51 protein-coding genes and 2 tRNA genes (2 of these 53 running past the window's edge) are annotated in these 57671 nt (G+C 65.6%); 32 read left to right on the top strand and 21 right to left on the bottom strand.

What is annotated here, in order from left to right; all coding sequences use genetic code 11:
• Positions 1-321, bottom strand: the 5' portion of a protein-coding gene (proB, locus tag RPB_RS01265) for a glutamate 5-kinase (protein ID WP_011439153.1). The gene continues 810 nt to the left of window position 1, outside the view; only the first 321 of its 1131 coding nucleotides appear in the window; the start codon lies at positions 319-321; its stop codon lies beyond the left edge, outside the window.
• 131 nt (positions 322-452) lie between these two features.
• Positions 453-1514: a GTPase ObgE gene (gene obgE / locus RPB_RS01260; protein WP_011439152.1), complete on the bottom strand. Its 1062-nt coding sequence runs from the start codon at positions 1512-1514 to the stop codon at positions 453-455.
• A gap of 183 nt (positions 1515-1697) precedes the next feature.
• Here obgE and RPB_RS01255 point away from each other — a divergent pair, with 183 nt between their 5' ends.
• On the top strand, positions 1698-2612 hold the full coding sequence (locus tag RPB_RS01255) for a DMT family transporter (RefSeq protein WP_011439151.1): 915 nt from the start codon (positions 1698-1700) through the stop codon (positions 2610-2612).
• Positions 2613-2618: 6 nt separating this feature from the next.
• On the opposite strand, the gene RPB_RS24795 is transcribed toward RPB_RS01255, so the two are convergent.
• The 5 genes from RPB_RS24795 to rplU form a co-directional block, all read right to left on the bottom strand.
• Positions 2619-2789, bottom strand: a complete 171-nt coding sequence (locus RPB_RS24795; RefSeq protein ID WP_198135145.1) for a hypothetical protein — start codon at positions 2787-2789, stop codon at positions 2619-2621.
• 156 nt (positions 2790-2945) lie between these two features.
• Complete coding sequence (locus RPB_RS24790) at positions 2946-3122, bottom strand: hypothetical protein (RefSeq protein ID WP_011439150.1); 177 nt, start codon at positions 3120-3122, stop codon at positions 2946-2948.
• Between the two features lie 182 nt (positions 3123-3304).
• Positions 3305-3901 (bottom strand): GNAT family N-acetyltransferase, encoded by a 597-nt coding sequence (locus RPB_RS01250; protein ID WP_011439149.1) that lies wholly within the window; start codon positions 3899-3901, stop codon positions 3305-3307.
• A gap of 129 nt (positions 3902-4030) precedes the next feature.
• Positions 4031-4300: a 50S ribosomal protein L27 gene (gene rpmA, locus RPB_RS01245; protein ID WP_011439148.1), complete on the bottom strand. Its 270-nt coding sequence runs from the start codon at positions 4298-4300 to the stop codon at positions 4031-4033.
• Positions 4301-4385: 85 nt separating this feature from the next.
• Positions 4386-4772, bottom strand: a complete 387-nt coding sequence (rplU, locus tag RPB_RS01240; protein WP_011439147.1) for a 50S ribosomal protein L21 — start codon at positions 4770-4772, stop codon at positions 4386-4388.
• Between the two features lie 335 nt (positions 4773-5107).
• On the opposite strand from rplU, the gene RPB_RS01235 reads away from it, so the two are divergent.
• Positions 5108-6259 (top strand): ROK family protein, encoded by a 1152-nt coding sequence (locus RPB_RS01235; protein ID WP_011439146.1) that lies wholly within the window; start codon positions 5108-5110, stop codon positions 6257-6259.
• 226 nt (positions 6260-6485) lie between these two features.
• A tRNA-Ser gene (locus RPB_RS01230) sits at positions 6486-6575 on the top strand.
• 48 nt (positions 6576-6623) lie between these two features.
• On the opposite strand, the gene RPB_RS01225 is transcribed toward RPB_RS01230, so the two are convergent.
• Positions 6624-7157 carry a GNAT family N-acetyltransferase gene (locus RPB_RS01225; protein WP_041797848.1) on the bottom strand — a complete coding sequence of 178 codons (534 nt, stop codon included), beginning with the start codon at positions 7155-7157 and terminating at the stop codon, positions 6624-6626.
• Positions 7158-7351: 194 nt separating this feature from the next.
• The gene (locus RPB_RS01220; protein ID WP_011439144.1) at positions 7352-8659 is read right to left on the bottom strand and encodes an MFS transporter; all 1308 of its coding nucleotides are present in this window, start codon (positions 8657-8659) and stop codon (positions 7352-7354) included.
• 185 nt (positions 8660-8844) lie between these two features.
• Between RPB_RS01220 and cyoA the strand changes: the two genes are divergently transcribed.
• From cyoA to RPB_RS01185, 7 genes are read left to right on the top strand one after another with little or no spacing between them, the layout of a single operon-like run.
• Positions 8845-10002, top strand: coding sequence for a ubiquinol oxidase subunit II (cyoA, locus tag RPB_RS01215; RefSeq protein WP_011439143.1), 1158 nt, complete (start codon positions 8845-8847; stop codon positions 10000-10002).
• An 8-nt stretch (positions 10003-10010) separates the two neighbouring features.
• Entirely contained in the window at positions 10011-12020 is a 2010-nt protein-coding gene (gene cyoB, locus RPB_RS01210) for a cytochrome o ubiquinol oxidase subunit I (protein WP_011439142.1), read from the top strand.
• Positions 12017-12646, top strand: a complete 630-nt coding sequence (cyoC, locus tag RPB_RS01205; protein ID WP_011439141.1) for a cytochrome o ubiquinol oxidase subunit III — start codon at positions 12017-12019, stop codon at positions 12644-12646. Before cyoB ends, cyoC begins: the two co-directional genes overlap by 4 nt.
• On the top strand, positions 12643-13035 hold the full coding sequence (gene cyoD / locus RPB_RS01200) for a cytochrome o ubiquinol oxidase subunit IV (RefSeq protein ID WP_011439140.1): 393 nt from the start codon (positions 12643-12645) through the stop codon (positions 13033-13035). The genes cyoC and cyoD overlap by 4 nt, the downstream gene beginning before the upstream one ends.
• A gap of 13 nt (positions 13036-13048) precedes the next feature.
• On the top strand, positions 13049-13885 hold the full coding sequence (locus RPB_RS01195) for an SURF1 family protein (RefSeq protein ID WP_011439139.1): 837 nt from the start codon (positions 13049-13051) through the stop codon (positions 13883-13885).
• Positions 13886-13916: 31 nt separating this feature from the next.
• Complete coding sequence (locus RPB_RS01190) at positions 13917-15230, top strand: ATP-binding protein (RefSeq protein WP_011439138.1); 1314 nt, start codon at positions 13917-13919, stop codon at positions 15228-15230.
• Positions 15223-15756 (top strand): response regulator transcription factor, encoded by a 534-nt coding sequence (locus tag RPB_RS01185; protein ID WP_011439137.1) that lies wholly within the window; start codon positions 15223-15225, stop codon positions 15754-15756. The genes RPB_RS01190 and RPB_RS01185 overlap by 8 nt, the downstream gene beginning before the upstream one ends.
• Positions 15757-15779: 23 nt before the next feature.
• Here RPB_RS01185 and RPB_RS01180 read toward each other — a convergent pair whose 3' ends face one another.
• A complete protein-coding gene (locus RPB_RS01180) occupies positions 15780-16583 on the bottom strand; it encodes a GntR family transcriptional regulator (protein WP_011439136.1) in 804 nt (267 codons plus the stop codon).
• Positions 16584-16913: 330 nt separating this feature from the next.
• Between RPB_RS01180 and RPB_RS01175 the strand changes: the two genes are divergently transcribed.
• Genes RPB_RS01175 through RPB_RS01140 form a run of 8 tightly spaced genes read left to right on the top strand, consistent with a single transcriptional unit; the run spans position 16914 to position 28558 of the window.
• Positions 16914-17963 (top strand): ABC transporter ATP-binding protein, encoded by a 1050-nt coding sequence (locus RPB_RS01175; protein WP_041797845.1) that lies wholly within the window; start codon positions 16914-16916, stop codon positions 17961-17963.
• The gene (locus tag RPB_RS01170) at positions 17963-18991 is read left to right on the top strand and encodes an ABC transporter ATP-binding protein (protein ID WP_011439134.1); all 1029 of its coding nucleotides are present in this window, start codon (positions 17963-17965) and stop codon (positions 18989-18991) included. Before RPB_RS01175 ends, RPB_RS01170 begins: the two co-directional genes overlap by 1 nt.
• Before the next feature lie 42 nt (positions 18992-19033).
• Positions 19034-20587: an ABC transporter substrate-binding protein gene (locus tag RPB_RS01165; RefSeq protein ID WP_011439133.1), complete on the top strand. Its 1554-nt coding sequence runs from the start codon at positions 19034-19036 to the stop codon at positions 20585-20587.
• Positions 20588-20635: 48 nt separating this feature from the next.
• Positions 20636-21592, top strand: a complete 957-nt coding sequence (locus RPB_RS01160; RefSeq protein ID WP_011439132.1) for an ABC transporter permease — start codon at positions 20636-20638, stop codon at positions 21590-21592.
• Entirely contained in the window at positions 21589-22467 is an 879-nt protein-coding gene (locus RPB_RS01155; protein WP_011439131.1) for an ABC transporter permease, read from the top strand. Before RPB_RS01160 ends, RPB_RS01155 begins: the two co-directional genes overlap by 4 nt.
• Before the next feature lie 29 nt (positions 22468-22496).
• Positions 22497-24212, top strand: a complete 1716-nt coding sequence (locus RPB_RS01150) for an AMP-binding protein (protein ID WP_011439130.1) — start codon at positions 22497-22499, stop codon at positions 24210-24212.
• A gap of 60 nt (positions 24213-24272) precedes the next feature.
• Positions 24273-27581, top strand: coding sequence for a carboxyl transferase domain-containing protein (locus tag RPB_RS01145; RefSeq protein ID WP_011439129.1), 3309 nt, complete (start codon positions 24273-24275; stop codon positions 27579-27581).
• A 32-nt stretch (positions 27582-27613) separates the two neighbouring features.
• A complete protein-coding gene (locus RPB_RS01140; protein ID WP_011439128.1) occupies positions 27614-28558 on the top strand; it encodes a hypothetical protein in 945 nt (314 codons plus the stop codon).
• Positions 28559-28878: 320 nt separating this feature from the next.
• On the opposite strand, the gene RPB_RS01135 is transcribed toward RPB_RS01140, so the two are convergent.
• On the bottom strand, positions 28879-30444 hold the full coding sequence (locus tag RPB_RS01135; RefSeq protein WP_198135170.1) for an ABC transporter substrate-binding protein: 1566 nt from the start codon (positions 30442-30444) through the stop codon (positions 28879-28881).
• A 207-nt stretch (positions 30445-30651) separates the two neighbouring features.
• Between RPB_RS01135 and RPB_RS01130 the strand changes: the two genes are divergently transcribed.
• From RPB_RS01130 to RPB_RS01100, 7 genes are all read left to right on the top strand, one after another.
• Positions 30652-32313: an ABC transporter substrate-binding protein gene (locus tag RPB_RS01130; RefSeq protein WP_011439126.1), complete on the top strand. Its 1662-nt coding sequence runs from the start codon at positions 30652-30654 to the stop codon at positions 32311-32313.
• Positions 32314-32471: 158 nt separating this feature from the next.
• Positions 32472-33425 carry an ABC transporter permease gene (locus RPB_RS01125; protein ID WP_011439125.1) on the top strand — a complete coding sequence of 318 codons (954 nt, stop codon included), beginning with the start codon at positions 32472-32474 and terminating at the stop codon, positions 33423-33425.
• A gap of 19 nt (positions 33426-33444) precedes the next feature.
• Complete coding sequence (locus RPB_RS01120; RefSeq protein ID WP_011439124.1) at positions 33445-34332, top strand: ABC transporter permease; 888 nt, start codon at positions 33445-33447, stop codon at positions 34330-34332.
• 1 nt (position 34333) lies between these two features.
• Entirely contained in the window at positions 34334-35398 is a 1065-nt protein-coding gene (locus RPB_RS01115) for an ABC transporter ATP-binding protein (protein ID WP_011439123.1), read from the top strand.
• A complete protein-coding gene (locus tag RPB_RS01110; RefSeq protein ID WP_011439122.1) occupies positions 35395-35592 on the top strand; it encodes a hypothetical protein in 198 nt (65 codons plus the stop codon). The genes RPB_RS01115 and RPB_RS01110 overlap by 4 nt, the downstream gene beginning before the upstream one ends.
• Positions 35589-37004, top strand: a complete 1416-nt coding sequence (locus RPB_RS01105) for an Asp-tRNA(Asn)/Glu-tRNA(Gln) amidotransferase GatCAB subunit A (RefSeq protein WP_011439121.1) — start codon at positions 35589-35591, stop codon at positions 37002-37004. Before RPB_RS01110 ends, RPB_RS01105 begins: the two co-directional genes overlap by 4 nt.
• Positions 37001-37978, top strand: coding sequence for an ABC transporter ATP-binding protein (locus RPB_RS01100; RefSeq protein ID WP_011439120.1), 978 nt, complete (start codon positions 37001-37003; stop codon positions 37976-37978). The genes RPB_RS01105 and RPB_RS01100 overlap by 4 nt, the downstream gene beginning before the upstream one ends.
• 224 nt (positions 37979-38202) lie before the next feature.
• Here RPB_RS01100 and RPB_RS01095 read toward each other — a convergent pair whose 3' ends face one another.
• Positions 38203-39105: a ketopantoate reductase family protein gene (locus RPB_RS01095; protein WP_011439119.1), complete on the bottom strand. Its 903-nt coding sequence runs from the start codon at positions 39103-39105 to the stop codon at positions 38203-38205.
• A 168-nt stretch (positions 39106-39273) separates the two neighbouring features.
• Here RPB_RS01095 and RPB_RS01090 point away from each other — a divergent pair, with 168 nt between their 5' ends.
• Positions 39274-40317 (top strand): GMP reductase, encoded by a 1044-nt coding sequence (locus RPB_RS01090; protein ID WP_011439118.1) that lies wholly within the window; start codon positions 39274-39276, stop codon positions 40315-40317.
• A gap of 144 nt (positions 40318-40461) precedes the next feature.
• Positions 40462-41628: an acyl-CoA dehydrogenase family protein gene (locus tag RPB_RS01085; protein ID WP_011439117.1), complete on the top strand. Its 1167-nt coding sequence runs from the start codon at positions 40462-40464 to the stop codon at positions 41626-41628.
• A 27-nt stretch (positions 41629-41655) separates the two neighbouring features.
• Here the strand turns inward: RPB_RS01085 and RPB_RS01080 are convergent, their stop codons facing one another.
• On the bottom strand, positions 41656-42936 hold the full coding sequence (locus RPB_RS01080) for a DUF2130 domain-containing protein (RefSeq protein ID WP_011439116.1): 1281 nt from the start codon (positions 42934-42936) through the stop codon (positions 41656-41658).
• 238 nt (positions 42937-43174) lie between these two features.
• Here RPB_RS01080 and RPB_RS01075 point away from each other — a divergent pair.
• The 5 genes from RPB_RS01075 to RPB_RS01055 all read left to right on the top strand — a co-directional run bounded on the left by RPB_RS01075 (position 43175) and on the right by RPB_RS01055 (position 48052).
• Positions 43175-43264: transfer RNA gene (locus tag RPB_RS01075), tRNA-Ser, on the top strand.
• Between the two features lie 195 nt (positions 43265-43459).
• Entirely contained in the window at positions 43460-44743 is a 1284-nt protein-coding gene (locus RPB_RS01070; RefSeq protein WP_011439115.1) for a GAF domain-containing sensor histidine kinase, read from the top strand.
• 229 nt (positions 44744-44972) lie between these two features.
• Complete coding sequence (locus RPB_RS01065) at positions 44973-46880, top strand: PAS domain-containing sensor histidine kinase (RefSeq protein ID WP_011439114.1); 1908 nt, start codon at positions 44973-44975, stop codon at positions 46878-46880.
• 102 nt (positions 46881-46982) lie between these two features.
• Positions 46983-47369: a response regulator transcription factor gene (locus RPB_RS01060; protein ID WP_245258291.1), complete on the top strand. Its 387-nt coding sequence runs from the start codon at positions 46983-46985 to the stop codon at positions 47367-47369.
• On the top strand, positions 47366-48052 hold the full coding sequence (locus RPB_RS01055; protein WP_011439112.1) for a response regulator transcription factor: 687 nt from the start codon (positions 47366-47368) through the stop codon (positions 48050-48052). Before RPB_RS01060 ends, RPB_RS01055 begins: the two co-directional genes overlap by 4 nt.
• A gap of 330 nt (positions 48053-48382) precedes the next feature.
• Here the strand turns inward: RPB_RS01055 and RPB_RS23735 are convergent, their stop codons facing one another.
• The 8 genes from RPB_RS23735 to poxB all read right to left on the bottom strand — a co-directional run.
• Positions 48383-49192: a helix-turn-helix domain-containing protein gene (locus tag RPB_RS23735; RefSeq protein WP_245258290.1), complete on the bottom strand. Its 810-nt coding sequence runs from the start codon at positions 49190-49192 to the stop codon at positions 48383-48385.
• Positions 49193-49347: 155 nt separating this feature from the next.
• Positions 49348-49656, bottom strand: coding sequence for a UBP-type zinc finger domain-containing protein (locus RPB_RS01045; RefSeq protein ID WP_011439110.1), 309 nt, complete (start codon positions 49654-49656; stop codon positions 49348-49350).
• Positions 49657-49690: 34 nt separating this feature from the next.
• Positions 49691-51274, bottom strand: coding sequence for an MFS transporter (locus RPB_RS01040; RefSeq protein WP_011439109.1), 1584 nt, complete (start codon positions 51272-51274; stop codon positions 49691-49693).
• Positions 51252-52367, bottom strand: coding sequence for an HlyD family secretion protein (locus RPB_RS01035; RefSeq protein ID WP_011439108.1), 1116 nt, complete (start codon positions 52365-52367; stop codon positions 51252-51254). The genes RPB_RS01040 and RPB_RS01035 overlap by 23 nt, the downstream gene beginning before the upstream one ends.
• 19 nt (positions 52368-52386) lie before the next feature.
• Positions 52387-53412, bottom strand: coding sequence for a cytochrome d ubiquinol oxidase subunit II (locus RPB_RS01030; RefSeq protein ID WP_011439107.1), 1026 nt, complete (start codon positions 53410-53412; stop codon positions 52387-52389).
• A complete protein-coding gene (locus tag RPB_RS01025) occupies positions 53409-54806 on the bottom strand; it encodes a cytochrome ubiquinol oxidase subunit I (protein ID WP_011439106.1) in 1398 nt (465 codons plus the stop codon). The genes RPB_RS01030 and RPB_RS01025 overlap by 4 nt, the downstream gene beginning before the upstream one ends.
• 15 nt (positions 54807-54821) lie before the next feature.
• Positions 54822-57215 (bottom strand): FdhF/YdeP family oxidoreductase, encoded by a 2394-nt coding sequence (locus RPB_RS01020; protein WP_011439105.1) that lies wholly within the window; start codon positions 57213-57215, stop codon positions 54822-54824.
• Positions 57216-57494: 279 nt separating this feature from the next.
• Positions 57495-57671: the final stretch of a ubiquinone-dependent pyruvate dehydrogenase gene (poxB, locus tag RPB_RS01015; RefSeq protein ID WP_011439104.1), read on the bottom strand. The gene runs 1554 nt beyond the window's last position; only the last 177 of its 1731 coding nucleotides appear in the window; its start codon lies beyond the right edge, outside the window; it ends in the stop codon at positions 57495-57497.

Genomic DNA, 57671 nt, shown 5'->3' with positions numbered 1-57671 from the left:
GATCTGCCCAGCGCCGATCCCATGGTGGCCCAGCACTTCCGACCAGGTCCGCGCCAGCGCGATCTGGCCGACGGCCGCGGCGGCCTGGCTTTCCTCGAGCTTCAGCGCGCCGCGCGGCAGCTTCAGTCGGCTGCGGCCGAGCGCGATCGAGCCGGAGGAGACGATCATCACGTCGCGGCCGTCGCGATGCAGCTCGGCGATGTCGGCGGCGAGCGCGGCGAGCCATGTCGCCCGGACCTCGCCGGCGCCGGAATCGATCAGCAGCGAGGAGCCGACCTTGACGACGATGCGGCGGAAATCATGGAGCTTCGGGCGGGCCATCGGGACTATCGGGCGAGACGAGGACGGGACGCATCGGCGGCGCGCCGTCGACGGGCGGGTTGGTTTTGCCGCACCGAACCGGCGGGTGCAAGCGCGCCGGGCCGGCCTTGCGCCAAAGTGGCAGGCGCCGATCAGGCGTCCTGCGGCGCCCAGGGCTCGGCGTTGGCCGCGTTGTCGGCGGCACCCTTGGCCTTGTCGGAGACCGGCGCTTCGCCGATCACGGCGGCCAGCGCGCGCAGCGCTTCCGGCACGCCCTGCCCGGTGATGCCGGAGATCAGCAGCGGCGTCTTCTTCGCCGCGCGCTTGAGCCGGTCCTTCTGCTTCTTGAGCTCGTCGGGCTCGACCGCGTCGATCTTGTTCAGCGCCACGATCTCGATCTTGTCGGCGAGCGTCTCCGCATAGGCTTCGAGTTCGCCGCGCACTGTCTTGTAGGCCTTGCCGGCGTGCTCGCAGGTGGCGTCGATCAGATGCAGCAGCACGCGACAGCGCTCGACATGGCCGAGGAAACGGTCGCCGAGGCCGGCGCCTTCATGGGCGCCCTCGATCAACCCGGGAATGTCGGCCAGCACGAATTCGCGGCCGTCGGCATTCACCACGCCGAGCTGCGGATGCAGCGTGGTGAACGGATAGTCCGCGATCTTCGGCTTGGCGGCGCTGACCTTGGAGAGAAACGTCGATTTGCCGGCGTTCGGCAGACCGACCAGGCCGGCATCCGCGATCAGCTTCAGCCGCAGCCAGATCCAGCGCTCCTCGCCGGGCAGGCCCGGATTGGCGTGGCGCGGAGCGCGGTTGGTCGAGGATTTGAAATGCGCGTTGCCGAAGCCGCCATTGCCGCCTTCGGCCAGCACGAAGCGTTCCCCGACCGTGGTGAAGTCGTGGATCAGCGTTTCCTTGTCCTCGTCGAAGATCTGGGTGCCGACCGGGACCTTCAGCACGATGGCCTTGCCGTTGGCGCCGTGGCGGTCGCTGCCCATGCCGTTGACGCCCTTCTGGGCCTTGAAGTGCTGCTGGTAGCGATAGTCGATCAGCGTGTTGAGGCCGTCGGCCGCTTCGACCACGACGTCGCCGCCGCGGCCGCCATTGCCGCCATTGGGCCCGCCGAACTCGATGAACTTCTCGCGGCGGAACGCGACGCAGCCGTTCCCGCCGTCGCCGGAGCGGATGTAAACCTTGGCTTCATCGAGGAATTTCATGCGCTATCCGTATCGTACAGGGAGGGGGCGCGGCAACAACTCGATCGCCGGAACTGCGTCGCTTTCGCCGTGCGGCGATTTGCGTGAGCCGCGGTCGGCCATCGGCCTTGCGCCGCCGCGAGGCTCCGGGCCATAAGCGCCCGCTGTCGAGCTGTTCCGGTTCGCAAGGTGCCAGAGCGAGATATGGGGTTGTTCCGGAAAATCTCCATCGGCCCTGACGAACATGGCGCGCAAGCGGCCGGCATTGTCCTGATGTTGCTGGCGATGCTGGCGTTTTCCTTTGCGGACGCAGTCGGCAAGAAGGTGGTGGCGACCTATCCGGTCGGCGAATTCCTGCTGCTGCGGGCGATTGCCGGACTGGTGCTGCTCGCGCCGCTGATCTGGCGGCAGCGCGCGGCCTTCATCCGGCTGGAGCGGCCGGGGCTGCAACTGGCGCGGATGCTGGTCTCGGCGTTCGAGGTCGCGGCGTTCTTCCTCGCCACGGTGTATCTGCCGCTCGCCGATGTCATCACGTTCTATCTGGCGTCGGCGCTGTTCGTGTCGGTCGGGGCCGCCTTGTTTCTCGGCGAGACGATCGACCGGGCGCGGGCGATCGCAATCCTGGTCGGCTTTGCCGGCGTGCTGATCGCATTGCAGCCGTCGCCGCAAACCATGAGCTGGCCGGCGCTGATCGCGATCCTCGCCAGCGTGCTGTTCGCGGCGCTGATGCTGATCACCCGGTTTCTGCGGCGCACGCCGGAGATCGCGCTGGCGACGCAGCAATTCATCGGCACCGCACTGCTCGGCTCGGTGCTGCTGGCGCCGTCCGGCTGGATTGCGCCGCCGCCGGCCGACTGGATCTGGTTCGTGCTCGCGGGTGTCGGCTCGGCCGCGGGGCTGTTGTGCGTCAACCGCTCGCTGCGGTTGGCGCCCGCGAGCGTCGTGGTGCCGTATCAATATACGATGATCATCTTCGCCGCGGCGCTCGGCTGGCTGTTCTTCGGCGACGTCCCGACGCTGTCGACGCTGGTCGGCGTCGTCGTTATCGTCGGCGCGGGCCTGTATCTCGCGCTGCGCGACCGCAAGACGGCGGACGAGGCGCCGCCGCAAACGAACTGACGCCCGTTACTCGATTGTCAGTTTGAGGCCGGCGAAGCGCGCGGTGAGTTGGCGGGCGCGTTCGCGGCGCTCCTCTGCCAGCAGGCGGCGCTCGCGCGTCTCGAATGCCTCGAGGTCCCTGAGGATTTGATCCTCGACATTGTTGGCGACGGCAATCAGTTCGGCGTGGTCGGACATCGGTGACCTCCTGTTCGGATCCGAAGATCTGCTGCGGATTGCGACATAATCCAGGTAACTGATTGAGATCGGATTCTCCGGCGGCTCCCGCCGGAGAAATATCGGCTCGCGTCGTTAAACGTCTACGACCAGGACGGCGGGTCGCTCCGGAACGCGTCAGATGCCGAAGCGGCGATCGAGATCGACGAAGCGGAAGCTCAATTGTTCGGTAGGCTCGTTCTGCTCGGCGACGCGAAGCGCGCGTTCGCACTTTTCGATCACATCGGCGCTGTGCGTGATGCGGTCGGCGATGTCGTGGGTCAGGACGGCCTGGATGTAACGCTGGGTCAGCATGTCGAACTCCTTGTTTGCGGAGCGACTGCTAAGCGATCACGGCGAAGCTGCGTACTCGGGATGGCACCAGCCGATGTCGCGCTGGTTAAGGATCTCTGGCGGCAAAGCCGCGACTTGCAATGACCACGGCCAATCCAGGTACCATGGCGGCCGGGACGTGCCCGGCCGCTCGGTGGCGAGGGTCAGCGGCTGCGCCGGGTCTTGCCCCAACTCTTCAGCGACGACCACACGCCGCGGGTCAGGCGGAAGCAGTCGACCGGGGTCGACGAGCCGATCGCCTCCATCCGGTGGAGCTCGACGCCGGTCCACTGGAAGCCGCATTTCTCCAGTACGTTGCGCGACGCCGGATTGACGACGCGCGCCGCGGAGATCATCTGCGTGATCGCATATTCCTCGAAGGTGAAGTCGATCACCGCCCGCGCCGCCTCGGTGGCATAGCCGTTGCCCCAGTGCGAGACGCCGAGCCAATAGCCGAGCTCCGGCGTCTCGCGGTTGCGCCAGTCGACGCCGACCATGCCGACCGGTTCGAAGTCGGCTTCGATCAGAAACACCGTCTCGTGGGTCTGGCCGAGCGAGGTGACGAAGCGAGCGGCATCGTCGCGCGTGTAGGGATGCGGCAACCGGCGGGTCATCTCGGCGACCCGGCGGTCATTGGCGAGGCGAGCAATGGTCGTGACGTCCGCGAGAGCCGGCTTGCGCAGCGTCAGCCGCTCGGTCTCGAGGACGCAAGGTCTCGCCTCGCGCAACACGGGTGTGGGTGTCGGGATGTCCTGCAACATCGCGGGCTCCTGATGCATCGAATAAATTGGACGCAAACGAAAGGGGAGGTCGGATGTCCCGCCTCCCCTGGAGCCCTTTTGTGCTCCGCCGGTTTGTCAGGACCCGGCGGACACTTGTTTGTCCACCGTCTATTCGGCCGCCTGCGCAATCGGAAGAACCGATACGAAGGTACGGCCGTTGGCTTTGGCGCGGAACTCGACGCGGCCTTCCACCTTGGCGAACAGGGTGTGATCCGTGCCCATGCCGACGTTGAGGCCGGGGTGCCAAGTGGTGCCGCGCTGACGCGCGATGATGTTGCCGGGAATCACGTGCTCGCCGCCATAGGCCTTGATCCCGAGGCGCTTGCCTGCAGAATCACGCCCGTTGCGCGATGAACCGCCCGCTTTTTTATGAGCCATAGCCCGTCTCCAAAATTCCGAGTGATCTCTAGACCGATTCCGTCAGGGAATCATCTCACTTTTTGTTTGTCTCGCGGCCGGCGGTTTATTCGGCCGCGTCCGCTGCGGGCGCCGGTTCGGCCTTGACGCGCTTCGGGCGCGGGCCGACCGAGGGCGACTTGCCGTCGGCGAGGATCTCGGTGATCCGCAGCACCGTGATCTCGTCGCGGTAGCCGCGCTTGCGCTTCGAATTCTTGCGGCGGCGCTTCTTGAACGAAATCACCTTCGGGCCGCGCTTGTGGTCCAGCACTTCGGCTGCGACGCTGGCGCCGGCCACCGTGGGAAGGCCGATCAGTGGCGTATCGCCACCGAGCATCAGGACTTCGCCGAGCTGCACGATCGTGCCGACGTCGCCTTCGATCTTACCTACTTCGAGCACATCTTCCGGAACGACACGGTATTGCCGGCCGCCGGTTTTGATGACTGCGAACATCGTTTTCATCCTTCGTGTTCGATCCCAGCCTCGGGTGAACCGGGCCGGCTTTTTGTTCAGTCGTTGCGGGTTGCGACCTGAATGGTCGCTTGAATCTGTGCGAATGGCTTGGCCCTCTGGCGGGGCTTCGGCGCTGGCCACACAAAGCAATACGGCGCGGGACCTGCCCACGCCGGGTGCGGGATTTATAGCCGCGGAACGCTTCAAGTCAAGGCGGATGCCGCGAAAAGCCGAGTCTGCGCAAGGAGAAACGGTCCATCTTGCTGTCTCAAGCCGGTGCAACCAACAGGTTCCCGGATCGTTGTCACCCGGTTTTCACACCGGGGAAACGAGCAATGGCCGAGGATACGCTGACCACCACCAATGCCGGCATCGCCGCCCATGGCGCCGAGCGGCTGCCGTCGGTCGACGTCGATACCTACAATATCGAGCTGAAGGACGACGACGGATTTCTCGGCGACCGCGCCAGCAAGGGCGCATTCCAGCGCATGCTCGACGCCTCGCGTAAGCCGCTGCGCAAGACTGGCGACGATCCGCTGGGCAAGAAGCCGACCGAGGAGATCTCCAAGGGCGCGCTCGACGAGATTTTGAACGGCGACGACGTCCACGCCGCCGCGCTGGTGCACGGCGCGATCGAGGAATTCGCCCAGGAACTGGCCTACGTTACCGGCCGGTTTCTCAAGACCAAAGCCTGGGCCGATACCGAGTGTATCGTGGTCGGCGGCGGCTTCCGCCAGGGCCGGGTCGGGGAACTGGCGATCGCGCGCACCGATATCCTACTGAAATCGGAGGGGCTGAAGGTCGATCTGGTGCCGATCCGGTTCGATCCGGACGAGGCCGGGCTGATCGGCTGCCTGCATCTGGCGCCGTCGTGGATCTTCGAAGGCCACGACAGCATTCTGGCGGTCGACATCGGCGGCTCGAACATCCGTTGCGGCGTGGTCGAAACCGGCTGGAAAAAGGCGCGCGATCTGTCGAAGGCCTCGGTCTGGAAGGTCGATCTATGGCGGCACGCCGAAGACGAACCGACCCGCGAAGGCGCGGTGAAGCGGCTGACCAAGATGCTCCAGGGTCTGATCGCCGACGCCGAGAAGGAGGGCTTCAAGCTGGCGCCGTTCATCGGGATTTCCTGCCCCGGCGTGATCAATTCCGACGGCACCATCGAGAAAGGTGCCCAGAACCTGCCGGGCAACTGGGAAAGCAGCAGGTTTCACCTGCCGCGCAGCCTGCTCGAGGGGATTCCCACCATCGGTGACCACGACACCGCGATCCTGATGCACAATGACGGCGTCGCCCAGGGCCTCAGCGAAGTCCCGTTCATGCAGGACTTCGAGCGCTGGGGCGTGCTCACCATCGGCACCGGCCTCGGCAACGCCCGCTTCACCAATCGCAAGACCAAAGAGAAGGGCAAGAAGGCCAAAGAGAAGGACAAGGACGACAAGCCCAGCGACAAACAGAAGGACAAGGAACGCAAGGAGAAGGCCTGAGCTGGCAGCGCCAGAACGGGGCTCGCTTCGCTTCACGGCCGCCGTGGCCCAAACGCCAGCCAGGGCCCCTTCGGCGGGGTCCGCCTGCCCGATCCTTCGATCTGCTGCCCGGCCGGCCAGGCCGGGCGGGAAGGCGGATGCCGTTACGCCGGCTTGTTTATCCGCTCCGCCTCACTTAAGAACACCGCCGACCATCGGGCGTGAGAATCGTCCGTCTCGGCGCCGCGGAGAGGTGGCAGAGTGGTCGAATGCACCGCACTCGAAATGCGGCATAGGTGCAAGCCTATCGGGGGTTCGAATCCCTCCCTCTCCGCCATCGCTTTCGTCCAGGCGTACGGGCTAAGAGCTGGGCCGCCGCGTCGGCTCAGTGCTGCTGCTCCCATTCCTTACGGAGGATGGCGAACTGCATCGTGTTCTCGTAGATCGGAACACCTTTGCTGTCGGCCTTGAACGTCACATACTCCTTGAACAGTCCTTCCTGCCGCATTCCCAGTCTCTTGCACAGACGTTGCGATGCGATGTTGTGGTCCTCGACATAAGCGTAGAGGCGCCGGGCCTGCCTGACGGTGAAAAGATGCCCGAACAGGGCGCGTGCGGCTTCCGACGCCAGCCCGGCGCCCCTGAAATCCGCATTGAAGTTCCAGCCGACCGAGAACGTGTCGTCCTCCTGGACCGCGAACAGGTCGCCGATCAGTCGGCCTGTGTCTTTGAAGCAGACCGCAATGTGCTCGTCACTTTGACTGCGCGCGTTCGCCTCCGCCGCTGCGGCGCCCATATCCGCGAGACTGAGCGACAAAAAGCAGCTCGCCGTCGGCTGATGCAAATAGGCGAACAGGTCGGCGGCGTCTTCCGACCGGAAGTCTCGCAAGGCCAGTCGCTCGGTTTCAATCGCGTCCATCGATGGTTTCTCGACTCCCATCCTGATCGATCGAGCGTCGATCGGCGCTGCTGCCCTGATTTCCGTCCGACGGCTCTGCGGACTGACGGCAGCAGGAACGCGTCGTGCACGCGGACCTTGTCAAAACAAAAGCGGCCCGCGTTGCCGCGGACCGCTTTGCGTTGTGAAGACGCTGCCGGCTTGCGACGTGTCGGCTAACGATATTCTTCCGACTCCCGCAACCCGCTGATGTACAGCGCCAGAATGGTCACCACCGCGCCGGACAGCAGATAGGCGCCCGACGAGATCAGGCCGAAATCGGTGGCGAGCAGCAGGGCGACCAGCGGGGCGAAGCCTGCGCCGAACAGCCAGGCGAGGTCGGCGGTCAGCGCGGAGGCGGTGTAGCGATAGGCGGTCCGGAAGCTGGAAGCGATCACGCCGGACGACTGGCCGAACGACAATCCGAGCAGAATGAAGCCGAGGATCATATAGGCGGTCTCGCCGACCGGGCCGGCATCGAGCATCTGCGGGGCGAAGCCGCTGAACACCGCGATCGCGATCGCCGAGCCCATCAGCAACGGCTTGCGGCCGATGCGATCGGCGAGCATGCCCGACGCGATGATCGCCGCGACGCCGAACATCGCGCCGATGGTCTCGATGATCAGGAACCGCACCGGGCTTTCACGGGTGAACAGGAACACCCAGGACAGCGGAAACACCGTGACCATATGAAACAGGGCGAAGCTCGCCAGCGGTGCGAACGCCCCGATGATGATGTTGCGGCCGTCGTGCCCGAGCGTTGCGAGAACGCGGCTGGGCTGCAATTCGCGGCTTTCGAACAGCGACGCATATTCCGGCGTCACCACCATGCGCAGCCGCGCGAACAGCGCCACGACGTTGATGGCGAAGGCGACGAAGAACGGATAGCGCCAGCCCCAGCCGAAGAAGTCCTCCGACGACAAATGACCGGTGAAATAGGCGAACAGCGCGCTCGCGACGATCAACCCGAGCGGCGCGCCAAGCTGCGGCACCATCGCGTACCAGCCGCGCTGCTCCTTGGGGGCGTTGAGCGCCAGCAACGATGCCATACCATCCCAGGCGCCGCCCCAGGCGAGACCCTGCGCCGCACGCGCCAGCGCCAAGAGCCAGATCGAGGCCGCGCCGATTTCGGAATAGCCGGGCAGGAAGGCGATCGCGACCGTGGCGGTGCCGAGCAGCAGCATCGCGCTGATCAGCTTGGCGCTTTTGCCATAGCGGCGGTCGATCGCCATGAAGATCACGGTGCCGAGCGGCCGCGCAATGAAGGCGACGGCGAAGATCGCGAACGCATACAGCGTGCCGGTCAGCTCGCTGGCGAACGGAAACACCAGCCGCGGAAACACGATCACCGAGGCGATCGCGTAGACGAAGAAGTCGAAGAATTCGGCGGTGCGCCCGATGATGACGCCGATCGCAATCTCGCCGGGGTTGGCCTGCTTGTGCGCCGGATCAGAGCCAAGTCCCGCCGTCGTGGTTTCTGTCATCGCACGCTGCCGTTGTGAAGATTGAGGAGGTTGATGCGATCGCCTCTCAATGGCGTCTCGATCCGCCACCTGTTTGAGCGGTGATCCCGCACCGCAACATTGGACAAATTGTCCAATGTCCCGATTGCTGCGTCGCAGCTAGGCCCTCGCCTTGCGAGGCATTCTCATTCTCAAAGGGCGGAACGTTGTCACGTCTCAAAATCCTGGCGCTGCTACCCCTGGCGGTATTGTTGAGTGGCTGCAACTTCGTAGTGATGGCGCCGGCCGGCGACATTGCGGTGCAGCAGCGCGATCTGATCGTGATTTCGACGGTGTTGATGCTGCTGATCGTTCTGCCGGTGATGGCGCTGACGGTGTGGTTCGCCTGGCGCTATCGCCACTCCAACGACGCGGCGAAATACGATCCCGACTGGGACCATTCGACCGGCCTCGAACTGGTGATCTGGTCGGCGCCGCTGGCGATCATCATCTGCCTGGGCGCGATCACCTGGATGGGCACGCATCTGCTCGATCCTTATCGCTCGCTCGACCGCATCGCCCATGACCGGCCGATCGATCGTGCCAAGGCGCCGCTCGAGGTCGATGTCGTCGCACTCGATTGGAAATGGCTGTTCATCTATCCGGAATACGGCATCGCTTCGCTCAACGAGCTCGCCGCACCGGTCGATCGGCCGATCAGCTTCCGCATCACGGCGTCCTCGGTGATGAATTCGTTCTACATCCCGGCGCTCGCCGGGATGATCTATGCGATGCCCGGCATGGAGACCAAGCTCCACGCGGTGGTCAATCATGCCGGCACCTACAAGGGCTTCTCGGCGAACTACAGCGGCGCCGGGTTCTCCGGCATGCGATTCGATTTCCACGGTCTCGACGACGCCGGATTTGAGCAGTGGGTCGCCAAGACCAAGGCGAGCTCCGATACGCTCGGACGCACCGAGTATCTGGCGCTGGAAAAGCCGAGCGCCAACGAGCCCGCCCGTGGCTTCGGCACGGTCGACGCCGACCTGTATCGCGCCATTCTCAACATGTGCGTCGAGCCCGGAAAGATGTGCATGAGCGAGATGATGGCGATCGACGCCCGCGGCGGCAACGGCATGGCCGGCCTGCGCAACACGCTGCCGCTCGCTTACGACAAATACGCCCGCCGCGGCACCGCACTCGGTCCGGAGCCGAGCTTCGTGGCCGGCACCTGCACGATCGACGAGCCGCAGGGCCGCGTCACCGCGCAGGTCCGGGACAGTTCGCCGCTGCTCGGCGCCGGGTTGAAGCGTCCGCCGCTGTTCACGCCGCTCGGGTCGTCCACCTCGCTGCTGTTCGCCCCGGCGTCGAAATCCGAGTCCTGAGGGATCGCATGCTTACCAATCCTGATATCGTCAAGGCGATCTTCGGCCGGCTGTCTCTGGAATCGCTGCCGTTGCACGAGCCGATCGTCGTCCTCACCTTCGTGGCGGTCGCGCTCGGCGGCGCCGCTCTGGTCGCGGGCCTGACCTATTTCAAGCTGTGGGGCTATCTGTGGCGCGAGTGGTTCACCACCGTCGACCACAAGCGCATCGGCATCATGTACATGATCCTCGGCATCGTCATGCTGCTGCGCGGCTTCGCCGACGCGGTGATGATGCGGGCCCAGCAGGCGATGGCCTTCAACGGCTCCGAGGGCTATCTCAACGCGCATCACTACGATCAGGTGTTCACCGCCCACGGCGTGATCATGATCTTCTTCGTGGCGATGCCGATGGTCACCGGCCTGATGAACTACGTCGTGCCGCTGCAGATCGGCGCCCGCGACGTGTCGTTCCCGTTCCTGAACAATTTCAGCTTCTGGATGACGACTGCCGGCGCCGTGCTGGTGATGATCTCGCTGTTCGTCGGCGAGTTCGCCCGCACCGGCTGGCTGGCCTATCCGCCGCTGTCGAACATCGGTTACAGTCCGGACGTCGGCGTTGACTACTACATCTGGGCGCTGCAGGTCGCGGGCGTCGGAACCACATTGTCCGGCGTCAACCTGATCTGCACCATCGTCAAGGTGCGGGCGCCCGGCATGACCATGATGCGGATGCCGATCTTCACCTGGACCTCGCTCTGCACCAACATCCTGATCGTCGCCTCGTTTCCGGTTCTGACCGTAGTGCTGGCGCTGCTGTCGCTCGATCGTTACGTCGGCACCAATTTCTTCACGAACGACTTCGGCGGCAACCCGATGATGTACGTGAACCTGATCTGGATCTGGGGCCATCCGGAGGTCTACATCCTGATCCTGCCGGCCTTCGGGATCTTCTCCGAAGTCACCTCGACGTTCTCCGGCAAGCGGCTGTTCGGCTACACCTCGATGGTCTACGCCACGGTGGTCATCACCATCCTGTCGTACCTGGTGTGGTTGCACCATTTCTTCACGATGGGCTCGGGCGCCAGCGTCAACTCGTTCTTCGGCATTACCACGATGATCATCTCGATCCCGACGGGCGCGAAGATGTTCAACTGGCTGTTCACGATGTACCGCGGCCGGATCCGTTACGACCTGCCGATGATGTGGACGATCGCATTCATGCTGACCTTCGTGATCGGCGGCATGACCGGGGTGCTGCTCGCGGTGCCGCCGGCCGACTTCGTGCTGCACAACAGCCTGTTCCTGGTCGCGCATTTCCACAATGTCATCATCGGCGGCGTGGTGTTCGGCCTGTTCGCCGGCATCGCCTACTGGTTCCCGAAGGCGTTCGGCTTCAAGCTCGACGTGTTCTGGGGCAAGATCTCGTTCTGGTGCTGGGTGGTCGGCTTCTACTTCGCCTTCATGCCGCTCTACGTGCTGGGCCTGATGGGCGTCACCCGTCGTCTGCGGGTGTTCGACGACCCCAGCCTGCAGATCTGGTTCATCATCGCCGGCTTCGGCGCGTTCCTGATCCTGATCGGCATCGTCGCGTTCCTGATCCAGATCGCCGTCAGCGTGATGCGACGCGAGCAGCTTCGCGACGTCACCGGCGACCCTTGGAACGGCCGCACGCTGGAATGGGCGACGTCGTCGCCGCCGCCGGACTACAACTTCGCCTTCACGCCGATGGTGCGCGATTCCGATGCGTGGTGGGACATGAAAAAGGCTGGCTACAAGCGTCCGCTCGAAGGCTTCAAGCCGATCCACATGCCGAGCAATACCGGCACCGGAATCATCCTGTCCGGGCTGAGCATGGTGATGGCGTTCGGCTTGATCTGGTACATCTGGTGGCTGGCGGCGCTGTCCTTCATCGCGCTGCTCGCCGTCGCGATCGGCCACACCTTCAATTATCACCGCGACTTCCACATCCCCGCCGAAGAGGTGGTTCGCGTCGAGGACGAGCGGACGCGACTGCTCGCCGAGGGAGCCAAGCCATGAGCGTCGTCGCCGCCGCCCCGCAGGCCGCAGAGCCGGTGTTCCACGTCGTCGACGAGCATGCCCATCCGGAAGGCGCGAGCACGATGCTCGGCTTCTGGATCTACCTGATGAGCGATTGTCTCATCTTCGCGATCCTGTTCGCCACTTATGGCGTGCTCGGCGCCAATTACGCGGCCGGTCCGGCGCCGAAGGACCTGTTCGATCTGAAGCTGGTCGCGGTCAACACCGCGATGCTGCTGATGTCGTCGATCACCTACGGCTTCGCCATGCTGACGATGGAGAAGCGGCAGGTCGGCGCCACGCTGGCCTGGCTCGGCGTCACCGGCCTGTTCGGACTCGCCTTCCTCGGCATCGAACTCTACGAGTTCCACCACATGATTCACGAGGGCGCGACGCCGCAGCGCAGCGCCTTCCTGTCGTCGTTCTTCACGCTGGTCGGCACCCACGGCCTGCACGTCACGTTCGGCATCATCTGGCTGGTGACGCTGATGGTACAGGTCGCGCGTGCCGGCCTGATCGAAGCCAACCGCCGGCGGCTGATGTGCCTCAGCATGTTCTGGCACTTCCTCGACGTGGTGTGGATCGGCGTGTTCACCTTCGTCTATCTGCTGGGAACCTTGCGATGAGCATCAATTCTCCCCACGTCGACGCGCACGGCCACGACCACGGCCACGAGGCCCATGTCGCGGCCCAAACCCACGGCACGCTGAAGAGCTATCTGATCGGCTTCGGGCTGTCGGTGGTGCTCACCGCGATTCCGTTCTGGCTGGTGATGGGCGACGTGCTCGGCAACAAGCAGGCGACCGGGCTGGTCATCATGGCGTTCGCGGCGGTGCAGATCGTCGTGCACATGATCTACTTCCTGCACATGACCACTGCGGCCGAAGAAGGCTGGACCATGATGGCGCTGATCTTCACCATCGTGATGGTGGTGATCGCGCTGGCCGGTTCGCTGTGGGTGATGCACCATCTGACCACCAACATGATGCCGGCTCACGACATGATCCGGCGGTGAGGACAGCGCGATCGTGACGCCCGACAGCGATCCGGCGGGAAGCGGCCGCAGCTCCGCGCGGCGACCGTCGTTGTGGCTCACGATCCCTGCCGTTGCGGCCGTGGCCGGACTGATCGCGCTCGGCGTCTGGCAGATCGAGCGGCGTGCCTGGAAACTGGCCCTGATCGACCGCGTCGAGCAGCGCGCGCATGCTGCACCGACTGCGTTGCCCCCCGCCGCGTCCTGGCCCGAAGTGACCGCCGCCCGCGACGAATATCGGCGCGTCACCGTGACCGGCCGCTTCCTGCACGACCGCGAGACGCTGGTGCAGGCGGTCACCGATTTCGGCGGCGGCTTCTGGGCGATCACGCCGCTGCGCACCGACGACGGCCGCAACGTGCTGATCAATCGCGGCTTCGTTCCGCCCGACTGGCGAGATCGGGCGACGCGCAGCGCCGGCGCGCCTGCCGGCGAGATCACGGTTAACGGTCTGTTGCGCGTGACGGAACCCGGCGGTGGCTTCCTGCGGCACAACGAGCCCGCCGCCGATCGCTGGTATTCACGCGACGTCGCGGCGATCGCACAGACGCGAAGCGTCGCGAATGTCGCACCTTTCTTCATCGACGCCGACGCATCGTTCAACCTGGAAGGGCAGCCGATCGGTGGCCTGACCGTGATTCGGTTCCCCAACAACCACCTGGTCTACGCGCTCACGTGGTTTTGCCTGGCATTTATGCTGGCCGGCTGGCTTGTTGTCGCCTTCGGTGCCGGGTCATTCCGCCGCGCAGGCGGTGGCCGGAGGCCGGGCCAAGAGGCGCAATCCGCCCTTGCAACAGGATCACATGCTGGACCGATCTCCGGGCACCGTTGACGACAAGGCCGGCTGGAGGTCGCGACAAGACATGTCGGCGTCCACATTCGTGCCGCGCCTCGGTGACGTGACTCCGGGCGACGATGCGACCGACCGCAAGAACATGGCGCTGCTGATCCAGCTCCGCTGGACCGCGGTGATCGGTCAGATCGTCACCATCGGCGCGGTGCATTTGTGGCTCGGTGCCCCATTGCCGCTCGTGCCGATGGGCGCCGTCGTGCTCGGGCTGATCGCGCTCAATATCGCGAGCCTGGCATGGATGCGCTATCGCGTCGCGATCAGCAATCGCGACCTGCTGGTCGCGCTGATCCTCGATGTCGTCGCGCTGACCGCTCTGCTTTATCTCAGCGGCGGCATCACCAATCCGTTCACCTCGCTGTATCTGCTGCAGGTGACGCTCGGCGCGGTGCTGCTCGACAGCCGCTCGAGCTGGTCGCTGGTGGCCGTCGTGTTCACGGCTTTCATCTGGCTGACCGAAGCATCGCGCCCGCTGGTGCTGCCGCCGGCCGCCGGCGATCCGGTCAATCTCGCCGTCGCCGGCATGCTGATTGGCTTCGCGCTGAATGCCGTGCTGTTGGTGGTGTTCGTCACGCGGATTCATCGCAATCTGCGCGAGCGCGACGCGCATCTGGCGGCGTTGCGCCAGCATGCTGCGGAGCAGGACCACATCGTGCGCATGGGCCTGCTCGCCTCCGGCGCCGCGCACGAACTCGGCACGCCGCTGGCGTCGGTGTCGGTCATTCTCAGCGATTGGCGCCGGATGCCGCAGATCATGGCCAATCGTGAGATTGCCGAAGACCTCGCCGAAATGGAGACGGCGCTGAAGCGTTGCCAATCGATCGTCACCGGGATTCTGGTGTCGGCCGGCGAGGCGCGCGGTGAGGGATCGTCACCGACCACGGTGTCGGCGTTCCTGTCGGCGCTCGCCGAGGAATGGCAGAATGCGCGATGCAAGACCACGCTGCACGTCGTCAACGTCTTCGGCGAGGACGTGCCGATCGTTTCGGACGTCACGTTGAAGCAGGCGATCTTCAACGTGTTGGACAATGCGTTCGAAGTGTCGCGCTACTGGATCGAGCTGGTTGCAGAGCGCGACGGCGACAATCTGGTGCTGTCGATCAGCGATCGCGGTCCCGGTTTTCCGAAGGACATGCTGACGCAGATCGGCAAGCCGTATCAGTCGAGCAAGGGCCGGGCCGGCGGCGGCCTAGGCCTGTTCCTGGTCATGAACGTCGTGCGCAAGCTCGGCGGCTCGATCACCGCGGAAAACCTCCGCACCCGCGGCGCCAAGGTCAAGCTGGTGCTGCCGCTTTCGACACTCGCGATCGGAAATCCATTTGATTGAAGAACGCTCCTTGATCGTCGTCGAGGACGACGCCGGATTCGCCCGCACGCTGAAGCGCTCGTTCGAGCGTCGCGGCTACGAGGTGGTGCACGCCTCGACCATCGACGAGGTGCGCGACGCGCTGGACGAGCGTTCGTTCGGCTACGCCGTGGTCGACCTCAAACTCGGCGGCGCCTCGGGGCTCGCCTGCGTCGAACTGCTGCACGCCCAGGACCCGGAGATGCTGATCGTCGTTCTGACCGGCTTCGCCAGCATCGCCACCGCGGTCGAGGCGATCAAGCTCGGCGCCTGTCACTACCTCGCCAAGCCGTCGAACACCGACGACATCGAGGCGGCGTTCCGCAAGGCGGAGGGCAATGCCGACATTGCGCTGGCGAGCCAGCCGACCTCGATCAAGACGCTGGAATGGGAACGCATCCATCAAACGCTGATCGAGAGCGAATTCAACATTTCCGAGGCTGCGCGGCGGCTCGGCATGCATCGCCGGACCCTGGCGCGCAAGCTCGAAAAGCGGCAGGTCAGGTAGGCGCAGCGTCCCGGCCCGAGCCCTCAGGCCGTCCGGGCGCTGCCCGCAATGGTCGTGGGCGCCGCGCCGGTCTCATCGACATGCGCCAGCGCGCTGAGGTCGAAGGCCTCGCCGCGGATCTGCGACAGCGTCGCCAGCGCGCGGTCGCGGTCGCCTTCCAGCAATTCGCCGAGATGGGTCACGGCCGCGTTCGGCCTGCGCTGCCGGATTGCCTTCAGCGTCGACGCCATCAGGTCGGCGCTGAGCCGCCGAATCTCCGGCGTCTGGTAGTCCAGCGGCGATTTCCAGATCGTCGTCCACACGGTCTGGTCGGCGAGGTCGGTGAGCAGTTCGACCAGCAACTGATTGCCGGAGCCGCGCGCAATGGTCTTGACCGCCCGCGTCGTGGTCCGCGCGAAGGCGATCGGATCGTCGGGCTCGACCTGCGCCTTCAATTCCGCGCAGCGTCGCGCGAGCGTGTCGATGTAGCTCTCGACCGGCGTGGTCGCCATGGTCCGCACCGCCAGCATCGACAGCGCGGTGCGGACGTTGAACAGATCGGCGACTGATTTCAGCGACACCGGCTTGATGTAGGCGCCGCGCCGCGGCAGCAATTCGACCAGCCGGCGACGTTCGAGAATCCGAATCGCTTCGCGGATCGGCCCGCGACTGACGCCGAAGTCGCGCGCCAGATCGAGTTCGACGAGGCGCTCGCCCGCCTTGCGTCGGCCCGAGACAATCTCGGCGCCGAGTTCTTCGGCGACCTGGTCCGGCAGCGTGCGCGGCGCGAACCGCCGCTCGTGGGTGCCGTCACTCCCGGTCGCCGGCCTGCGATACGTCGCTGCCACGTTTTCCCCCACCACTCTCGATCCTTCCGCCACGCGGGACAAAATAGCCCAACAGTCAATTGTTGACAATCGACAATCGATGGCTTTTGATTAGTGGGCATCGCGTCACCGAAATCGGCCCATTGCCGGACCGCGATGCACCGGACCGACGCAGATCGGACGGATGGGAGGATCAATGGTGACGATGTCCGCGCCGAAGCATGTCCGGTTGAAACCACACCGAGCCGACGCGTCATTCCGTGTCGGGCGTCTCGCCACGGCGTCTGCCGCGTGGACCGTTCTGCGCGCTCGACGCGTGTCGCGGCTTGGCGCTGAAGCGTCGCGATGGGCATGATCGAGGCGTCCGCATCGACCGGCACCGGCACGCACGGCGCCGTGCGTTCCGGCATCGCGCCGCAACCTTTGCTCGAGGTGCGCAATCTGTCGCTGTCGTTCGCGACCGCCGCCGGCGCGTTGCCGGTCACCCGCAACGTGAGTTTCACGGTCGCGGCCGGCGAGCGTGTCGGCCTGGTCGGCGAGAGCGGCTGCGGCAAGACCGTCACCGGGCTCTCCTTGCTTCGATTGCTGCCGGCGCATTCCGCACGGATCGAAGGCGACGTGCTGTTCGACGGCACCGATCTCTTGAAGCTGTCGCCGCGGCGGATGCGCGCGGTGCGCGGCCGTGACATCGCGATGATCTTTCAGGAGCCGATGAGCGCGCTCGATCCGGTGTTCACCGTCGGCGATCAGATCAGCGAGGCCTATCGCATCCATTTTCCCGCCGGCAAGGCGGAGGGGCGCGAACGCGCCATCGCGGCGCTGCGCGAGGTCGGGATTCCGGCGCCGGAGCGGCGCTGCGACGAGTATCCGCATCAGCTTTCCGGCGGCATGCGCCAGCGCGTGATGATCGCGATGGCGTTGATCTGCAAGCCGAAGCTGCTGATCGCCGACGAGCCGACCACCGCGCTCGACGTCACCGTGCAGGCGCAGATCACCGATCTGTTGCGCTCGCTGAGCGAGCGCACCGGCACGGCGCTGATCTTCATCACCCACGATCTCGGCGTCGTCGCCGAGACCTGCACCCGGATGATCACGATGTATGCGGGCGAAGTCGTCGAGGACGCGCCGGTCGACGATGTGCTGACCCGGCCGCGCCATCCCTACACGTCCGGACTGCTGCGATCTCTGCCGGGGCTGAGCAAGCGCCGCGGCGTGCTGGCCTCGATCCCCGGCCGCGTGCCGTCGCCACAAGCGATGCCCGCCGGCTGCCGCTTCCGCTCGCGCTGCGCCCATGCGGCGCCGGGCTGCGAGCAGGACCAGCGCATGATCGCGATCGAGGCTGGCCACGCCGCGCGATGCCGGCGCGCGCCGGATCTCGCTTTGCCTGGGGCGGTGAACTGATGGCTGCTCAGCAACAGAACCACGCCGACGCCGGCATTCTCGCGGTGCGCGATCTGCGCATCCTGTTTCCGTCGCGCGATGGCCGGGACACCGTCAAGGCGATCGACGGTATGGATTTCGAGGTCCGCAGCGGCGAGACGTTCGGCATCATCGGCGAATCCGGCTCCGGCAAGACCACGCTCGGGCGCGCTCTGGTGTCGCTGCTGCGGCCGACTCACGGCCACATCCTGCACGACGGCACCGATCCGGCGACGCTCGGCAGCCGGGCGTTCCGCAAGCATCGCCGCGACTATCAGATCATCTTTCAGGATCCGAATGCCGCGCTCAATCCGCGGATGACGATCATCGACAGCGTTGTCGAGCCGCTGGAAGTTCTCGGTGAGGGCAACGCCGCCTCGCGCCGCCGTCGCGGCATCGCGGTGCTGGAGCGCGTCGGGCTCTCCGCCGAGGCGGCCGATCGCTATCCGCATCAGCTCTCGGGCGGCCAGAAGCAGCGCGTCAACATCGCGCGGGTGCTGACGCTGCGACCCAAGGTGATCGTCTGCGACGAGGTCGTCGCGGCGCTCGACGTCTCGATTCGCGGCGACGTGCTCAACCTGTTCGCCGATCTGCAGCGCGAATTCGGCCTCACCTATGTGTTCATCACCCACGACATTTCGGTGGTGTCGCACATCTCCGATCGCATCGCGGTGACCTACCTCGGCAAGCTGATGGAGCTCGGCCCCGCCGAGGACGTCGTCGAGCGGCCGCTGCATCCCTACACGCGCGCGCTGCTCTCAGCCGAGCCGATCCCGCTGCCGTCGCATCTGCGGGTCGATCGCCGCATCATTCTCGAAGGCGAGATTCCGAGCCCGGTATCGCCGCCGTCGGGCTGCCGCTTCCGCACGCGCTGCCCGTCGGTGCAGCCGCGTTGCGCAGACGAGGTGCCGGCCTGGCGCGACGTCAGGCCGGGCCATCGCGTCGCCTGTCACTTCGCGACGGCCGAAGGGCCGCCGGCCGACAATCAACAGGCGCGATCCGCGTCGTAATCAACATCAAGATCCAAAAATCAGGATCATCGGGAGGACGACATGCGCATACTCGATCTGGGATCACGAACCCTGCGACGCCGCGATATTCTGGCGCTGATCGGCGGCGGCGCCGCAGCCGCTGCGGTCGGCCTGCCGGCGCTGGCGCAGGAGCCCAAGAAGGGCGGCGTGCTGAAGGTCGCGGCCCCAGCGAATCCGTCGTCGCTCGATCCGGCCACCGGCGGCGCCGGTTCCGACCACAGCATTCTCTGGACGATCTACGATACGCTGGTCGAGTGGGACTACGACACGCTGAAGCCGAGGCCCGGCATGGCGAAATGGTCGTATCCGAATCCGACCACGATGGTGATCGACATCACCCCCGGCATCCAGTTCCACGACGGCACCGCGATGGACGCCGAGGCGGTGAAGTTCAACCTCGATCGCAACCGCTCCGATCAGCGGTCCAATATCAAGTCGGATCTCGCCAGCATCGAGTCGATCGAGGTGACCAGCCCGCTGCAGGTGACGCTGAAGCTGAAGAGCCCGGATACATCCCTGCCGGCGATCCTGTCCGACCGCGCCGGCATGATGGTGTCGCCGACCAACATCAAGGCGCTTGGCAACGAGACAGACCGCAAGCCGGTCGGCGCCGGGCCGTGGAAGTTCGTGCGCTGGAACGACAACGAAATCATCGTCGTGGCTCGCCACGAGAACTACTGGCGCAAGGGCCGGCCGTATCTCGACGGCATCGAGTTCAACATCATCACCGAAAACGCCACGGCGCTGCGGTCGGTGGTCGCCGGCCAGAACGACATGGCATTTCAGTTGCCGGCACGGCTGAAGCCGGTGATTGAGCGCGCCAAGGACCTGACCATGGTCAGCTCGCCGACGCTGTATTGCATTCAGGTGTATTTCAACTACGCCCGCGCGCCGCTCGACAATCTCAAGGTTCGTCAGGCGATCAATTTCGCGTTCGACCGCGACACCTTCGTCAAGGCGGCGCTGAGCGGGCTCGGCGAATCGGCCCGGATGACGCTGCCGAGCTCGCACTGGGCGTTCAACAAGGATGTGGCCGGCACCTATCCGCACGATCCGGAGAAGGCGAAGAAGTTGCTGGCAGAGGCCGGCTACAAGGACGGCCTCGAGCTGACGATCGGCGGCTATACCGATCAGGATTCGGTGCGCCGCGGCGAGGTGATCCAGGATCAGCTCGGCAAGGTCGGCATCCGGCTCAAATTCACCCGCGGCACCATCGCGGAAATCAGCGCGCAGTTCTTCGCGCAGGAGAAGAAGTTCGACCTGTTGGTGTCGGCCTGGACCGGGCGTCCCGATCCGAGCATGACCTATGGGCTCGGCTTCGACAAAGGCGCGTACTACAACGCCGGCCGCACCGCCGATCCTGAGCTGTCCAAGCTGATCCTCGAAAGCCGCGTCAGCGAGGATTTGGCCAAGCGCGCCGAAGTGTTCGCCAGGATCCAGCGCATCACGGTCGAACAGGCACTGTCGGCGCCGCTGGCGTTCCAGTTCGAGCTCGACGCGCTGTCGTCCAAGGTGAAGGGCTTCAAGCCCAATCTGCTCGGCAAGCCGAAGTTCGAATACATCTCCCTCGCGTGAGTGAACGGCGCCGCATGGTTTGCGGCGCCCGTTCCGGATCGGGTCCTCATGTTGAACGCTGCACGTCTTCACATCGTCGGACGCCGGGTGCTGCAGGCGATCCCGGTGGTGGTGTTGTCCACCTTCATCGTGTTCGGCCTGCTCAAGCTGGTGCCCGGCGACGTCGCGGTGACGCTCGCGGGCGACAACGCCTCGGACCAGCGGATCGCCGAGATTCGCGAACTCTATGGCCTCAACCAGCCGTTCCTGCTGCAATACGGTTCGTGGCTGGCGAAGGCGGTGCAGGGCGATCTGTCGAACTCGCTGGTGTCGAATGAAGCGGTGCTGACCTCGATCCAGCGCTGCCTGCCGCATACGCTGCTGATCGTGACGCTGGCCCTGCTCACCGCCCTGCTGATCGGCGTGCCGCTGGGTATCGCCGCGGCGACCAAGCCGGGGTCGTGGATCGACAGCGTGGTGATGGCGATCGCATCGCTCGGCGTCGCCGTGCCGAATTTCTGGCTCGGCATGTTGCTGGTGGCGTTCTTCTCGCTGCAGCTCAACTGGCTGCCGGCGACCGGCGCGGTCGCGTTCACGAAAGATCCGTGGGCGTCGCTCAGCCACGCCATCCTGCCGGCGGTCGCCTTGGCCTCGGGCGGCATCGCCGAAGTGGCGCGGCAGCTCCGCTCGTCACTGGTGGAAATCCTGTCGTCGCAGCAGGTCCGGACGCTGCACGCCAAGGGCCTGCCGCCGTCGTCGATCCTGTGGCGTCACGGGCTGAAGAACGTCAGCGTCAATCTGCTCACCGTGATCAGCCTGCTGGCGAACCGGATGCTGGCGGCCACCGTGGTGGTCGAGGCGGTGTTCGCGATTCCCGGCATGGGCGGTCTGATCGTCAACGCCGCGATGCATCGCGATTTCCCGGTGGTGCAGGGCGTGGTGTTCACCATGGTGCTGATCGTGGTGTCGCTCAATCTCTTGACCGACATCCTCTACAGCGTTCTCGATCCGAGGATCGCGGCATGACCGATGTGGCGATGACGGCAATGGCGCATCGGCCGCGACGGATGCGGCGTTTCGTGCGGTGGTTCGTCTCCGACATCCGCGGCGCGGTCAGTCTGACGTTCCTGCTGGTGCTGCTGGTGATCTCTCTGCTCGCGCCGTGGATCTCGCCCTACGATCCGGTCGCGCAGGATGTCGACGCGGCGCTGGCGCCGATGTCGGCGGCGCATTGGCTCGGCGCCGACGATCTCGGCCGCGACACGCTGAGCCGCCTGATCTACGGCGGGATGGCGTCGCTGTATGCGAGCTTCCTCGCGGTCGCGATCGCAGTGCTGATCGGCGTGCCGATCGGCGTGCTCGCCGGCTATCTCGGCGGCTGGGTCGATACCATGATCAGCCGTGTCATCGACAGCTTCCTGTCGTTCCCCGCCATCGTGCTGGCGATCGCCGTCACCGGCGCGCTCGGCATCGGACTCACCAACGGCATGATCTCGGTCGGCATCGTGTTCGCGCCGCAACTCGCGCGGCTGGTCCGCGCGCGCACGCTGGTGGTTCGCCACGAACTCTATGTCGACGCCGCGCGCTGTTTCGGCGGCTCCACCGGCCGCATCCTGTGGCGTCACGTGCTGCCCAACGCGATCCAGCCGGTGATCGTGCAGGTGACATTGCTGCTGGCGGCGGCGCTGCTCGCCGAAGCCAGCCTCAGCTTCCTTGGCCTCGGCATTCAGCCGCCCGATCCGAGCTGGGGCGCGATGCTGGCGCGGGCCTATCAGAACATGGAGATCGCGCCGGAGCAGATGTATCCGCCGGGGCTCGCCATCCTGTTCACCGCGCTCGCCTACAACACGCTCGGCGAATCGCTGCGCGTCGCGCTCGACCCGACCATGAAGCGCAACTGACAAGACCAAGAACAACAAGGACAAGACCGATGAGCGCTGCCGCCAAGGAAGCCGACTATCTCGCAACGCTGCACGGGCTGTGGGCCGAGTCCTGGCCCAAGGGCATTCCCGATACGCCGCAATATCCGCACGGCGAGATCGCGCTGAGCGAGTACCTGCGTGTCTGGGCGAGGCGTGCGCCGCAGCGGCCGGCGGTGATCTTCTACGGCCACGTCACGACCTATGCGGAGCTGGATCGGCTCAGTGATCGCTTCGCCGCGCTGCTGATGCAGAAGGGCGTCCGCAAGGGCGACCGCGTCGCGGTGTTCCTGCCGAATTGTCCGCAGTTTCACATCGTGTTCTTCGGGATTCTCAAGCTCGGCGCGATCCACGTGCCGGTCAGCCCGCTGTCACGCGCGTTCGAACTGTCCTACGAACTCAACGACACCGATGCCGAAGTCATCGTCGCGCTGGATCAGCTCGTCCCGGTGGTCGAGCAGGTCCGCGGCGAGACCAGTCTGCGCGAGGTGATCGTCACCAGCTTCGCCGACGTCATTCCCGCGCAGCCGACGATCCCTGTCCCCGATTCGGTGAGCGGCCCACGCGTGGCGGTGGCCGGTGCGACCGATCTGTTGTCCGCGCTCGCTGCGATGCCGGAACTAGCGCCGCTGCCGCCCGCGGCGCTCGACGATATCGCGGCGCTGAACTACACCGGCGGCACCACCGGCATGCCGAAGGGCTGCGTCCACACCCAGCGCGACATGGTCTACACTGCCGCCGCCAATCACGGCATCTCGGTCGCGGGCGACGAGAACAGCGTGTTCCTGTCCTTCTTTCCGGAATTCTGGATCGCGGGCGAAAATTTCGGCCTGATCTTCCCGCTGTTCGCCGGCGCGACGCTGGTGCTGCTGGCGCGCTGGGATGCGGTCGGGGTGCTGTCGGCGATCGACCGCTACAAGGTCGACGTCACCGCGATGCCGGTCGACGGCGCGGTCGAGCTGATGGATCATCCGCGCTTCAAGGAGTTCGATCTGTCGTCGCTGAAGCAGGTGCGCGTCGTCTCGTTCGTCAAGAAGCTCAACCCCGTCTATCGCAAGCGCTGGAAGGATCTCACCGGCACCATCCTCACCGAAGCGTCGTGGGGCATGACCGAGACGCACACTTCCAACACCTTCACGGCGGGCTTTCAGGACGATGATTTCGATCTGGTCTCGCAGCCGATCTTCGTCGGCCTGCCGGTGCCGGGCGCCGAATTCAAGATCACCGATTTCGAGACCGGCGAACTGGTGCCGCTCGGCGGTGAGGGCGAGATCCGGGTGCGAACGCCATCGCTGCTCAAGAGCTACTGGAACAAGCCGCAGGCCACCGCGGAGTCGCTGGTCGATGGTTGGCTGCGCACCGGCGACATCGGCACCATCGATCCGCAGGGCTTTCTGCACTTTCTCGGCCGTCGCAAGGAGATGCTGAAGGTCAAGGGGATGAGCGTGTTTCCGCCGGAGATCGAGGCGCTGCTCGGTCAGCATCCCAAGGTGCTCGGCTCGGGCGTGGTCGGCCGCGACGATCCCGGCAAGGGGCAGGTGCCGGTCGCTTTCATCCAGCTCAAGCCGGAGGCCGAGGGCACCATCACGGCGGCCGAGCTGCAGGCATGGTGCGCCGAGCGCATGGCGGTCTACAAGGTGCCGGAAGTCCGGATCATCGAGGCGCTGCCGATGACCGCGACCGGCAAGGTGAAGAAGCAGGAGCTGAACGCCAGCGCGCCGCTCTGACATTGCCGCCGCAGCGACGCGGCTCCGCCACCAAGAATTTGATTATATGAGGACATTCGAATGCCGTTTCGCAAGCTGCTGATCGCCAACCGCGGCGAGATCGCGATCCGCATCGCGCGGGCCGCGGCCGACGCCGGGCTCGCCACCGTCGCGATCCATCCCGCCGACGATGCGGCGTCGCTGCATGTGCGGATCGCCGACGAGGCGCGGGAGATTCCCGGGCGCGGCGCGCGGGCTTATCTGGATATCGAGGGCGTGATCGCGGCCGCCAAGGCGGCGCATTGCGACGCGCTGCATCCCGGCTACGGCTTCCTCAGCGAGAACCCCGATCTGGCGCGGCGCTGCGCCGAGGAAGGTATCCGGTTCATCGGTCCGTCGCCAGAAGCCTTGCGGCTATTCGGTGACAAAGTTGCGGCGAAGGAATTGGCCAAGAAATCCGGCGTGCCGATCATCGACGGCACCCAGGGTCCTTCGACTCTCGATGAGGTGAAGGCGTTCTTCGGCTCGCTCGGCGATCATGCCGCGGTAATGATCAAGGCGATGGCCGGCGGCGGCGGCCGCGGTATGCGTGTGGTCGAGCGCGCCGAGGATCTCGACGAGGCCTATGCGCGCTGCCAGTCCGAGGCGAAGGCGGCGTTCGGCAGCGACGGCGTCTATGCCGAGCGGCTGATCCGCAATGCGCGGCATATCGAGGTGCAGATCATCGGCGATCGTCACGGCGGCATCAGTCAGTTGTGGGAGCGCGAATGCACGATCCAGCGCCGCAACCAGAAGCTGGTCGAGATCGCGCCGAGCCCGTCGCTGAGTGATAGCTTGCGCGGCCGCATTCTCGAAGCCGCCAAGACGCTGGCTGGTGCGGCGAACTACGACAGTCTCGGTACGTTCGAATTCCTGGTCGACGGCGAAGCCGGCGAGGGCGACGGCGCGTTCGCGTTCATCGAGGCCAATCCGCGGCTGCAGGTCGAGCACACCGTGACCGAGGAAGTCCTTGCGATCGATCTGGTGCGATCGCAGATCGCGGTGGCCGGCGGCGCGACGCTGGAATCGCTCGGGCTCGATCAGGCCGCGGTGCCGCGCCCGCGCGGCTTCGCGATGCAGCTCCGTATCAACATGGAGACGATGGACGCGAGCGGCGCGACCCATCCGACCGGCGGCACGCTTTCGATCTTCGAGCCGCCGTCGGGTCCGGGCGTGCGCGTCGATACGTTCGGCTATGCCGGCTACAGGACCAGCGCGGCGTTCGACTCGCTGCTGGCAAAAGTGATCGTGCACACGCCGTCGCAATGGCCGGATGTCGTCGCCAAGGCGGCGCGCAGCCTGCGTGAGTTCCGCATCGACGGCGTCGCCACCAACATCCCGTTCATCCAGGCGATCCTGGCGCATCCGGACTTCAAGGCCAACAAGGTCAGCACCAGCTTCATCGACCGCAACGTCGCCGAGCTGGTCGGCGCCGCGGACAAGCTCGCCGCGCCACTGATCGCGTTGCCGGGTGGTGATGCGCAGCACGGTGGCGCGAAGGCCGCGGTCGAAGCCGCGCCCGAAGGCGCGGTCGTGATCGCCGCGCCGCTGCAGGGCACCGTGGTGGCGATCACGGTCGCGGAAGGCGACGTGGTGCGGCCGGGGCAGCAGCTCGCGGTGATCGAATCGATGAAGATGGAGCATCTCGTCGCCGCCGAGCAGGGCGGCCGGATTCGCCGCATCGTCACCGCCGACGGCGTGACGCTGATGCAGGGCGAGGCGATCCTCTATCTCGAGCCGCAGGACGTCGAGGGCGATCTGGCCGTCAAGGAGGCCGAAGTCGATCTCGACCATATCCGTCCCGACCTCGCCGAGATGCTGGCGCGGCAGGGCAATACGCTCGACGAGAACCGGCCCGATTCGGTCGCGCGCCGGCGCAAGACCAATCAGCGCACCGCGCGCGAGAACATCGCCCAGCTGGTCGACGACGGCTCCTTCATGGAATACGGCAGCCTCGCGATCGCAGGCCAGCGTCGCCGCCGCGCGCTCGATGACCTGATCAAGAACACCCCGGCCGACGGTCTCGTCACCGGCGTCGCCACCGTCAACGCCGCGCAATTCGGCGAGCACGATGCGCGCTGCATGGTGATCGCCTACGACTACACGGTTCTGGCCGGCACCCAGGGCCATATGAACCACAAGAAGATCGACCGGATGCTGACGCTGGTCGAGCAATGGAAGATGCCGCTGGTGTTCTACGCCGAAGGCGGCGGCGGCCGTCCCGGCGACACCGACCGGCTCGGCCTCACCGGCCTCGACGGGCCGTCCTTCGTGCAGTTCGCGCGATTGTCCGGCCTGGTGCCGGTGATCGGCGTGGTTTCCGGCTATTGCTTCGCCGGCAATGCGGCGATGCTCGGCTGCTGCGACGTGATCATCGCGACGCAAAACGCCTCGATCGGCATGGGCGGCCCGGCGATGATCGAGGGCGGCGGCCTCGGCGTGTATCACCCGGCCGAAGTCGGCCCGGTGTCGTTCCAGTCGCCGAACGGCGTGGTCGATATTCTGGTCGAGGACGAGGAAGAGGCGACGCGGGTCGCGCAGAAATATCTGTCCTACTTCCAGGGCCCGGTGAAGGACTGGCGCGCGGCGGACCAGCGGCTGCTGCGCCGCGCGATTCCCGAAAATCGTCTGCGGGTCTACGACGTCCGCCACGTCATCGATCTGATCGCGGACGAAGATTCGGTGCTGGAAATCCGCCGCGACTTCGGCGTCGGCATGGTCACCGCCTTCATCCGCATCGAGGGCAAGCCGTTCGGCCTGATCGCCAACAATCCGAAGCATCTCGGCGGCGCGATCGACGCGGCGGCCGGCGACAAGGCGGCGCGTTTCCTGCAGCTGTGCGACGCCTTCGATATTCCGATCGTGTCGCTGTGCGATACGCCCGGCTTCATGGTCGGCCCCGAAGCCGAGAAGACCGCGATCGTACGGCACGTCGCGCGGATGTTCGTCACCGGCGCCAGCCTGACGGTGCCGCTGTTCGGCATCGTGCTGCGCAAGGGCTACGGGCTCGGCGCGCAGTCGATGATCGGCGGCGGCTTCCACGCCTCGTTTTTCACCGCGGCGTGGCCGACCGGCGAATTCGGCGGCATGGGGCTGGAGGGCTATGTCCGCCTCGGCTTCCGCAAGGAGATGGAAGCGATCGCCGACCCGGTCGAGCGCGAGACCTACTACAAGAACAAGGTCGCCGAGATGTACGCCAACGGCAAGGCGGTCTCGATCGCGTCGGTGTGTGAGATCGACAACGTGATCGATCCCGCCGAGACGCGGCGCTGGATCATGGCCGGGCTGCGCTCGGTACCGACGCCACCGCAGCGCGAGGGGCGCAAGCGGCCCTGCATCGACGCCTGGTAGTTCGAAGACCTGTTGTTGAGACGGAGCAAACGATGACACGAGCCGCTTTCGAGACGCCGATCGAGGACACCGGCGATGCGCTGGCCGGGCCGTGGCGGCAGCCGCGACAGATGCTGCACGCGCAGGTCTACGATTCCCACGCCTCGATCCACGACGACGCCACCGCGCAGAAGCTCGGCTTCAAGGGCGGCACGATCGAGGGGCCGACGCATTTCAGCCAGTTCGTGCCGCTGTGCGAACGGCTGTGGGGGCGCGACTGGTTCGAGAGCGGCTGCATCTCGGCGCATTATCGCAACGCGGCGTTCGAAGGCGAGGATGTGCAGGCGATCGTCGACAAGCCGGCGAACGGCGCGCGCCACGCCGCGATCCGGATGGTCAAGCGCGACGGCACCGAAGTGCTGCGCGGTAGCGTCTCGGTCGGTGCCGACGCGCCGCCCTCGGCGCTCGATCTGCGGCTGACCGAACTCAAGCCGCTGACCGACGCCGTGATCCTGCGCGACATCAGTGTCGGCATGACGACGGCGCCGCAGACCGTGAAGATGGATTTCGAACAGAACATGGGCGAACTGTATCCGTTCTCGCTGGCCGACAAGCTGAAGGTGATCACCGAGCCGTCGCCGTACTATCAGGACGCATCGCCGTGGGGCCGGCCGATCATCCCGGTCGAGATGCTCAGCGTGCTGTTCCAGTATCTCAGCAAGAAGGACGGCCTGCCGGTGCGCGGCCCCGCGGTCGGGCTGTTCGCCGATCAGGAGATCCGGCTGGTCGCCGGGCCGCTGTTCGTCGGCGAGAGTTATCGCGTTCAGCGCAAGGTCGTGGCGCTGTCCGGCAGCAAACGGACCGAGAGCCTGTGGGCGCGAACCGAGGCGTTCGACAGTGAAGGCCGGCTGGTCGCCACCATGCTGCTCAACTCGGCGAGCCTGAAGGAGTCCTACGCGCCATATCAGCAGGAATACGCCGCGCTCGGGCGCGGCTGAGCGTCGGCCACCGCGCAGGCCGCGAGTCTGGCGCGTGGGGAGAGATCGATTGCCGAGGGGGAGAGGCTGCGCGAGCCGCGTAGCCTGGGCTTGAAGGCGTGGGACCGAGTACGGCCGCCTAGAGAAGCTCTGATTTTGATGGAATCACCGGCGTCATCCTGAGGTGCCCGCTGGGCCGCGCCATGCGCGGCCCAGCGGGCCTCGAAGGATGAGCCGCAAGCACCTTGGCCGCATCCTTCGAGGCTCGCTTCGCTCGCACCTCAGGATGACGACTCAGCACGCGAGAATGCCGCGTTGCTTCAATCAAGCGATGAACCGGTCTATTGCAGCCCGATCGTGGTCAGGTCCTGGAACCAGTGCTGGGCCTGCACGAAGCTCTTCACCTTCGGCGACAGCGCGTGCGGGTTGGTGTCGTGCACCACCCAGACCAGCGCCGCGTCGTCGACGATCTGGGCATGCGCCTGCGCCAGCAGCTCGTCCTGCTTGACCGGATCGAAGTTGGTCTTCGCCTCGTCGATCAGCGCGTCGACCTTGGGGTTCTTGTAGCCGCCCCAATTGACGCCGACCGGCGCCACCTGTCCGGAGTGGAAGAACCGCACGATCGCGTAGAGCGGATCGGACGTCACATAGGCGATATTGTTGGCGGTGATGCCGGCCATGCTCTCGTCGGCCGCGCCCTTGCGCCACGCGGTGTACAGCACTTCGAGTTCGACCACCTTGAACTCGACGTCGATGCCGATCTCCTTGAAGCTCTGCTGCAGGAACTCGTTCATCGGCAGCGACAGCATCTGGCCGGTGCCGCCGGTGGCGATGATGAACTTGGCCTTCAGCGGCTTCTCCGGCGAGTAGCCGGCTTCCTTCACCAGCCGCTTGGCCTCGGCGAGGTCGTATTTGATCTTGAAGGTCGGCTTGCCGAACCACGGGCTCGACGGATCGACCTGGCCGACCGCCGGCTTGGCGAGGCCGTTCATCAGCCCGACCACGGCGTCGCGGTCGATCGCGAGATTCAGCGCCTTGCGCAGACGGACATCGGTCCACGGCGAGCCGGGCAGCACGCTGAGGTGATAGTTCCAGACATGCGGCGTGACATTGTCGACCAGCTTCATGCCGGCCGATTTGAGCTGCGGCACGGCATCGGGCGCGGGCGTCTCGATCAGATCGACCTGGCCGGCGAGCAACGCGTTGGTGCGGGTGAGCGCTTCGGGCATCGGCACCAGCACGAGCTTGTCGGTCTTCGGCAGCCGCGCCTTGTCCCAATAGTCGGCGTTCCTGGTCAGCTCGGCGAGTTCGCGCGGCACCAGCTTGGTGAGCTTGAAGGGACCCGTGCCCGACGGCTGCGCCGCGAACTTGTCCCAGTCCTTGCCGACCTTGTCGTATTGCGCCGGGCTCGACACCAGGAACCAGAGCATCTGATAGGGGAAGAAGGAGTCGACCGCCTTGGTGGTGATCTCGATGGTTGAATCGTCGATCTTGGCGTAACTCTTTACCGACGGAAGCCGGGTCTTGACCTGCGCGCTCTGCCGCTTGTCGAACTGCGGTGCCTTTTCGTTGAGCACCTTGTCGAGATTCCAGATCACTGCGTCGGCATTGAAGTCGCTGCCGTCGTGGAACTTGACGCCCTTGCGCAGAGTAAAGCGCCATTTGGTCTTGTCGGACTCGTCGACTTTCCATTCGGTCGCAAGGCCGGGCACCAGCTTGCCGGGCCGATCGGCGACATTCATCTCCCAGGCCACCAGCGGATCGTAGATCGTATAGCCGGTGAATTGATAGGCACCTGCGCCGCGATCGGGCTGGCCGGTGGTGAGCGGAATGTCCGCCATAGAGATGCCGTAACGCACCACCGATTCCGCACGCGCGGGCCCGATGACGCCCGCGGCTGCGATCATCGCGGCCAGCACCAACGCACTTCCAAATCGCTTCATTGCAACGAATCTCCTCGTGAGCATGGCGCATCAGCCTGCAATGCGAGTGCCAAGTCCGGCGTCCGCCGGCCGATCGGTCGAATTATATGCATACGAATGAGATTGCCGGTTTGAGTGGCACGGGCATTGCATAATCCAGCGTACAAATTAGTCACACGGGAAGTTTCCACCATGCGCCATCTTCATTCCTTCAGCCGCACTGCGGTGCTGCTCGCTCTGACGGCCGTCGGCTCTGTCGCCGTGCCGCAGATCGCTTCATCCGAAACCGTGCTGCGGATCGGCATGACGGCCGCGGACATTCCGCGCACGCTCGGCCAGCCGGATCAGGGTTTCGAAGGCAACCGCTTCACCGGCCTGACGATGTATGACGGGCTGACGATGTGGGACCTGTCGTCCGCCACCAAGGCGAGCGTGGTGATCCCGGGGCTCGCGACCGAATGGAAGGTCGAGGACGCCGACAAGACCAAATGGATCTTCAAGCTGCGCCCCGGCGTCACCTTCCACGACGGCACGCCTTTCAATGCCGACGCCGTGGTCTGGAATGTCGACAAGGTGCTGAACAAGGAGGCTGTTCAGTTCGACGCCAGCCAGGTCGGCGTCACCGCGTCGCGGATGCCGACGCTGGTCTCGGCCAAGAAGATCGACGACATGACGGTGGAGCTCACCGCCAAGGAGCCCGACAGCTTCCTGCCGATCAACCTCACCAATCTGTTCATCGTCAGCCCGTCGAAATGGCAGGCGCTGTACGAGAAGGCCGAGGGCGCCGACGCCAAGGCGCGGTCGCAGGCCGCCTGGGCCGCGTTCGCCAAGGACGCCGCCGGCACCGGGCCGTGGAAGATGGCGAAGTTCACGCCGCGCGAGCGGCTCGAACTGGTGAAGAACGACAATTACTGGGACAAGGCGCGGGTGCCGAAGACCGACCGCATGGTGCTGCTGCCGATGCCCGAAGCCAACGCGCGCACCGCGGCGCTGCTGTCCGGCCAGGTCGACTGGATCGAGGCGCCTGCGCCCGACGCGGTGAAGGAGATCACCGCGCGCGGCTTCAAGATCGAGAAGAACGAACAGCCGCATGTCTGGCCGTGGCAGTTCTCGCGGATCGAGGGCTCGCCCTGGAACGACATCCGCGTCCGCCGCGCCGCCAATCTGTGCATCGACCGCGAAGGCCTGCGTGACGGCCTGCTCGCCGGCCTGATGGTGCCGGCGACCGGCACCTTCGAGCCCGGCCATCCGTGGCGCGGCAATCCGTCGTTCCAGATCAAGTACGATCTGCCGGCGGCGCAGAAGCTGATGAAGGAGGCCGGCTTCGGCCCCGACAAGAAGCTCAGCGTCAAGGTGCAGACCTCGGCGTCCGGCTCCGGCCAGATGCTGCCGCTGCCGATGAACGAATATCTGCAGCAGGCTCTCGCCGAGTGTTACTTCGACGTCAAGCTCGATGTCATCGAATGGAACACGCTGTTCACCAATTGGCGGCGTGGCGTCAAGGATCCCTCGGCCAACGGCAGCAACGCCACCAATGTCACCTACGCGGCGATGGATCCGTTCTTCGCGCTGGTCCGCTTCCTGCAATCGTCGATGGCGCCGCCGGTGTCGAACAATTGGGGCTACATCAACAACCCCAAGTTCGACGAGTTGGTGAAGAAGGCACGGACCAGCTTCGACGCCGCCGAGCGCGACAAGGCGCTGGCCGAGCTGAACGCCGCCTCGATCGACGACGCGGCCTTCCTCTACGTCGCCCACGACGTCGGCCCGCGCGCGATGAGTCCGAAGGTCAAGGGCTTCGTGCAGCCCAAGAGCTGGTTCGTCGACTTCTCGCCGGTGTCGATGGCGCCGTAAATCACCACTGCAGAAACCCTGCCCCGTCGTTGCGAGGAGCGAAGCGACGAAGCAATCCAGCCCAGTACGCTGATCACTGGATTGCTTCGCTGCGCTCGCAATGACGGAGGAAGACGCATCGATCCGACCGACTTCATCCTCGTTCGAGTGAGAGTCCTGTGCTCGTCTACATCGCCCGCCGCATCGTCTATGTGATTCCGATCGTGCTCAGCGTCGCGCTGGTGTGCTTTCTCCTGGTGCACATCACGCCCGGCGATCCGCTGGTCGCGGTGCTGCCGGCGGATGCGTCACAGGAGCTCGCCGCGCAGCTGCGCGCCGCCTACGGCTTCGACCGGCCGCTGCCGGTGCAGTTCGGGCTGTGGCTGTGGAAGGCGCTGCACGGCGATCTCGGCACCTCGATCGCGACCGGCCGCCCGGTGCTGAGCGAAGTGCTGCGCGCCGTCGGCAACACCGTGACGCTGGCGATCGCGGCGGCGATCATCGGCTTTTCGCTCGGGCTGATGTTCGGCCTGCTGGCCGGTTACTTCCGCGATAGCTGGATCGACAAAGTCTCGACCTCGATCGCGATCGCCGGCGTCTCCGTGCCGCATTACTGGCTCGGCATGGTGCTGGTGATCATCTTCTCGGTGCAGCTCAACTGGCTGCCTGCGGTCGGCGCCGGCCCCGGCGGCTCGGGGCAATGGGGCTGGGACTGGGCGCATCTGAAATATCTGGTGCTGCCGGCGATCACCACGTCCGTTATTCCAATGGGCATCGTCACCCGCACCGTGCGGGCGCTGACCGGTGATATCCTGTCGCAGGACTTCGTCGAGGCGCTGCGCGCCAAGGGGCTGCGCGAGACGCAGGTGTTCCGCCACGTGCTGAAGAACGCAGCCCCGACCGCGCTGGCGGTGATGGGCTTGCAGCTCGGCTACATGCTCGGCGGCTCGATCCTGATCGAGACGGTGTTCTCCTGGCCGGGCTCGGGGCTGTTGCTCAACTCCGCGATCTTCCAGCGCGATTTGCCGCTGCTGCAGGGCACCATCCTGGTGCTGGCGCTGTTCTTCGTGTTCCTCAATCTGGTGGTGGACATCGCGCAGGCCGCGATCGACCCGCGCATCAAGCGCGCCTGAGCAGGAAGGATTGCCGCTCATGACCGCGATCACCGAAACCGCCGTGCAGACCGCGCCCGCCGGCAACGCGCGCGGCTACTGGTCCACCGTCGGCCGCAGGCTCTCGCGCGACAAGGTCAGCATCGCCTGCGCGATCGTCCTGCTGCTGATCCTGCTGTCGGCGATCTTCGCGCCGTATCTGCATCTCGCCGATCCGTATCAGGGCTCGATGATCCGAAGGCTGAAGCCGATCGGCACGCCGAACTATCCGCTCGGCAGCGACGAACTCGGCCGCGACATGCTGGCGCGGCTGATCTATGGCGGGCGGCTGTCGCTGCTGATTGGCATTCTTCCCGTCGTGCTGGCCTTCGTGCTAGGCACTTCGCTGGGCCTCGTCGCCGGCTATGTCGGCGGCAAGGTCAACACCGCGATCATGCGCACCATCGACGTGTTCTACGCGTTTCCGTCGGTGCTGCTGGCGATCGCGATCTCGGGCGCGCTCGGCGCCGGCATCACCAATTCGATCGTGTCGCTGACCGTGGTGTTCCTGCCGCAGATCACCCGCGTCGCCGAAAGCGTCACCACCGGCGTTCGCAACATGGATTTCGTCGAGGCCGCGCGCGCCTCCGGCGCCGGGCCGTTCACCATCATGCGCGTGCACATGCTCGGCAACGTGCTGGGGCCGATCTTCGTCTACGCCACCGGGCTGATCTCGGTGTCGATGATCCTCGCCGCCGGCCTGTCGTTCCTGGGCCTCGGCACCAAGCCGCCGGAGCCCGAATGGGGGCTGATGCTGAACACGCTGCGCACCGCGATCTACGTCAATCCCTGGGTGGCGGCGCTGCCCGGCGCGATGATCTTCGCGGTCTCGATCTGCTTCAACCTGCTGAGCGACGGCTTGCGCAGCGCCATGGATATCAGGAACTGAGATGACGCAAGCCGCAGAACTCAGCCACGGCCTCGAGCCGATCGAGGATATCGGCGGCGCCGCGCAGCCGCTGCTGGACGTCAGAGGTCTCACCAAGCACTTCCCGGTGCGCGGCGGGCTGTTCAGCGCCGCCAAGACGGTGCGGGCGGTCGACGACGTTTCGTTCGCGATCGCCAAGGGCGAAACCGTCGGCATCGTCGGCGAATCCGGCTGCGGCAAGTCGACCACGGCGCGGCTGTTGATGCATCTGATGCCGCGCAACGCCGGCGACATCATCTATGACGGCCGCGCCGTCGGCCGCGAATTATCGCTGCGCGAGCTGCGGCGCGGGATGCAGATGGTGTTTCAGGACAGCTACGCGTCGCTCAACCCGCGCCTCACCATCGAGGAGTCGATCGCGTTCGGTCCGAAGGTGCACGGCATGGCCGATGGCACCGCGCGAGCGCTGGCGCGCGAGCTGCTCGGCAAGGTCGGGCTGCGGCCGGAGAATTTCGCCAATCGCTACCCGCACGAAGTCTCCGGCGGCCAGCGCCAGCGCGTCAACATCGCCCGCGCGCTGGCGCTGTCGCCGCGGCTGGTGATCCTCGACGAAGCGGTGTCGGCGCTCGACAAATCGGTCGAGGCGCAGGTGCTGAATCTGCTGGTCGACCTCAAGCGCGAATTCGGCCTGACCTATCTGTTCATCAGCCACGATCTCAACGTGGTGCGCTACATCTCGGATCGCGTGCTGGTGATGTATCTGGGCGAAGTCGTCGAGCTCGGGCCGGTCGACAAGGTCTGGGATCAGCCGGCGCATCCCTATACGCGCGCGCTGCTGGCGGCGATGCCGTCGTCGGATCCCGACCGCCGCACCGAAGTGCCGCCGATTTCCGGCGATCCGCCGAACCCGATCGATCCGCCGTCCGGCTGCCGGTTTCACACCCGCTGCCCGTTCGCGGAGCCTTTGTGCGGCGGCGACGCGCCGAAGCTGACCGCGCTGGACCCGAGCGGCCACCAGGCGGCATGCTACATGGCGATCCCCGGCTCGGGCCACAGCCGGGCGCCGAAAGTGATGGAGACGACATGACGAGACCCGTTCCGGACCAGATCAAGGCGATGGCGGAGGTGGCCGGCGTGCCGGTGAGCGACGAGGTCGCCGCGCGCATCGCCAATTCGATCGGGCCGGCGTTCGACGGCTTCGCGCCGATTGCAGGCTCGCTGCCGTTCGATCTCGAACCCGCGACCTTCCTGGTCGCGCAGACCGGCAAGGCCGCATCATGAGCACGACCGATCCGGCATTGCTGTCGCTGACCGAAATCGCGCAGGCGATCGCTGCGAAGACAGTCTCCTCGCGCGAGGTGACGCAGGCCTGCCTCGATCGCATCGCGGCCCAGCAGCCGCGGCTCAACGCCTTCATGTCGATCGAAGCCGACAGCGCGCTCGCCGCCGCGGATGCCGCAGACGCGGAGCTGGCGCGCGGCGACAGTCGCGGCGTGCTGCACGGCGTGCCGCTCGCGCACAAGGACATGTACTACGAGACGGGTCACGTCGTGACCTGCGGCTCGAAGATCCGGCAGGACGACGTCGCGACCACGACCTCGACCGCGCTGCAGCGGCTGAAGGATGCCGGCACGGTTCGGCTGGGCTCGTTGCAGATGTCGGAATTCGCCTATGGGCCGACCGGCCACAACGCGCATTTCGGCCCGGTGCATAATCCTTGGAACATCGATCACATCACCGGCGGTTCGTCGTCGGGCTCCGGTGCGGCCGTCGCGGCGCGGCTGACGTTTGCGGCGCTCGGCTCCGACACCGGAGGATCGATCCGGATGCCGGCGCATTTCTGCGGCGTCACCGGGCTGAAGACCACGGTCGGCCGCGTCAGCCGCGCCGGCGCGATGCCGCTGTCGCAGTCGCTCGACACCGTCGGGCCGCTGGCGCGCACCGCGCAGGATTGCGCGCTCCTGCTCGGGCTGATGGCCGGGGCCGACCCGGAGGATCTGACCTGCATCGCCGGCGAACTGCCGGACTATCTCGCGGCGACGCACGCGCCGATGCGCGGCGCGCGGATCGGGATTCCGAAGGCGTTCTATGTCGACGACCTCGATCCTGAAGTGGCGCGCGTGCTCGACGAGACCATCGCCACGCTCAGGGCCGAAGGCGCCAGCGTGGTCGAGGTCGATCTGCCCGACCAGCCGCAATTGACCGCGGCGTGCCAGCTTGTGCTCGCGGTGGAAGCCGCCGCGTTCCACAAGCGCTGGATGATCGAACGGCCGCAGGATTACGGCCCGCAGGTGCTGATGCGGCTGCAGAACGGCCTCGGCGTGCCGGCGATTTCCTATCTCGAGGCGATGCGCTGGCGCGGGCCGGCACTGTCGGCGCATCTCGCCGCGGTCGCCGATGTCGATGCCGTGCTGGCGCCGGTGGCTCCGGTGCCGGCCCCGACGATCGCGGAGAGCGACGTCGGTAGCAGCCTGAACGCCGAAGCGGTGATCCAGCGGCTGACGCGCTTCACCCGGCCGATCAACTATCTGGGCCTGCCGTCGCTGGCGATTCCGACGGGCTTCAGCGCCAGCGGCCTGCCGATCGGGCTGCAACTGATCGGGCGCCCGTTCGACGAGGCGATGATCCTGCGGATCGGCGCGGCGTTCCAGCGCGTCACTGAATTCCACAACAAGATGCCGGCGTCAGCATGAGCAATCTGGTCGAGGTTCGCGATCTCAACATCCGCTTCACCGGCGAGCGCACGGTGCACGCGGTCAACAATCTCAGCCTCTCGCTCGGCGAAGGCGAGGTGCTGGGGCTGCTCGGCGAATCCGGCTCGGGCAAGAGCGTGACGCTGCGCGCGCTGATGCGGCTGCTGCCGAAGAAGCGCACGCAGATTTCCGGCCGTGTCGAGGTGATGGGCCGCGACGTGCTGGCGCTCGACGACGATGCGCTGTCGAATTTCCGCGGCCAGGCGGTGTCGATGATCTTCCAGGAGCCGGCGCTGGCGCTCGATCCGGTCTACACCATCGGCCACCAGATCGCCGAGACGGTGATGCGCCACGAAGGCAAGAGCCAGCAGGACGCGACCGCGCGCGCGCTGGAGATGCTCGAAGTCGTGCGCATTCCGTCGGCGAAACGGCGGCTCGATGCCTATCCGCACGAGATGAGCGGCGGCATGCGGCAGCGCGCGATGATCGCGCTGGCGCTCGCCTGCCGGCCGAAGATCCTCCTGGCAGATGAGCCGACCACCGCGCTCGACGCCACCGTGCAGATCCAGATCCTGCTGCTGCTGCGCGAATTGCAGCGCGAATTCGGCATGTCGGTGATCTTCGTGACGCACGACATCGGCGTGGCGATCGAGATCTGCGACCGCGTCGCGGTGATGTATGCGGGGCAGATCATCGAGCAGGGCACGCTCGGCCAGATCGTGCGCACGCCGCAGCATCCTTATGCGCAGGGCCTGCTCGCCTCCACGGTCCACGGCGCCAAGCGCGGCGCGCGGCTGGAGACGATCCCGGGTGCGCCGCCCTCGCTCGACAAGGCGCCCACCGCGTGCTCGTTCGCGCCGCGCTGCGCCCACGTCCAGCCGCGCTGCACCGAAGGGCTGCCGCCGGACGTGCAGGTGGGGCCGGGCCGCACCGCGCGCTGCATTCTGGCCGAAGCGGCGCCGGCGCCGGTGTGATATCGGTCATCCATGGATGATGAGTTAGTTAGCTTCTCTCTCCACCCGCACGACCGTCATCCTGAGGTGCGAGCGTAGCGAGCCTCGAAGGATGAGGCGACGGGCGCTTTGGCCCATCCTTCGAGGCCCGGTGCACCGCGCATGCGCGCGGTCCACCGGGCACCTCAGGATGACGCCGAGAATGTTGAGAGCACGGCATTTGTCGGACGTCTGCGTAGCTCGCCTCAGCGGCCGATGCCGCGGCTGGCTTCGATCAGTTTCACCGCCACCTGCAGCGTCAGGTTGGTCGGGGTCGGGATGCCGAGCGCGGCGCCGCGGCGCACCACGTAGCCGTTGAGGAAGTCGATCTCGCTCGGCTTGCCGCGGGCGAGATCCTGCGCGGTCGATGATTTCTGGTTCGGCATCGACGCCGGCAGCGCCAGCGCCTTCTCCAGCATGTCGTCCGGAATCGACACGCCGCCGGCGCGCGCCACCGCGGCGCATTCGGCGATCACGCTGGTCACCACATCGCGCGCGCCCGCGACCTCGAACATCCGGCCATAGGCCATGTCGGCGACCGCCGACAGCGCGTTGAAGGCGCTGTTCATCATCAGCTTCGACCACAGCGCCTGATCGATATCGGCGGCCACCGTGGTCGGGATCTTCGCCTCCGACAGCGCAGCGGCGAGAACGCCGCTCTGTGCCGAGGCGCCGATCAGCAATTCGCCGCGGCCGTGATGCCGGACATGGCCGGGGCCGGCCATCTCGGTGCCGACATAGACGACGGCCGCGATCACCGGATGACCGATCGCCGCCGACAATCGCTGCGCGTTGTCGACGCCGTTCTGCAGGCTGAGGATCGCGGTGTCCGGCCGCAGCCGCGGCGCCAGCGCGCGACCCGCGGTCTCGGTATCGGCCGACTTGACGCAGAACAGCACCAGATCCGGCGGATCGAGCGCGGCCGGGTCGGTCGCAGCCTTCAGCGCAATGAAGCTCTCGCCGTCGCGGGTTTCGAGCCGCAGCCCGTGGGCGTCGATGGCGGCGACGTGGTCGGGGCGGCCGATCAGCGTGACGTCGTGGCCCGCCTGCGCCAGCAGCGCGCCGAAATAGCAGCCGACCGCGCCGGCGCCCATCACCGCAACCTTCATTCTGTTCTCCCTTGCAAGCGTCCTGCGCCAGTTCTGCAGCGGTTCGGCTGGCGCGGCAACCGCCCGCGGTCTCGGCGCAGGCGACGATTTGCGCATTGCGAGCGCGAACCAATGCGCAACCAATGCTTCTTATAGTGGCCGCCCACCGACGCAACCGAGGATCCGCGCGTGCATATCGACCTCAATCCGAAGCTGGACTTCCGCGACGTTCTGATCCGGCCGAAGCGCTCCGTGCTGTCGTCGCGGTTCGAAGCCAATATCAGCCGCAGCTTCCGGTTTCGCCATTCCAGCCAGGCGTGGACCGGCTTCCCGCTGATCGCCTCCAACATGGATACGGTCGGGACCATCGAGATGGCCGAAGCGTTCCGGCCGTTCGGGGCGCTGGTCGCGCTGCACAAGTTCTACGATCCGGAGCGGCTCGCTCAGTATCTCGATCGCCATGAGAATCCCAACGTGTTTCTCACTGTCGGCACCGGCGCCGCCGACTGGGAGCGGCTCGCCGCTGTCAAGGCGCAGACCCGGGTGCCGATGCTGAACATCGACGTCGCCAACGGCTACACCGAGAATTTCGTCCGGGCGGTGGGGAAGCTGCGCGACGAGAATCCCGACGCGATCATCATGGCCGGCACGGTGGTGACGGCGGAGATGACCGAGGCGCTGGTGATCGCCGGCGCCGACATCGTCCGCGTCGGCATCGGCTCGGGCTCGGTGTGTACCACGCGCGATCTCACCGGCGTCGGCTATCCGCAGCTCTCGGCCGTGATCGAATGCGCCGACGCCGCGCACGGCCTCAAGGGCCACGTCTGCTCCGACGGCGGCTGCACCGTGCCGGGCGACATCGCCAAGGCGTATGGCGGCGGCGCCGATTTCGTGATGCTCGGCGGCATGCTCGCGGGCCACGCCGAATGCGGCGGCGAGCTGCAATATGTCGAGGAGGACGGCCGGCAGGTGCCGAAGAGCATGACGTTCTACGGCATGTCGTCCGAAACCGCGATGAACAAGTATCACGGCGGCGTCGCCGATTATCGCGCAGCGGAAGGCAAGACCGTCGCGGTGCCGTATCGTGGCGAGGTGCGGGCGACGGTGGAGACCATCGCGGGCGGGCTGCGCTCGGCGATGACCTATATGGGCGCGGAGAATCTCAAGGAGGTGCCGAAGCGGACCACCTTCATCCTGGTCAACGCCCAGCGCAACACCGTGTTCGATCGCTGATCCCGCGCGATTTGCCGCGGCTCGGAATTCGCGGCGCGCGTGTCAGGGTTGCGCTTGCCTGCGCGGCCGCAAATGGCATGGTGCGGCGACGCGCGACGCTCGCGCGCGGGAAACGCCCGACACCAATCAACAAAGAGCCAGCTCATGGACTTCGCCCTCACCGATCAGCAGCAAGCCATCCGCGACGCGGTGGCGAAGATCTGCGCCGATTTCGACGATGCTTATTGGTTGCGGAAGGATCGCGAGGGTGGCTTCCCGCACGACTTCCACAAAGCTTTGGCGGACGCCGGCTGGCTCGGCATCTGCGTGCCTGAAGCGTATGGCGGCTCCGGCCTCGGCATCACCGAGGCCGCGATCATGATGCGGGCGATCTCCGAATCCGGCGCCGGCATGTCGGGCGCCTCGGCGGTGCATATCAATGTGTTCGGGCTCAACCCGGTCGTGGTGTTCGGCACCGAAGAGCAGCGCCGTCGGATGCTGCCGCCGATGGTGGAAGGGCGCGAGAAGGCGTGCTTCGCGGTGACCGAGCCGAACACCGGGCTCAACACCACCCAGCTCAAGACCCGCGCTGTGAGGAAAGGCGATCGCTACATCGTCAACGGCCAGAAGGTCTGGATCTCGACCGCGCAGGTCGCGCATAAAATCTTGCTACTTGCGCGCACCACTCCGCTGGAGGACGTCAAGTCGCCGACCCACGGGCTCAGCCTGTTCTACACCGATCTCGATCGCCGCAAGGTCGAAATCCACGAGATCGACAAGATGGGCCGCAAGATCGTCGACTCCAACGAATTGTTCTTCGCCGACTACGAGATCCCGGTCGAGGACCGGATCGGCGAGGAAGGAAGCGGCTTCCAGTACATTCTCGAAGGCATGAACCCGGAGCGCATCCTGATCGCGGCCGAAGCCGTCGGGCTCGGAAAGCTGGCGCTGTCGCGGGCGTCGGACTACGCCAAGTCGCGGATCGTGTTCAATCGCCCGATCGGCCAGAACCAGGGGATCCAGCATCCCCTGGCGAAGAACTGGGTCGAGCTGGAAGCCGCATGGCTGATGGTGATGTCGGCGGCGTGGCAATACGACAAGGGGATGCCGTGCGGCGCCGCCGCCAATGCGGCGAAATATCTCGCCGGCGAAGCGGGCTTTTCGGCCTGCGAGCAGGCGGTGATGACGCATGGCGGCTTCGGCTACGCCAAGGAATATCACGTCGAGCGTTATCTGCGCGAAGTGCTGATCCCGCGCATCGCGCCGGTCAGCCCGCAGCTGGCGCTCTCCTTCATCGCCGAGAAGGTGCTGGGGCTGGCGAAGTCGTACTGATCGCGCACCGATCGCAGAAGGCCGCGCTCACGCCGCCTGATCGGCCTCGTCGTCGCTGAAATCCTCCAGCATCGGCAGCGCCATGCCGTCGATCTCGCCCAGCGCCTTGCCGGCGATGCCCTGCAGGTCGCCATACATCCCGGCGGTCGCTTCCAGCACGCCGCGGATCTGCGCCTCGCGCTTCGCCCACATCCGCATCATCGAGCGGCGTTCCTTGTCGAGGTCGGACTGCATCTCGGTGAATTTCTCGACGATCGCCTCGACCCGCTGCCGGAACCGCGGCCCGGTGAGATAGTGATACACCAGCTCGGTCTTGGTCTGCTGGCCTTCGCCGGCCTGGCGCGCGGCGGCGAGCTCGATCAGCGACTGTCGCAGCGCGATCGCGACCGGGATCGCGCAGCGCGCCTCGGCGACCCAGACGCCGTCGATGTGATCGAAGCTGTGCACGCCCTTCGGCAGCGCGTTGGAGACGATCAGCGCCAGCTCGGCCTTGGCCTTGCGCTGGTCGTCGCGCAGCTTGGTCAGCCAGCCGTCGGTCCAGTTCTTGGTGCGCTTGGATTCCCACAGGATCGTGCCGCAGGGCTGATTGGCGGCGTTGACCACGCGGTGCAGCACGTCGCCGCCGAACTCGCCCTTCGGCACCGGCTCGATCGAATCCTGCGGGAAGCGTGCGCGCAGCGAGGCTTCGAGCTCGAGCTCCATCACCTCGCCCTGCAATTGCTGCGAGCCCTGCTCGGATTTCAGCTTGTCGATCTGCCGCTGCATCGTCGCGATGGTTTCTTCCTTCTCGGCGACCTTGAGCCGCAGCCCCTCTTCGGCATCCTGTTTGGCCTTGCTGCGCACGCTCTCCAGCGACGCCTGCACGCGCTTTTCGATGGTGAGGTCGAGCTCGCGCTTCTCGTCTTCGAGCTGGCGCTGCTTCTGCAGGAACGCCGCCTGCGCCCGCTGCGCTTCGGCGAGCTTGACGTCCTTCTGCTGCATCGCCTCGGTGAGTTCGGCGAGTTGCCGCGCCTTGGCGTCGAGGTCGTCGGCCGCGAGCCGCTTCGCTTTGGCGGCTTCCTCGGCGGCGATCCGGGTGCGCTCGACCGCGATCCGCTCGGCGACCTGCTGGCCGACGGCGGCTTTCGCGTTGTCGAGATCGGCCCGCTGCGCCTCCAGCGCGGCCTCGCGGCCGGCGATGTCCTTGTCCTTCTGCGCGATCAGCCGCTCGTATTTGCTCTGCGTATCCTTGAGCAGCGGCGCCGCCAGCGATTCCGTCAGCGGGACGCTGGTGGCGCAGTTCGGGCAAATGATGGTCAGCTCGGTCATGGCGGGCGACTCTCTTGTGCAGTCCGGTCGGTGGGAGTCTAAAGCAGGTTCATGGATTGTTCACGGGAATACTGCGGTTTTCCCGGAAAACAGGGTTCCGGAGGCTGTCCCGCGGGGATGGAGGCCAAGGGCCTGCGGCTCGACGACCGATATTGCGCCGACGCGCCTTGTCTGTCAGCCGCGGCTCGCCTAGAAACACCGCCGACCAATCGCGGCCGAAACGCCCGGTTCGCGCCGCGGAGAGGTGGCAGAGTGGTCGAATGCACCGCACTCGAAATGCGGCATAGGTGCAAGCCTATCGGGGGTTCGAATCCCTCCCTCTCCGCCACGTTTTCTGACGCTACGAAAACCCTATGAAAATCGAGGCTTTCTCACACGCTTGCAGGCGATGGGTGTAGCCCCTGGGGCGGGGCCAAAACGTGCCATAAGGTGGGCGGAGGCTGCAACCCGTTTCGTCGAGCCTCTCTGGCCCCAGTCTTCGGCAAGTAGCGATCCCCTAGTGTCGCCGGCTTAAGGTACGCAGGTGCCGCTCAGCCTCTCCGACAGTTTCGATCTGGCCGCCGTGGTAAAAACCTCTGAGGCGGTCTCGAGCGAACTGGGCGTTCCGCGCCTGATGGAAACGCTGATGACGCTGGTGCTGGAACATGCTGGCGCGCAGCGCGGCCTGCTGATCCTCCCGCAGCAGGCCGATTTGACGATCCGCACCGAGGCGAGCACCGGCGACGACGGCATTCAAGTCAAGCTGCGCGACGACATCGCCACCGAAGACGATCTGCCGACCTCGCTGGTGAACCTGGCCGCGCGAACGGGTGAAGCGATTACGGTCGACGACGCCCAATCCAGCCCGTTCGGGGACGATCCGTATATCGCACGGATGAAGTCACGCTCGCTGCTGTGCCTACCGCTGATGAAGCGCAACAAGTTGCTCGCGATCATCTTCCTCGAGAACGATCTCGCCACGGGCGTGTTCACGCCGATGAAGTTATCGGTTCTGAAGTTGCTGTCGTCGCAGGCGGCGATCTCCCTCAAGAACGCCCTCCTGGAAGAAAAGGACGCACTGGTCGAGGCGTTGCAAAAATCGCAATCCGAGCTGATGCGGATGTCTCGCCTGACTGCAATCGGCGAACTGGTGATTTCGATCGCGCACGAGATCAACCAGCCGCTGACGGCGATCATCACCAATGCCGACGTGTACCTGCGCTGGCTGGGCAACGAGCAACCGTCGATCGTCGAGGCCGAGAGCGCCGCTCGCCGCGTCATCGAGAACGGCCGACGCGCCGCAGAGGTGGTGCAGACGATCCGCGGCCTGGCGGTCAAGTCCGTGCCGAAGATGTTGCCAGTCGACGTCAACGCCGTCGTCCAGGAAATCCTTTCGATCGTTCAGAGCGAATTGCGTCAACATACGATCCACCTCGAAACCAGACTGGCGGACGGTGCCGGCGTCGTCATCGGCAACAAGGTACAGCTGCAGCAGGTGCTACTCAATTTGACCATGGACGCGATCGAGTCCATGGCCGCGATCGAGGGCCGCCGGCTGCTGACGGTGACCACCGCGTCGGGTGACGCCGACAGTATTGTCGTCACCCTCGAGGACAACGGCCTCGGTTTCCACGAAGGCCGCATCGAGCAGCTGTTCGAAGCGCTGGTGACGACCAAGCCCCAGGGCATGGGCATGGGACTGTCGATTAGCCGATCGATCGTGGAAGCGCATGGAGGGCGGCTATGGGCGAGATCGATCAAGCCGCACGGGGCACGCTTTCAGTTTTCCCTTCCGCGTTCGGCGGAGGCCGACGCGGCGGCCATGTAGTCGGAATGTTCCGCGACGTGATGTCGCGAGCAGATTGATCGCTTGGGACAAGCAACCCAACCGGACCGCATTGCGCCCGAAAATCGGCTTCGCCCACGCAAACCTACGTATAACTTGGTTTCGAACCGCGCATCACGATGATGCGAGCTAACTTTGCTCGCGTCGGAGGCGGTCCGCAACGAATGCGTGCCCTCCACAAATTGACTGGGCAACCCAGTGAGGTCAAGTAGTGACGACGATCGACCAAAGGAGGCGGCAGGTCGTAATCCTGGCGGCCTTCATTTCCTTGCTGCTGATTTTCGCTGCTGATGCGCTGAGCCCGATCGACGGCGCGGTGGCCGTTCTCTACACCGGTGTCGTGCTGATGGTCGCGCCGCTGGGGCGCCGGTTCATCCTCGCGGCCGGCTACATCTCGGCCGTGCTGACGGCGACCGCCTTCCTGTGGGGACATGCGAACGATCTGGTCAGCGGCGCCCTGCTGCGTTTCGCGGTCAGTCTGGTCGCCATCCTGATCACCGTCCTGCTGTCGTTGCGCGATCGTTCGGCGCGCGTCACCCTCGCCGAGCAGGGGAGGATCCTCGAACTCTCGCACGACACCGTGGTGATCCGTGATCCATCCGGCGTCGTGCGCTATTGGAACGAGGGCGCGGCACGGCTGTACGGCTGGACCCGGGGGGAAGCCATCGGCCGGCAATGCGACGACCTGCTGCAGGGAATTGTGCCGGTCGAGGAGATCAATCAGTCGCTGCGACGGACCGGCGCCTGGTCCGGCGAAATCGTCCGCACCCGACGCGACGGGACACCGCTCGTCCTGGCGACGCGATGGCTGCAACGACGCGATCCGGAAGGACGCCCGATCGGCGTCATCGAGACCAGTGCGGACCTGACCGAACGTCGCCGTGCCCAGGCCGAGCAGCGGCGTTCGGAACATCGCTTCAGCACCATCTTCAACTCTGGCGGTTTTGCCGCTCTGGAATGCGACCTCAGCGGCGCGATGCGCCTGGTCTTGGCCGCCGGAACAGGTGAGGAGCTTGCACCGGCGGTGCGCGCCTATCCGCAGCTACTCGACAAGGCGGCGGATGAGATCAGAATCTACAACGCCAACACGGCCGCCCTGGTGATGTTCGAAGCGGAGACCACGGCCGATCTCTCTTCGGGCAAAGTGTTGCGCGGTTCGAAGCAGGACACCGGGTGGGCATTGGAGACCATTTTTACGCAACTGGCCGCCGGCGCAATGCTGGTCGAAACCGAAGCCCGGTTCGCGACGCTGAGCGGCCAACCCATCGACGCGGTTCTGCGCCTGTCGGTGCTCCCCGACGGGGTTGATTGGTCGCGCGTGTTGCTGATGGCGTTCGACGTGACCGAGCGCAACCGAGCCCGGGCCAAGATCGAACAAACCTCCGTAGAACTGGCGCATGCCGGCCGCGTCTCGGTGCTCGGCCAGCTCGCCGCCTCGATCGCGCACGAAGTCAATCAGCCGCTGGCGGCCATCATCAACTACGGAAAATCCGGCAAGCGCTGGCTGACGCGCGCGGAACCCGATTTGGTCGAGGTCGCCGACTGCCTGGACAAGATCGTCTCGAACGGCAACCGCGCCGCAGATGTCGTCGGCAGGGTCCGCTCCCTCGCGAGGAAGTCGGCCCCACAGGCCGGTCCGGTGGATCTTGCCGCTCTGGTCCAGGACGCGGCGGCTCTGCTGGCCCGGGAGACCCGCAGTGCGGGGACAGCGATCCGGATCGATCAGAATGGACGGCTGCCTCAGGTCGAATGTGACCGCGTGCAAGTCCAGCAGGTCGTCGTCAATCTGATGATGAACGCGCTGCAAGCGACACGCGGCGCCGGTAGCAGCAGCGAAATCCGTGTCAGTCTGGACGGAACGGCCGACGACGCCATCGTCGTCGCGGTGCGGGACTCCGGAACCGGCATCGCTGGGGATCCGCACCGGATTTTCGATCCGTTCTTCTCGACAAAGCCGGACGGCATGGGCCTCGGATTATCGATCTGCAAGACCATCATCGAGGCACAAGGCGGCTCCATCTCCGCATCCAACAACGTGGGCCCAGGCGCCACCGTTGCCTTCACCCTGCCGCGCAAGGCTTCGGCCGAAGCGGCGGGCGCGCGTCGTCTCATATCTTGATATGATGGGCAGCGGCCGGCGGATTCGTCATACCATCGAGACAGCCGGACAAGGCTATCCCGGTGGGAGACGACGTTGCTGCACCTATCCACCATCACCATTGTGGACGACGACGAAGACGTTCGTGAGAGCATCTCGAGCTTCTTTCGTTCGGTCGGGCTGCATGTCGAGGGCTTCGCCGCGGCCGAGACCTTCCTGGCCTCGCCCTCGCTCCCCGACACCGATTGCCTCATTACGGATCTGCACATGCCCGGAATGGACGGGCTCGGACTGCACCGCGAGCTCCTGCGGCGCGGCGTCAATATCCCGGTGATCATGATGACGGCCTACTCCACCCCGGAGGCACGCGCCGAGGCCAGCGACCTCGGCGCCGCCGGCTTCGTCGATAAACCGGTCGATCCGGAAATCCTTCTGCACGACGTCGAGGCGATCCTGCGGGCCGCACGGCATCGCCGCGTCCCGTCCGACCGATCAGGTCCAAAGTCATGAGCAAATCTCCGAACCTCTCGCAATCGCCGCTGATCTGCGTTGTCGACGACGATGAGGATGTCCGTAGTTCGCTCAGCAGCCTGCTACGGTCGATCGGTTATGCGGTGAAGACATTCGCTGGGCCGCTGGATTTTCTCGCCTCGGACGCGGTCGATGCCGCTTCCTGTCTGATTCTCGATATTCAGCTCGGGGAAGCCGACGGACTTGAATTCCAGCAGGAATTGGTCACGAGCGACGCATCGATCCCAATCATCCTGATCTCCGGACACGGCGATATCCCGAAGACGGTGCGCGCGATGAAAGCGGGCGCCGTCAATTTTCTACCCAAACCGTTCGAGGAAGAAGCCCTTCTTGCCGCTGTGGCAGAAGCTGTTTCCCGCGACCAGCGTCGACGCAACGATGCGCATCGCGATGAGAGCATCCGCCTGCGCTACGAACAGCTCACGCCGCGTGAACGCGAGGTGATGGCACTGGTCGCAGCCGGGCTGATGAACAAGCAGATCGCCTGGCGGCTGTCGCTCAGCGAAATCACCGTCAAGATTCATCGTGGCAACATGATCCGGAAGATGCAGGTGAAATCCGTTGCCGAGCTGGTTCGTCTTGCCGATCAGCTCGGCGTCCGTGCGGCCCCTGAGACGCATCCCGATGCAACGCCGAGCCGGCAGGGAAATCCACCGCTTTAGAGCGGGATGACGGATCTTCGAATCATCATCCTGCTGTGGAGCCTTGTTTGAGCATGATCTCGCGCTCCCGCATGAACGCCTGAGCAAGCTGCGCGTTCGCGCCAACGCCGGCCGGACGTCTGCGGCCTTGTCTGCGCGCGTGTATCTCCGATCAGTTCGTTTCCGGTCGACGCACAGCGGTCGTCGGGCGCCGCTCGGCGAAGCCGTCCCGGACCTCGATCCGATCGTGAACCTCGCAGCCGGACCGCGAAGACCATCGTGCCGGGTATGATTCGATCGGACCGGGAATGCCGTCGCGCTACCAAAGTCCGCACGGGAGCGCGTGAGGAGTCAGTCGTGTGGCCGCATCGTCTGTCGCCACTTCGCCGGGGTGTGGCCCGTGATCCTCTTGAACACGGTGGTGAAGTGCGCCTGGGTCTGGAATCCGACCTGCATGGCGACCTGGACGATCGGCAGATCGCCCGTCTGCAGCAGCTCCTGCGCCGCGGCGATGCGCCGCTTCAGCAGATATTCATGAGGCCGCAGCCCGGTCGCGCGCAGGAACAGTGCGGCGAAATGCATCCGGCTCAACCGCGCCGCCGCCGCCATGTCGGCCAGCGTCACCTTCTCCGCGAGATGCTCGGAGACATAATTGGCGACCAGCTTCAGCCGCCACTTCGGCAACACCGCGCCGCCGGTCGGCTTCCGGTCCTCGATTAGCGCGGCCGGCGGCTGCATGCTCAGCTTCCGCACGGCCGTGACGACGCGGATCGCATCGGCGTAGAGGTCGGCGAATTCCGACGAATCGCACTCGGCGGCCGCCAATGCTTCCGACAGCCGGATCACTAATGGGTCGTCATCCGTACAGGGCGGATCACCCGGGCCCGGACGGCCTTCACTCCGATCGCGGAAATTCAGCACCGTCTCGCCGCCGCTCGCGGCCGGCGGCCGCAAGCCGCTCACGATTCCGGGCGTCGCACCACCTTCGGCGGTGAGGGCCCGAATCAACGCGGCCATTTTCTTCAAATCGAAATTCGATCGCTCGCGGTTCCGCAAGTGCCCGGACCAGACCTCGTCCGGCTGCTGACATCGCCCCATCGAACTCGCGGAAGATACGCCGGCCGCATGGCGCGCACAGACTCGTTCGCCGGCGATCTGCAAGGAATGTGACGACATCAGTGCGCTCCCCAACTCGACGTCGACGCACCGAGAAGCGCGACGTTGCTTCTCTCATATGTGGAGTTGGACCGAGCCGAGGATTATACTTGGGTATGCGCGCTATGGCCGACGTGATCTCGATCCGTCGGCCTGCCGATTCAGTAGTAGCGCGGGATCGGCCCGTTGTGTGGCGTCATCCGGTCCGAGAGATCGAACATCACTTGGTCGACATAACACCAGCCCCAGCCCTCCGGCGGATCGTAGCCTTCGATGATTGGATGCTGGGTGGCGTGAAAATGCCGGGTGGCATGCTTGTGTGGCGACTCGTCGCAACACCCGACATGACCGCAGGTCCGACAGATCCGCAGATGCACCCAGATGCTGCCGATCTTCAGGCATTCCTCGCAACCGAGTGCGCTGGGGGTGACGTCGCGAATTCCCGCGATATGCGTACAACCTTTCGACATGAAACCTCCTCTGGTGGTGAGAGCGGCAGGTGGCTCAACCGCCTTTCGGGGTGAATGGTCCGGGCGGCGCGGCGCGGATGCAGGCCGCACACAGCAGCGCGGCGACGCCGAACCAGGCCGCGAGCCAGAACCCATCGATGAACGACAGCGTATTCGCCTCGCGCTGGACGATCTGCGCCAGTGTCGTGATCGCCCGCGACTGCGCCTCGCCCGAGCCGGCGCCGTCGAAATGCCGAGTGAGGTCGGACAGGACGCCGCTGACGAGCGGATCGCCCTTGGCGACATGCAGCCCCAGCAGGTTGGAATACGATTGTTCGCGCACCCTCAGCCATGTCGTCATCAGCGACACGCTGAGTTCGGCGCCACCGAGCCGGGCGACCTGAATATAGGCCGCGAACGCTGTGGCGCGCTGCGGATCGGAATTGGACAGCGTGATGATCACGATCGGCAGTAGCGTGAAAGCCTGGCCGAAGGATTGCAGCAGCACCATCGGGACGAAATCGCCGAGCGCCCAGGCGTGGGTGAGCCGGGTGCCGAGCAGGCCGGCCGCACAGAACGCCGCCAGCCCGGCGATCAGCACCAGCCGGACATCGATCCGGCGGATCAGCCAGACCGACAGCGGCACCCACAGCAGCATCGGCAGCACCGCATAGACCAGAAACAATTGCCCCGATTGCTCCGGCCGCAATCCCGCAACGCTCGCCAGGAAATCCGGCGCGAGCAGCGAGTTCGACAGACTGGTCAGCGAGAACAGCAGGATGATCAGCAGCGCGAAGCCGATATTGCGCGAGAACAGCACATTGGCATGCGCCCAGGGCTGGGCGACGACGCGCTCATTGACGAAGAAGCCTGCGACCAGCGCGGCGCCGCAGCCGAGGCAAGCCACCACTGTTCCCGAACCCAGCCAGTCCAGCCGGTTGCCCTGATCCAGCCCTGCAAAGATCAGCGCCATGCCGGAGCCCAGCAGCAGCATGCCGCCCCAATCGGCCTGCTTCACCAGCGGCGCATTCACCGGTTCGGCCGGCGTCCCGAGATAGACGAACAGGCCGAGCAGCGGCGCGATCAGCGCGTCCTGCCAATACAGCCATTGCCAGCCGATCTGATCGACATAGAACCCGACCACCGAGATGCCGAAATTCAGGCTGAAGCCGACGCGGATCGCGTAGATCGAAATCGCCGGAAGCCACCAGCGCAACGGCAGATTGCGAAAGATGATCAGCAGCGTCGCCGGAACGAAGATGCCGAGCAGAAGACCGTGGACGACGCTCAGCGCCATCATCAGCTCATAGCTGTGCACCAGCGGGATCAGCAGCGACACGACCGCATAGGCCAGACTGGGAAGGCCGAGCACACGGCGCAGGCCGAACGCAGTCGCCATCCAGGCGACCGCCGGCGCAATGAAGATCTGCGACGCGGTGGCGGCGGTGCTCAGCCAGGCGCCCTGATCGAAGCTCAGCGACTGCGCGCCCCGCAGATCCGGCAGCGCGATCGCGAACAGCCGGCTGTCGAAATTCGACAGGAACGAGCCCAGCAGCACCGCGCCGACCGCGAACAGCGGCCGCGGACCGATGCCGCCGGTCGAGACCGGGCCGCTTTCAACGATGTGCGCTGTCGACATGATCTCCGACCGGACCGTCATCGGCATGGATTCGGGTGGTGACCGACATGCCCGGCAGCAACCGCTCCAGCAGCGGCTGGCCGGGCGCGAACTGGATCCGGACCGGGATCCGCTGCACCACCTTGGTGAAATTGCCGGTGGCATTGTCGGGCGGCAGCAGAGCGAATTGCGAACCGCTGGCCGGCGAAATCCGCTCGACCTCGCCCTTCAGCGTCTGGCCGGAGAACGTGTCCGCCACGATGGTCACGCGTTGTCCGGGCCGAACCCGACGCAGCTGAGTCTCCTTGTAGTTGGCGATGACGTAGACCCGCGGTAGCGGCACCACGTTGATCAGATTGCTGCCGGTGTTGACGTAGTCGCCGGGCTGCACCTGCCGCTCGCTGGCGACGCCGTCGAACGGCGCGACGATTCTGGTGTAGCCGAGGCGCAATTTCGCGGCATCGAGGGTGGCCTTCGCGCCGTGCAACGTGGCGGTCAATTGCTGTCGTGTGCCGGCCAGCACGGCCATTTGCTGGCGTTGTGCCGCCACCACCGCGATGGCGGCTCTGACATCGGCTTTGGCCTTGGCATAGGCGGCGACCGCCTGCTGGAATTTCTGTACGGTGCCGGCTTCGGTCCGTACCAGCGCCTGCTGGCGCTGGTCTTCCTGCTGCGCCTCCACTTCGAGCGCCTGCGCCGACACGCTTTGCGCCTCGGCCTGCTCGATCGTGGCGTTCTGCAGGTCGATCTGGTTGGCGAGATTGTCGAGCGCGGCCTCGGCGCCGGCCACCGCCGCCTCCGCCTGCTCGACCTGCGCGATGTAATCGGCCGGATCGATCTGGATCAGCAGATCACCTGCCTTGACGCGCTGGAAGTCGTCGACCGCGACCGTCTTGACCGCGCCCGCAACGCGGCTGCTCAACTGCGTGATCTGGGCGCGGACATAGGCGTCGTCGGTGGTCTGCACCGCACGGCTGCCGATCCAGGCATCCCACCGCAGCGTCGCCACGATGGTGAACGCAACCGCCGCACTGACGGCGAGCAACGGAATCGCCAGACGGCGCCAGGCACCCGATTGTGACGCCGATCCGGCCTGACCTCGATCATCGGACAAGTGATTTCCCCCGTGATCGTCAGTTCTGGCGAAGATCTGGCGCGGGCCTGGTCTTGCCCCGGAACAGCCAATAGCCGTAGCCGATATAGGCCAGGATGATCGGCATCACGATCACCAGCGCGCCGGCGACGATCAGTTGGGTCCGGTGCATCGAGGACGCCTGCCAGATCGTCATCGACCCGGGCACCGCCTCCGGCCAAACGCTGGCGCCCAGCCCTGCGAGCGACGCCATGAAAAGCAACAACGACAGCGCCAGCGGCGCCCATTCGCGTTCGCTCCAGCGCGTCAGCCAGACTCCAAGCCAGGCCGCCACGGCCACGATCGGCATCGGTGCCAGCCACACGAAGTCCGGCCAGGCAAACCAGCGGTCGGCGATCTGCGGCTTCACGAACGGCGTCCACACACTGATCAGCAGAATCGCGGCGCCGACGCACAGCAGCGTCGGCAGCACCAGTTCGCGGGCGAACATCTGTGTGGCGCCGCCGGTCTTCCAGATCAGCCAGCAAGCGCCCAGCAGACCATATCCGGCAACCACGCCGAGCCCGGTCGCGATCGAAAACAGCCCGAGCCAGTCGAACGGGCCGCCCGCAAAGGCGCCGTCCACCACGGCGATATAGCGCCCGACGAAGGCGCCGAGGATGGCGCCCTGGCAGAACGCCGCGATGAAGGACCCGACCGCGAAGGTGGTCGACCAAGCAATTTCGAACGGACCGCCCTGCGAGCGGAACTCGAACGCGATGCCGCGGATCACCAGGCCGAACAGCATCAAGCACAGCGGCACATAGAAGGCCGGCAGCAGGATCGCGAAGGCCAGCGGAAATCCGGCCAGCAGCACCATGCCGCCGAGCACCAGCCAGGTCTCGTTGCCGTCCCAGAACGGCTCGAGCGTCGCCATCATCAGATCGCGGTCGGACGAGCGCGGCGCGAATGGAAACAGGATGCCGACGCCGAGATCGACGCCGTCGAGCACGACGTAGAGGCCGATCACGACAGCCGCGCCGACGGCGAAGAACACCGCAAAATCAAAGCCTGACAGCATGCTCATCGTGCACCTTCGGTGGTTCGAGAACCCTGTCCGAGCGCGGCCGCGACGGTCGCCATCGGCACGGCGGGATGGGTGGGGACGCCGCTCATCGGGCCGCGCAAGGCCAACCGGCCCGCATACCAGAAGAAACCGAGCAGCAGCAGGTTGTAGAGCACCAGAGCCACCGCGAGCGAACTGGCAACGGCGCCGCCGGCGATCGGCGACACCGCTTCGGAGGTGCGGAAATGTCCGTAGATCACATAAGGCTGCCGCCCGACTTCCGTCACCACCCAGCCCGCCAGCGTCGCGATGAAGCCGAGCGGAATGCACCCCATGCAGACGACTTGATACCAGCGCGCGGTGTAGAGTCGCCCGCGCCAGCGCAGATACAGACCGGCGAACGCGACCAAGAGCAGCAGCAGGCCGCAACCGACCATGATCCGGAAAGCGAAGAACACCGGCGCCACGGGTGGCCGCTCCGAAGCCGGCACTTCCTTCAGACCCTTGACTTCACCGTCGAGCGAATGCGTCAGGATCAGGCTGCCCAGGATGGGAATCTCGAGCGCATAGTCGTTGCGTTCGTTCTTCTCGTCGGGCCAGGCGATGACATTGATCGGGACCCCCCGCGCCGTATCCCAGCGCGCCTCGATCGCGGCCAGCTTCATCGGCTGATATTTGCGCGTATTCAATCCATGCTGGTCGCCGATCAGCATTTGCGCCGGGACCAGCACCGCCATCAATCCGAGGCAAATCGAGAATGCCTTGCGGGCCGCCGGCTGATCCGCGGGACGGCCGCGCCAGATCCAGAACGCCGACACGCCCACCACCACGAAGCCGCCGGTGATGAAACTGGCCGTCAGCATATGCGCCAGCCGATACGGCATCGACGGGTTGAACACCACGCCCCAGAAATCCGTGGCCACGAAGCGGCCATCGGCCGTGGTGGTGAAAGCTGTCGGCGTCTGCATCCAGGAATTCGCCGAGATGATCCAGAACGCGGAAATCACCGTGCCGATCGCAACGATCAGGCAGGCGGTGAAATGCAGCTTCTCGCCGACCTTCTGTTCGCCATACAGCATGACGCCGATGAAGCCGGCTTCGAGGAAGAACGCCGTGAGAACCTCCAGCACGAACAACGGACCGATGACGTCCGCGGTCGCCCGCGCATAGCCGGACCAGTTCAGCCCGAGCTGATACGAAATCACCACGCCGGTGACCACGCCCATGCCGAAAGCGAGCGCGAACACCTTGGTCCAGAACCGCACTAGGTGTCGATACACCGGATCGTGGGTGCGCAACCACAGCGCGCTCAGCACCACGATGAACCAGGCGATGCCGATGGTGAAGGCCGGCCACAGAATGTGATAGCCAATCGTGAAGGCGAACTGCAGCCGGGAGAGAAGGAGCTGGTCCATCTGTGATCCTGTCGTTCAATCGATGAGGGAGACGGGCGACGGCCCCGTTGCGGTCTCGACGCCCGGTTCGCGGCCGACGATTCCGTCACGCCCCACCGCGCGGTCAGCGGCGAGCGGCGCCCGCGCGGCCGTGACTTTCACCGGGATCGATTTGTAGGACGGCGTCAGGCACTCCGGATCGCGGAATTCGAGCGCCACCAGTGGCTGGATCTCGGGATAGTAGGAGGCGCAGCAGCCGTCCGGCAGATTGTAGCTCACCAGGGTCAGCGCCTGCACCACGCGGTCCGGCCGCGCGTAGTCCAGCGCGGTGGCGACATCGACCACGTCGCCTTCCGCAAAACCGAGCCGCGCCAGGTCCTTGGGATTGAGGAACAGCACGTCGCGGCGGCCGAACACGCCACGGTAGCGGTCGTTCAGACCATAGATCGTGGTGTTGTACTGATCGTGCGCGCGCAGCGACGTCATCCGCAGCACATCGCGGTCGGTACTTGTCTCGTCTTCTTCGAGGCCCGCGAAGATCGCGAAATTGGCCTTGCCGGTCGGCGTGTTCCAGATCCGCATCGCCGCCGAATTCGGCAGCTGAAATCCACCCGGCTTTCGGATGCGGTCGTTGTAAGCCTCGAAATCCGGAAACACTTCTTCGATGGCGTCGCGGATCAGATCGTAATTGCCGGCCAGCGCATCCCAATCCACCCTGGACTTGCTTCTGAGCGTCGCCTTGGCGATGCCGGCCAGGATCGCAACCTCGGACCGCACCTGATCGCTCGGCGGGGTCAGGAAGCCGCGCGAGGCATGCACCATCGACATCGAGTCCTCGACGGTGAGCGCCTGGCGGCCCGAAGCCTGGATGTCGCTGTCGGTGCGGCCGAGCACCGGGAACAGATAGGTCGTCTTGCTGGTCAACAGGTGCGTGCGGTTGAGCTTGGTGGCGAGGTGCACGGCGAGATCGAGGCGGCGAAATCCCTTGAAGCAGGCCTGCGGGTCCGATGCCGCCATCGCCAGATTGCCGCCGAGGCAGATCACCGCCTTGGCGCGGCCGTCGCGCATCGCCGCGATACTGTCGACCACCGAATGGCCGAATGCCCGAGGCGGCTCGAAGCCGAACACGTCGCGCAGCCGGTCGAGAAACGCCTCCGAGGGGCGCTCGGTGATGCCGACGGTGCGATCGCCCTGCACGTTGGAATGGCCGCGCAACGGACAAATCCCGGCGCCGGGTTTGCCGATATTGCCCTTGAGCAGCAGCAGATTGGCGATCTGCTGCACATTCGCAGTGCCGGTGACGTGTTGGGTGATCCCCATGCCGTAACACACGATGGTGGCGTTCGACGCCGCATAGTCGGCCGCGATCCGCTCCATGTCGGCGCGCGGCAATCCGCTGGCCCGCTCGATGGCGGACCAGCTGCAGCCTTCGAGATCGTCGACCAGGGCATCGAAGCCTGCGGTGTGGCCAACAATGAAAGTGTGGTCGAGCAAGGGCGCAAGATCCGCGGCGCGCGCCACCTTGTCGGCGGCGACCAGCGCCTTGCAGATGCCTTTCAGGGCTGCGGCATCACCGCCGACCTTGACCTGGAAGTAGCAGGAAGCGATCGGCGTCGACGATGTCGTCGCCATTTCGAGCGGTGCCTGCGGCGCCTCGAAGCGCTCCAGCGCCCGCTCCTTCAGCGGATTGAGCACGATGATCTTGACGCCGCGCCGCGAGGCATTGCGCAACGGCGTCATCATCCGCGGATGATTGGTCCCGGGGTTGTGGCCCATCGAGATGATCAGCTCGGCCTTGTCGAAATCGTCGAGCGTGACCGTGCCCTTGCCGATGCCGATCGAGCGCGGTAACCCGACCGAGGTCGGCTCGTGGCACATGTTCGAGCAATCCGGAAAGTTGTTGGTGCCGAACTGGCGGCCGAACAACTGGAACAGGAAGGCCGCCTCGTTCGACGCCCGTCCGGACGTATAGAGCTCGAGCTGGTTGGGATCGTCGAGCGCATCGAGCTTGGCGGCGATGTCGTCGAACGCGACCTGCCAGTCGACCGGCTCGTATTTGTCGGTCTGCGCATCGTAGCGCATCGGATGGGTCAACCGCCCCTGATCCTCGAGCCAGTAGTCCGAGCACTCCCACAGCGACGTCACCGTATGCTGCGCAAAGAAGTCCGGGCCGACCCGCTTCGGCGTCGACTCCCAGGTCACGGCCTTGGCCCCGTTCTCGCAGAACTCGAACGCGGAGGTGTGCTTCGGATCGGGCCAGGCGCAGCCGGGACAATCGAAACCTTCCGGCTGATTCTGCTTCAACAGAGTTGGAATGCCCTCGACGACGAGCTGTTGATCCTTGAGCGCGACGGCGAGTGCCTTCAGCGCGCCCCATCCGCCAGCGGGATCTTCGTACGCTCGGATGCCGTCCGGCCGCTGCTTCGCCACGATCCACCCTCTTCAAAAGCCAATCCGTCCCGATTGTCTCAAGATAAGGTGGAGCCGTTGCCTGCCTTTCCGATTCGCACTGGCGAAACTATCGAGAGGCGCCCATTCGATGATTCTCGCCTTCCGATGGAAGGCGTGATCATCGCATGACCGACGAAACGGCGCGTGGCGCGAGACGCGCTTCGCGTCCCCTTACCGGCAGGTAGTGCCTGTGGTGAGCCTCCAAGAACGCCATCATGAGATCGACGCCGTTCCGCAAGTCGGCCGGCGCCAAACGCTCTACCGGGGCAGCAGGTTCTGCTTCGCGAGATCAATCACTTCGTCACCGCGGCCGCTCATCACCGCGCGGAGCAGCCAGAGACTGAAGCCCTTGACCTGTTCGGCGCCGATGGTGGGCGGCATCGACAGCTCCTGGGTCGCGGTGACGACGTCGAGCACGGCTGGGCCATCATGAGC

This window comes from Rhodopseudomonas palustris HaA2, from assembly GCF_000013365.1.
Lineage (GTDB): Bacteria > Pseudomonadota > Alphaproteobacteria > Rhizobiales > Xanthobacteraceae > Rhodopseudomonas > Rhodopseudomonas palustris_J.
Note: the sequence above shows the minus strand (reverse complement) of the source record. Positions and strands in the feature narration are given on the sequence as shown.

Coding starts and splice junctions, on each gene's coding strand:
- obgE (WP_011439152.1), bottom strand. CDS start 1,514: ATGAAATTCCTCGATGAAGCCAAGGTTTACATCCGCTCCGGCGACGGC.
- RPB_RS01255 (WP_011439151.1), top strand. CDS start 1,698: ATGGGGTTGTTCCGGAAAATCTCCATCGGCCCTGACGAACATGGCGCG.
- RPB_RS24795 (WP_198135145.1), bottom strand. CDS start 2,789: ATGTCCGACCACGCCGAACTGATTGCCGTCGCCAACAATGTCGAGGAT.
- RPB_RS24790 (WP_011439150.1), bottom strand. CDS start 3,122: ATGCTGACCCAGCGTTACATCCAGGCCGTCCTGACCCACGACATCGCC.
- RPB_RS01250 (WP_011439149.1), bottom strand. CDS start 3,901: ATGTTGCAGGACATCCCGACACCCACACCCGTGTTGCGCGAGGCGAGA.
- rpmA (WP_011439148.1), bottom strand. CDS start 4,300: ATGGCTCATAAAAAAGCGGGCGGTTCATCGCGCAACGGGCGTGATTCT.
- rplU (WP_011439147.1), bottom strand. CDS start 4,772: ATGTTCGCAGTCATCAAAACCGGCGGCCGGCAATACCGTGTCGTTCCG.
- RPB_RS01235 (WP_011439146.1), top strand. CDS start 5,108: ATGGCCGAGGATACGCTGACCACCACCAATGCCGGCATCGCCGCCCAT.
- RPB_RS01225 (WP_041797848.1), bottom strand. CDS start 7,157: ATGGACGCGATTGAAACCGAGCGACTGGCCTTGCGAGACTTCCGGTCG.
- RPB_RS01220 (WP_011439144.1), bottom strand. CDS start 8,659: ATGACAGAAACCACGACGGCGGGACTTGGCTCTGATCCGGCGCACAAG.
- cyoB (WP_011439142.1), top strand. CDS start 10,011: ATGCTTACCAATCCTGATATCGTCAAGGCGATCTTCGGCCGGCTGTCT.
- cyoC (WP_011439141.1), top strand. CDS start 12,017: ATGAGCGTCGTCGCCGCCGCCCCGCAGGCCGCAGAGCCGGTGTTCCAC.
- cyoD (WP_011439140.1), top strand. CDS start 12,643: ATGAGCATCAATTCTCCCCACGTCGACGCGCACGGCCACGACCACGGC.
- RPB_RS01190 (WP_011439138.1), top strand. CDS start 13,917: ATGTCGGCGTCCACATTCGTGCCGCGCCTCGGTGACGTGACTCCGGGC.
- RPB_RS01175 (WP_041797845.1), top strand. CDS start 16,914: ATGATCGAGGCGTCCGCATCGACCGGCACCGGCACGCACGGCGCCGTG.
- RPB_RS01170 (WP_011439134.1), top strand. CDS start 17,963: ATGGCTGCTCAGCAACAGAACCACGCCGACGCCGGCATTCTCGCGGTG.
- RPB_RS01165 (WP_011439133.1), top strand. CDS start 19,034: ATGCGCATACTCGATCTGGGATCACGAACCCTGCGACGCCGCGATATT.
- RPB_RS01160 (WP_011439132.1), top strand. CDS start 20,636: ATGTTGAACGCTGCACGTCTTCACATCGTCGGACGCCGGGTGCTGCAG.
- RPB_RS01155 (WP_011439131.1), top strand. CDS start 21,589: ATGACCGATGTGGCGATGACGGCAATGGCGCATCGGCCGCGACGGATG.
- RPB_RS01150 (WP_011439130.1), top strand. CDS start 22,497: ATGAGCGCTGCCGCCAAGGAAGCCGACTATCTCGCAACGCTGCACGGG.
- RPB_RS01145 (WP_011439129.1), top strand. CDS start 24,273: ATGCCGTTTCGCAAGCTGCTGATCGCCAACCGCGGCGAGATCGCGATC.
- RPB_RS01140 (WP_011439128.1), top strand. CDS start 27,614: ATGACACGAGCCGCTTTCGAGACGCCGATCGAGGACACCGGCGATGCG.
- RPB_RS01135 (WP_198135170.1), bottom strand. CDS start 30,444: ATGATCGCAGCCGCGGGCGTCATCGGGCCCGCGCGTGCGGAATCGGTG.
- RPB_RS01130 (WP_011439126.1), top strand. CDS start 30,652: ATGCGCCATCTTCATTCCTTCAGCCGCACTGCGGTGCTGCTCGCTCTG.
- RPB_RS01120 (WP_011439124.1), top strand. CDS start 33,445: ATGACCGCGATCACCGAAACCGCCGTGCAGACCGCGCCCGCCGGCAAC.
- RPB_RS01115 (WP_011439123.1), top strand. CDS start 34,334: ATGACGCAAGCCGCAGAACTCAGCCACGGCCTCGAGCCGATCGAGGAT.
- RPB_RS01110 (WP_011439122.1), top strand. CDS start 35,395: ATGACGAGACCCGTTCCGGACCAGATCAAGGCGATGGCGGAGGTGGCC.
- RPB_RS01105 (WP_011439121.1), top strand. CDS start 35,589: ATGAGCACGACCGATCCGGCATTGCTGTCGCTGACCGAAATCGCGCAG.
- RPB_RS01100 (WP_011439120.1), top strand. CDS start 37,001: ATGAGCAATCTGGTCGAGGTTCGCGATCTCAACATCCGCTTCACCGGC.
- RPB_RS01095 (WP_011439119.1), bottom strand. CDS start 39,105: ATGAAGGTTGCGGTGATGGGCGCCGGCGCGGTCGGCTGCTATTTCGGC.
- RPB_RS01085 (WP_011439117.1), top strand. CDS start 40,462: ATGGACTTCGCCCTCACCGATCAGCAGCAAGCCATCCGCGACGCGGTG.
- RPB_RS01080 (WP_011439116.1), bottom strand. CDS start 42,936: ATGACCGAGCTGACCATCATTTGCCCGAACTGCGCCACCAGCGTCCCG.
- RPB_RS01055 (WP_011439112.1), top strand. CDS start 47,366: ATGAGCAAATCTCCGAACCTCTCGCAATCGCCGCTGATCTGCGTTGTC.
- RPB_RS01045 (WP_011439110.1), bottom strand. CDS start 49,656: ATGTCGAAAGGTTGTACGCATATCGCGGGAATTCGCGACGTCACCCCC.
- RPB_RS01040 (WP_011439109.1), bottom strand. CDS start 51,274: ATGTCGACAGCGCACATCGTTGAAAGCGGCCCGGTCTCGACCGGCGGC.
- RPB_RS01030 (WP_011439107.1), bottom strand. CDS start 53,412: ATGAGCATGCTGTCAGGCTTTGATTTTGCGGTGTTCTTCGCCGTCGGC.
- RPB_RS01025 (WP_011439106.1), bottom strand. CDS start 54,806: ATGGACCAGCTCCTTCTCTCCCGGCTGCAGTTCGCCTTCACGATTGGC.